General features: G+C 46.9%; 40 protein-coding genes (2 of these 40 running past the window's edge). 11 read left to right on the plus strand and 29 right to left on the minus strand.

Going from position 1 to position 57,671, the window contains the following annotated elements:
• Positions 1-611, plus strand: partial view of an alanine dehydrogenase gene (locus ACMXI2_RS25430; RefSeq protein ID WP_079473555.1) — the 3' portion only. It extends 607 nt beyond the left edge of the window; 611 of the gene's 1,218 nt are visible here — the last part of the coding sequence; the start codon falls outside the window, past its left edge; it ends in the stop codon at positions 609-611.
• 237 nt (positions 612-848) lie between these two features.
• Here the strand turns inward: ACMXI2_RS25430 and ACMXI2_RS25435 are convergent, their stop codons facing one another.
• The 3 genes from ACMXI2_RS25435 to ACMXI2_RS25445 form a co-directional block, all read right to left on the minus strand.
• The gene (locus ACMXI2_RS25435; protein ID WP_483778747.1) at positions 849-1,649 is read right to left on the minus strand and encodes an undecaprenyl-diphosphate phosphatase; all 801 of its coding nucleotides are present in this window, start codon (positions 1,647-1,649) and stop codon (positions 849-851) included.
• A gap of 75 nt (positions 1,650-1,724) precedes the next feature.
• On the minus strand, positions 1,725-2,000 hold the full coding sequence (locus ACMXI2_RS25440; RefSeq protein WP_079473553.1) for a DUF3098 domain-containing protein: 276 nt from the start codon (positions 1,998-2,000) through the stop codon (positions 1,725-1,727).
• A gap of 36 nt (positions 2,001-2,036) precedes the next feature.
• On the minus strand, positions 2,037-2,909 hold the full coding sequence (locus ACMXI2_RS25445; RefSeq protein ID WP_483778748.1) for a cell division protein FtsX: 873 nt from the start codon (positions 2,907-2,909) through the stop codon (positions 2,037-2,039).
• 261 nt (positions 2,910-3,170) lie between these two features.
• Between ACMXI2_RS25445 and leuS the strand changes: the two genes are divergently transcribed.
• Positions 3,171-5,936: a leucine--tRNA ligase gene (gene leuS / locus ACMXI2_RS25450; RefSeq protein WP_483778749.1), complete on the plus strand. Its 2,766-nt coding sequence runs from the start codon at positions 3,171-3,173 to the stop codon at positions 5,934-5,936.
• A gap of 390 nt (positions 5,937-6,326) precedes the next feature.
• Here leuS and ACMXI2_RS25455 read toward each other — a convergent pair whose 3' ends face one another.
• The 3 genes from ACMXI2_RS25455 to ACMXI2_RS25465 are packed head-to-tail and all read right to left on the minus strand — an operon-like array spanning position 6,327 to position 8,764.
• Positions 6,327-6,593, minus strand: coding sequence for a hypothetical protein (locus ACMXI2_RS25455; RefSeq protein WP_483778750.1), 267 nt, complete (start codon positions 6,591-6,593; stop codon positions 6,327-6,329).
• A 10-nt stretch (positions 6,594-6,603) separates the two neighbouring features.
• Positions 6,604-8,013 (minus strand): radical SAM protein, encoded by a 1,410-nt coding sequence (locus ACMXI2_RS25460; protein ID WP_483778751.1) that lies wholly within the window; start codon positions 8,011-8,013, stop codon positions 6,604-6,606.
• Entirely contained in the window at positions 8,006-8,764 is a 759-nt protein-coding gene (locus ACMXI2_RS25465) for a prolipoprotein diacylglyceryl transferase (RefSeq protein ID WP_483778752.1), read from the minus strand. The genes ACMXI2_RS25460 and ACMXI2_RS25465 overlap by 8 nt, the downstream gene beginning before the upstream one ends.
• 66 nt (positions 8,765-8,830) lie before the next feature.
• On the opposite strand from ACMXI2_RS25465, the gene ACMXI2_RS25470 reads away from it, so the two are divergent.
• Complete coding sequence (locus ACMXI2_RS25470) at positions 8,831-9,517, plus strand: peptidoglycan DD-metalloendopeptidase family protein (protein ID WP_483778753.1); 687 nt, start codon at positions 8,831-8,833, stop codon at positions 9,515-9,517.
• 98 nt (positions 9,518-9,615) lie between these two features.
• Positions 9,616-10,467: an endonuclease/exonuclease/phosphatase family protein gene (locus tag ACMXI2_RS25475; protein ID WP_483778754.1), complete on the plus strand. Its 852-nt coding sequence runs from the start codon at positions 9,616-9,618 to the stop codon at positions 10,465-10,467.
• Between the two features lie 70 nt (positions 10,468-10,537).
• Here the strand turns inward: ACMXI2_RS25475 and ACMXI2_RS25480 are convergent, their stop codons facing one another.
• The 3 genes from ACMXI2_RS25480 to ACMXI2_RS25490 form a co-directional block, all read right to left on the minus strand.
• On the minus strand, positions 10,538-11,299 hold the full coding sequence (locus tag ACMXI2_RS25480; protein ID WP_483778755.1) for a hypothetical protein: 762 nt from the start codon (positions 11,297-11,299) through the stop codon (positions 10,538-10,540).
• Between the two features lie 139 nt (positions 11,300-11,438).
• Positions 11,439-12,752, minus strand: coding sequence for a M20/M25/M40 family metallo-hydrolase (locus ACMXI2_RS25485; RefSeq protein ID WP_483778756.1), 1,314 nt, complete (start codon positions 12,750-12,752; stop codon positions 11,439-11,441).
• Positions 12,753-12,760: 8 nt separating this feature from the next.
• On the minus strand, positions 12,761-15,169 hold the full coding sequence (locus ACMXI2_RS25490) for a TlpA family protein disulfide reductase (protein WP_483778757.1): 2,409 nt from the start codon (positions 15,167-15,169) through the stop codon (positions 12,761-12,763).
• Between the two features lie 87 nt (positions 15,170-15,256).
• On the opposite strand from ACMXI2_RS25490, the gene ruvB reads away from it, so the two are divergent.
• Positions 15,257-16,300 carry a Holliday junction branch migration DNA helicase RuvB gene (gene ruvB / locus ACMXI2_RS25495; protein ID WP_227024681.1) on the plus strand — a complete coding sequence of 348 codons (1,044 nt, stop codon included), beginning with the start codon at positions 15,257-15,259 and terminating at the stop codon, positions 16,298-16,300.
• Positions 16,301-16,502: 202 nt separating this feature from the next.
• Here ruvB and ACMXI2_RS25500 read toward each other — a convergent pair whose 3' ends face one another.
• The 3 genes from ACMXI2_RS25500 to ACMXI2_RS25510 all read right to left on the minus strand — a co-directional run bounded on the left by ACMXI2_RS25500 (position 16,503) and on the right by ACMXI2_RS25510 (position 18,996).
• Positions 16,503-17,204 (minus strand): response regulator transcription factor, encoded by a 702-nt coding sequence (locus ACMXI2_RS25500; RefSeq protein WP_420986857.1) that lies wholly within the window; start codon positions 17,202-17,204, stop codon positions 16,503-16,505.
• A 124-nt stretch (positions 17,205-17,328) separates the two neighbouring features.
• Positions 17,329-18,120, minus strand: a complete 792-nt coding sequence (locus ACMXI2_RS25505) for a DUF3108 domain-containing protein (protein ID WP_483778758.1) — start codon at positions 18,118-18,120, stop codon at positions 17,329-17,331.
• Between the two features lie 9 nt (positions 18,121-18,129).
• Positions 18,130-18,996 carry a lysylphosphatidylglycerol synthase domain-containing protein gene (locus ACMXI2_RS25510; RefSeq protein WP_483778759.1) on the minus strand — a complete coding sequence of 289 codons (867 nt, stop codon included), beginning with the start codon at positions 18,994-18,996 and terminating at the stop codon, positions 18,130-18,132.
• Positions 18,997-19,150: 154 nt separating this feature from the next.
• Here ACMXI2_RS25510 and ruvC point away from each other — a divergent pair, with 154 nt between their 5' ends.
• Both ruvC and ACMXI2_RS25520 read left to right on the plus strand, forming a co-directional pair.
• Complete coding sequence (ruvC, locus tag ACMXI2_RS25515; protein WP_483778760.1) at positions 19,151-19,711, plus strand: crossover junction endodeoxyribonuclease RuvC; 561 nt, start codon at positions 19,151-19,153, stop codon at positions 19,709-19,711.
• Between the two features lie 186 nt (positions 19,712-19,897).
• Positions 19,898-20,593: a response regulator transcription factor gene (locus ACMXI2_RS25520; protein ID WP_483778761.1), complete on the plus strand. Its 696-nt coding sequence runs from the start codon at positions 19,898-19,900 to the stop codon at positions 20,591-20,593.
• A gap of 3 nt (positions 20,594-20,596) precedes the next feature.
• On the opposite strand, the gene ACMXI2_RS25525 is transcribed toward ACMXI2_RS25520, so the two are convergent.
• The 4 genes from ACMXI2_RS25525 to rsmA form a co-directional block, all read right to left on the minus strand.
• Positions 20,597-20,986, minus strand: a complete 390-nt coding sequence (locus tag ACMXI2_RS25525; protein WP_483778762.1) for an HIT family protein — start codon at positions 20,984-20,986, stop codon at positions 20,597-20,599.
• A gap of 82 nt (positions 20,987-21,068) precedes the next feature.
• Complete coding sequence (gene greA / locus ACMXI2_RS25530) at positions 21,069-21,542, minus strand: transcription elongation factor GreA (RefSeq protein WP_483778763.1); 474 nt, start codon at positions 21,540-21,542, stop codon at positions 21,069-21,071.
• 184 nt (positions 21,543-21,726) lie between these two features.
• The gene (locus tag ACMXI2_RS25535) at positions 21,727-22,656 is read right to left on the minus strand and encodes an NAD(P)-dependent oxidoreductase (RefSeq protein ID WP_483778764.1); all 930 of its coding nucleotides are present in this window, start codon (positions 22,654-22,656) and stop codon (positions 21,727-21,729) included.
• Complete coding sequence (gene rsmA / locus ACMXI2_RS25540; protein WP_483778765.1) at positions 22,653-23,408, minus strand: 16S rRNA (adenine(1518)-N(6)/adenine(1519)-N(6))-dimethyltransferase RsmA; 756 nt, start codon at positions 23,406-23,408, stop codon at positions 22,653-22,655. The genes ACMXI2_RS25535 and rsmA overlap by 4 nt, the downstream gene beginning before the upstream one ends.
• Before the next feature lie 116 nt (positions 23,409-23,524).
• Between rsmA and pdxA the strand changes: the two genes are divergently transcribed.
• Positions 23,525-24,601 (plus strand): 4-hydroxythreonine-4-phosphate dehydrogenase PdxA, encoded by a 1,077-nt coding sequence (gene pdxA / locus ACMXI2_RS25545; RefSeq protein ID WP_483778766.1) that lies wholly within the window; start codon positions 23,525-23,527, stop codon positions 24,599-24,601.
• A gap of 2 nt (positions 24,602-24,603) precedes the next feature.
• Here the strand turns inward: pdxA and ACMXI2_RS25550 are convergent, their stop codons facing one another.
• The 12 genes from ACMXI2_RS25550 to ACMXI2_RS25605 form a co-directional block, all read right to left on the minus strand.
• The gene (locus tag ACMXI2_RS25550) at positions 24,604-24,900 is read right to left on the minus strand and encodes a winged helix-turn-helix domain-containing protein (RefSeq protein ID WP_483778767.1); all 297 of its coding nucleotides are present in this window, start codon (positions 24,898-24,900) and stop codon (positions 24,604-24,606) included.
• A gap of 110 nt (positions 24,901-25,010) precedes the next feature.
• Complete coding sequence (locus tag ACMXI2_RS25555) at positions 25,011-25,661, minus strand: hypothetical protein (protein WP_483778768.1); 651 nt, start codon at positions 25,659-25,661, stop codon at positions 25,011-25,013.
• Between the two features lie 11 nt (positions 25,662-25,672).
• Positions 25,673-27,829 carry a TonB-dependent receptor gene (locus ACMXI2_RS25560; RefSeq protein WP_483778769.1) on the minus strand — a complete coding sequence of 719 codons (2,157 nt, stop codon included), beginning with the start codon at positions 27,827-27,829 and terminating at the stop codon, positions 25,673-25,675.
• 111 nt (positions 27,830-27,940) lie between these two features.
• Positions 27,941-42,340, minus strand: coding sequence for a T9SS type B sorting domain-containing protein (locus ACMXI2_RS25565; protein ID WP_483778770.1), 14,400 nt, complete (start codon positions 42,338-42,340; stop codon positions 27,941-27,943).
• A gap of 419 nt (positions 42,341-42,759) precedes the next feature.
• Positions 42,760-44,337 carry a F0F1 ATP synthase subunit alpha gene (gene atpA, locus ACMXI2_RS25570; protein WP_079471013.1) on the minus strand — a complete coding sequence of 526 codons (1,578 nt, stop codon included), beginning with the start codon at positions 44,335-44,337 and terminating at the stop codon, positions 42,760-42,762.
• A gap of 82 nt (positions 44,338-44,419) precedes the next feature.
• Complete coding sequence (atpH, locus tag ACMXI2_RS25575) at positions 44,420-44,980, minus strand: ATP synthase F1 subunit delta (RefSeq protein WP_483778771.1); 561 nt, start codon at positions 44,978-44,980, stop codon at positions 44,420-44,422.
• A 55-nt stretch (positions 44,981-45,035) separates the two neighbouring features.
• On the minus strand, positions 45,036-45,530 hold the full coding sequence (gene atpF / locus ACMXI2_RS25580; protein ID WP_483778772.1) for a F0F1 ATP synthase subunit B: 495 nt from the start codon (positions 45,528-45,530) through the stop codon (positions 45,036-45,038).
• Positions 45,531-45,656: 126 nt separating this feature from the next.
• A complete protein-coding gene (gene atpE, locus ACMXI2_RS25585; protein ID WP_079471016.1) occupies positions 45,657-45,914 on the minus strand; it encodes an ATP synthase F0 subunit C in 258 nt (85 codons plus the stop codon).
• 93 nt (positions 45,915-46,007) lie between these two features.
• Positions 46,008-47,156 (minus strand): F0F1 ATP synthase subunit A, encoded by a 1,149-nt coding sequence (atpB, locus tag ACMXI2_RS25590; RefSeq protein WP_483778773.1) that lies wholly within the window; start codon positions 47,154-47,156, stop codon positions 46,008-46,010.
• Positions 47,157-47,388: 232 nt separating this feature from the next.
• Positions 47,389-49,149: an ABC transporter ATP-binding protein gene (locus ACMXI2_RS25595; RefSeq protein WP_483778774.1), complete on the minus strand. Its 1,761-nt coding sequence runs from the start codon at positions 49,147-49,149 to the stop codon at positions 47,389-47,391.
• A 188-nt stretch (positions 49,150-49,337) separates the two neighbouring features.
• Entirely contained in the window at positions 49,338-50,885 is a 1,548-nt protein-coding gene (locus tag ACMXI2_RS25600; protein WP_483778775.1) for an IS1182 family transposase, read from the minus strand.
• A 157-nt stretch (positions 50,886-51,042) separates the two neighbouring features.
• Positions 51,043-53,241: a hypothetical protein gene (locus ACMXI2_RS25605; RefSeq protein WP_483778776.1), complete on the minus strand. Its 2,199-nt coding sequence runs from the start codon at positions 53,239-53,241 to the stop codon at positions 51,043-51,045.
• 379 nt (positions 53,242-53,620) lie between these two features.
• Between ACMXI2_RS25605 and ACMXI2_RS25610 the strand changes: the two genes are divergently transcribed.
• Both ACMXI2_RS25610 and ACMXI2_RS25615 read left to right on the plus strand, forming a co-directional pair.
• A complete protein-coding gene (locus tag ACMXI2_RS25610) occupies positions 53,621-54,304 on the plus strand; it encodes a response regulator transcription factor (RefSeq protein ID WP_079471020.1) in 684 nt (227 codons plus the stop codon).
• Positions 54,305-54,477: 173 nt separating this feature from the next.
• Entirely contained in the window at positions 54,478-55,527 is a 1,050-nt protein-coding gene (locus ACMXI2_RS25615) for a sensor histidine kinase (protein WP_168771500.1), read from the plus strand.
• Between the two features lie 5 nt (positions 55,528-55,532).
• Here the strand turns inward: ACMXI2_RS25615 and ACMXI2_RS25620 are convergent, their stop codons facing one another.
• Positions 55,533-56,861: a porin gene (locus tag ACMXI2_RS25620; protein WP_483778777.1), complete on the minus strand. Its 1,329-nt coding sequence runs from the start codon at positions 56,859-56,861 to the stop codon at positions 55,533-55,535.
• Positions 56,862-57,033: 172 nt separating this feature from the next.
• On the opposite strand from ACMXI2_RS25620, the gene ACMXI2_RS25625 reads away from it, so the two are divergent.
• On the plus strand, positions 57,034-57,671 hold the 5' portion of the coding sequence (locus tag ACMXI2_RS25625) for a helix-turn-helix transcriptional regulator (protein WP_483778778.1). It continues 283 nt past the right edge of the window; 638 of the gene's 921 nt are visible here — the first part of the coding sequence; it begins with the start codon at positions 57,034-57,036; the stop codon falls past the right edge of the window.

Here is a 57,671-nt window from a genome sequence, read left to right on the forward strand (position 1 = left end):
TCATAGGCGCTGGTATCGTGGGTGAGTTTGCAGCCCGTACTGCACTTGCATTGGGATCTTCCGTAAAAGTATTTGATAATAACATTTATAAGCTGAAAAGGCTGCAGAACAATATCGGGGTGCGTGTATTCACGTCCGTTATCCAGCCCAAAGTGCTGGCAGAGCAGCTCCGCAATGCCGATGTAGCAGTAGGCGCATTGTCGTCACAAAGCGGGCGGACACCGATTGTTGTCAGCGAGTCGATGGTGAGCAACATGAAAGCGGGTTCCGTGATTGTGGACGTGAGCATTGACCGGGGCGGCTGTTTTGAAACCTCGGAAATCACCACACACGAAAACCCGGTGTTTAAAAAGTACGATGTGGTACATTATTGCGTCCCCAACATTCCATCCGGCTTTGCCCGTACGGCCTCTGAAGCCATCAGTAATGTGCTGATGCCTTTACTCGTGGAAGCAGCCGACGACGGCGGGTTTGAAAACCTCGTTTGGATTAAACGGGGCGTACGTAATGGCATCTATCTTTATAAAGGCGCATTAACCAACTACCACCTGAGCGAGAAGTTCAAGCTGAAATACACCGACCTGGAATTGTTGCTGGCGGTGAAAGGCTAATGGATCGCCTTCGGCGATGTAAATTGTCTTGGAGCAGGATTACGCTGATTATACTGATTTTTTTGATTTGATTTTTTGGGATTTTTTGGGATTTCTATAATGATTAAGGGAGATAAAAGCGAATAGATCCGCTTATATCTCCCTTAATCCTTTATAAATCAAAAAAATCAAAATCAAAAAAATCAGTATAATCAGCGTAATCCTGCTCCAAGACAATTTACAACCGCCGAAGGCGGTTTACACTTCGAGCTGGTAGCCCATTAGTATAGCCGCTATGATGATAATACCTACCACAATGCGATAGTATCCCCACATTTTAAATCCATACTTCTTCACCGCGCCGATAAAGAATTTGATGGCGCCCAAAGCCACCACGAAGGCCACAATATTACCGATCAGCAGGAGCTTCAGGTTTTCCGGATGCGCGGTCAGCAGCTCCTTCCCTTTCAGCAGTTTGTAGCCGGTGGCAGCTGCCATTGTAGGTACTGCCAGGAAAAAGGAGAATTCGGCAGATACACTGCGGGACAGCTTCTGCTGCATACCACCGATAATGGAGGCAGCACTGCGGCTGGTACCCGGAATAAGCGCCAGGCACTGGTAAAAACCTATACGTAAAGCGGTAAAAATGTCTATTTTTTCTTCTGTGAGAATGGTGGGTTCTTTAAACCAGTTGTCTACAAACAAGAGGACGATACCACCTACCAGCAGCGTGATACCTACTGTTAGCGGGCTTTCCAGCATGGCGTCGATCTTTTTGCTGAAGAGGAAACCGAGGATCAGCGCCGGGATCACGGCCACCGCCAGTTTCAGGTAAAAGTTAAGCCGGTTTTTATCAAATACCAGGAATTTTCTCCAATAAAATACCACTACTGCCAAGATCGCTCCCAGCTGGATCACTACTTCAAATAACTTGGTAAATTCATCTTTACCAATACCCAGCAGCGCGCTCACAATGATCATATGCCCGGTAGAGGAAACCGGCAAAAATTCCGTTAATCCTTCCACGATGGCAATAATGATAGCCTGAAAAACATTCATCGAATTTAATATGGTTAAAAGTTAAAAAAAAAGCGATGAGGGATCATCGCTGTTAAAATACTTTTATAGAAGTAATTACGCCTTCGGTTTCGGACGGTGCATAATAGCGTACACTTCTATCACCAGGCCCAGTACAATAACGATGGGCGCCAGGGTGATTCTCCGGAAGCTATATACCTGTTCGGGTTTGAAGCTGTTGGGATCACTGGAATCTCCTCCCATCATAAAGAGGAAGCCCAGGATAATCACCACAATACCAGCCAGCATAAATTTGTAGTTTTCTTTTGGAAAAATAGGGCGGCTGTCGGCCAATGTGTTTTCTGCCTCCTTATTTAAAGCTGTTTTAGCCATAGTGTTTGGTATTATATCTTCGTTAAAGATTTAAAGTTAATACAGATCGTCCAGTTTCAGGCGCAGGTATTTCATCACGGAGCGGTGTGTGCTCACCAGGGAAATACTGATCCCGATAAGGATCATGCCTATAAAGAGGAATGCGATCATCAGGTTATCCCGCAATCCTGCCAGTTCCGGCAATAATTTATCGGATACCGACATGATACCGATCAGCCCAGCGATAGCAATTACTGCGGCAATGGCCCCATTGGCAACACTGCGCAGGTCAAAGGGTTTGGCAATAAACCAGCGGGTAGCCCCTACCATTTGCATGGTTTTGATCAGGAACCGGTTGCTGAACATGGCTAAACGAATGGTATTGTCGATCAGGAATATCACCACCAGGCATAATAACCCGCTGATGATCAGGATAATTAATCCTATCCTGTTTACGTTTTCGTTCAGTTTGCTCACCAGCATACGCTGATAGGATATTTCCCTTACGATGCTTTGCTGCGACAGGTTATTTTCAATGATCTTCAAACTATCATTGTTTACATAATTGGCGTTTGCCTTTATGTTAATGCTGCTGTACAGCGGGTTGTATTGCAAGAGGGTGATAAAGTCCTCCCCGAAATCCTTTTTGAACCGCTGTGCCGCCATATCTTTCGACACATATTCAATTGACTTAATATATGGCTTATGGGCCATAGAATCGCGCAGGGCCGTGGCCTGTGCTTCTTTCACGTTATCCCGGAGGATGACCTGTATCTCTATGCTTTCCTTAAAATACACACTCAGCTTGTTAGCATGTATTACCACCAGACCCAATGTGCCCAGTAAAAACAATACCAGCGCCACACCAATGATGGAGTACAGGTAGGATGGTTTCGACTTCTTTGCTGATGATTTCCCGGATTGCGCCATTAATCTGCAGTTTATCGGCGAAAATAATAAAAATTAATAGTTATGTGTTTAATTTTGCCAACCCGGTCAGGTAATACACCCTTTCCGGACAATAGAACAGCAATATATAGAGATGTTGGGGAATGACATTGGAGTATTAATGAATTTAACATTATTTTGCTGAACAGGCATCAGAACAACTTTTTAAATTATAACTGATAACGCCTTAATGACCGGACGTATTGTTTATATCCGGACAATTAAGGTTCATCTACAACAGATATGGAATACAATTTCAGGGCAATCGAAAAAAAATGGCAGCAACAATGGGAGCAATCGCATGCTTACCGTGTGAGCAATAACAGTCCAAAGCCCAAATGTTATGTACTGGACATGTTCCCCTATCCTTCCGGAGCCGGCTTACACGTAGGCCACCCGTTGGGATACATTGCAACAGACATCTATTCGCGCTATAAAAGACTAAAAGGCTTTAATGTGCTCCATGCAATGGGGTATGATGCGTTTGGTTTACCAACAGAACAATATGCCCTTGAAACAGGTCAGCATCCTGCGGTGACTACCGAACAGAATATCAAAGCCTTCCGTGAACAACTGGATAATATTGGCTTTTGCTACGACTGGGACCGCCAGGTAACCACCAGCGACCCTTCTTATTACAAATGGACCCAATGGATCTTCCTGCAGATCTTTGAAAGCTGGTATAACCGCAGCACAAAGAAAGCGGAACCCATCGCTTCCCTGGTAGCTATTTTTGAGAAAGATGGTAATGCCGGTCATATCTGCCCCGGCGACCGGAGCATACAATTCACAGCTGCCAACTGGAAAAGCTATAGCGAGCAGGAACAGCGCAACATACTGATGCAGTACCGCCTCGCCTACCTGGCGCACGCCGAAGTTAACTGGTGCGCGGCACTGGGCACCGTACTCGCCAACGATGAAGTAGTGAACGGCGTAAGTGAACGCGGCGGCTACCCGGTAGTGAAGAAAAAGATGAGCCAGTGGTTCCTGCGTATCACCGAATACGCCAACCGCCTCCTGGAAGGACTGGAAACAGTATCCTTCAGCGATGCCATGAAAGAAATGCAGCGCAACTGGATCGGTAAAAGCCAGGGAGCCGAAATTAAGTTCGCCCTGAAAAACTCCACTGAACATGTGGAAGTATACACCACCCGCCCCGATACCATTTTCGGCGTGGACTTCATGGTGGTGGCGCCTGAACACGAACTGGTATCCCGGATTACCACCCCGGAACAACAAACCGAAATTGATAAATACCTCGAATACGTGCAAAGCCGCTCCGAACGGGAACGCATGGCCGATGTAAAACAAATCACCGGCTGCTTTACCGGCGCATACGCCATCAACCCGTTTGATGGCCGCGAAATCCCCGTGTGGATTGCGGAATACGTGCTGGCCGGCTACGGTACCGGCGCCATCATGGCGGTGCCCTGCGGCGATCAGCGCGACTTTGGCTTTGCCAAACATTTCAATATCCCCATCACCAACATCATTGGCGATGCCTTCAACGGGCAGGAAGCCAATCCTACCAAAGAAGCCAAACTGCAAAACAGCGGTTTCCTCGATGGCATGGACATGAAACCCGCTATGGATGTGGTGATCACCAAACTGGAAGAACTGGGAATCGGCAAACGCCAGATCAATTATAAAATGCGTGACGCCGGCTTTAGCCGTCAGCGCTACTGGGGCGAGCCTTTCCCGGTCATCTATAAAAACGGCATTCCTTACGCAATGGATGAAAAAGACCTGCCGCTGGAATTGCCGCATGTGGAAAACTATAAACCCGGGGAAGAAGGCGAAGGCCCCCTGGCCAATATCACCGATTGGGTAAACGTGGCCCCCGGCGTAAAACGCGAAACCAATACTATGCCCGGATACGCCGGCAGCAGCTGGTATTTCCTGCGCTACATGGACCCGCATAATGATAAAACCTTTGCTGACCGCAAAGCCACCGACTACTGGAACCAGGTAGATGTATATGTAGGCGGTACCGAACATGCCGTAGGACACCTGCTTTACTCCCGTATGTGGACCAAAGTGCTGTACGACCTGGGACATATCGGTTTTGATGAACCGTTTAAGTCGCTGATTAACCAGGGTATGATTCAGGGCTCATCCCGTTTTGTATACCGTATTCATGGAACCAATGAATTTGTTTCCGCAAGCCTAAAAGATAATTATCAAACCGACAGGCTTCACGTAGATGTAAGTTTTGTTGATGGGGTAACGTTAGATACGGAAGCCTTCAAAAAATGGAAACCTGATTATCATGGTGCCACTTTCATTCTTGAAGACGGACAATACATTTGCGGAACAGAAGTGGAGAAAATGAGTAAAAGCAAGTACAACACCGTTAATCCAAACGACCTGGTGGAAAAATACGGCGCTGATACTTTCCGCATGTACGAAATGTTCCTGGGCCCGGTAGAACAATCCAAACCCTGGGATACCAAAGGTATTGAAGGCGTACACCGCTTCCTGAAGAAACTGTGGCGCCTGTTTGCCGATGAGCAGAAAGGCATCCTGGTAAATGAACAACCAGCCACACCGGAAGAGCTGAAAATACTGCATAAAACCATTCAAAAAATAGATCACGATACTTCCAGCTTCTCCTACAATACAGCAGTAAGCCAGTTTATGATCTGTGTAAATGAACTCGCTACCCTGCGTTGTCATAAACGCAGTATCCTGGAGCCATTACTGATCCTGCTCACGCCATATGCGCCTCACCTGTGTGAAGAACTGTGGCAATATATAGGCAATAATGAAAGCATACTGAATGCACTTTACCCCGTGTATGAAGAACAATACACAAAGGAAAGCGCCTTCAACTACCCGATAGCGATTAATGGTAAAACCCGCTCTGAAATGGGCTTCTCACTGGATGCGGCTATTCCTGATATTGAAAAAGAAGTGCTGGCCAGTGAAGTAGTGCAGAAATGGCTGGAAGGTAAGGCGCCTAAAAAAGTGATTATCGTAAAAGGAAAGATGATTAATGTGGTGATATAGCGCGGGCGAAGGTTGTCTTACCCAGGATTACGCTGATTTTACTGATTTACTTTTTTGTGATTTGGGAAGATTGGCGGGGGATAATAGGCATTGCTTAAAGACTGACCAGGAAATGCGTCATTTATACTTTACATATGCTTAGGTTATACCTTGCACATGCTTAGCACATGCTTAATACATGGAGATTTCCCGGAGGTGACGTGGAGGTGACGTGGACTTGATCACAGAACCCTTTACCACAGGGACTTACAGACGAAAAGGTGCAGGGCGTTTATGCAGGCACAGCCATATAAGTAAAATGTACCGGCGAAAGTGAGTGAGCGGCATGAATCATTGCTGTTAAATGCCGCTCACCTTCTTAAATTATTTAAGGAATAGCGTTGGTACCATTTACCGTATGCTCAACCCGCTTAAAATAATCCCACAGGTAGACAACCCCACCAGTAAAATAATCCCCGACGACAATAACAACACTTTCCCCATATGCTCCTTATTAAGAATGACCAGAATCAGGCCAATCACAAAATAGACTGCTACCAGGAACATCGCTATCAACCCTGCAGCAAGGATACCTTCATCGCCGGCTACGCACATTACCAGGAAAATGCCCAGCGGTATCAGGGTAAACAAGAGTACATCTTTGAAAAATTTATTCATATACAATCATTTAAATGATAGGAATAAAGGTCCGTTCTTCCTGGAGTTGCTTTAAATAGGCTTCTTTGTCGTCGCGGTAAAACAGGTTCATGGTTTCAAACGGGATGATGCGGCCATCTTTATGCACAATATGCACACATGATTTTTTAATGGCGCGTACATCAAAATCATAGGCATCCAGGAAACGCATGATCACGATGCGGAACAGGTTCGTATAGTCGAGACCGGGCGCCTGTACCTGTGGCAGGCAGCAAAGCAGCGACTGCATATCGTTTACGGCAGCATCGGTAGAGATACCGGTACTGAATATTTTCAGGATGTGCTGGTGCAGCCTTTCGTCCTGTTCATATACGATGGTGTTTTTTGAATTACTTAGTAATACAGCGGGATCTACGTAACGGGTGAGCGGATATACCTGTCCGTCTATTTTGAGTGCATAAGCCATTGCCAACGCATCGGGGTTGCAGGGAACGGGAATAATGTCGTGATCGTTCCAGATAGGTGATTGCTCCAGGATGCGCTGCCGTACTTCAGTAAGCGTAATACGATCCGTGGCGGGGTCGAAGCCATCGGTGCGGCCTGCCACCTGTACCGGTTGAAAGGTAACACCACGAACGCAGGGTTGCTTCAGGGCATAGTCGATAATGGCGCCCATTTCATCTTCATTCACACCGCGTTGCAGGGTAACCACTAATGTGGTGCTGAGATTTACTTCATTGAGGTTTTCCAGCGCCTGTTTTCTTACATCCGTCAGATCCTTTCCACGCATACGTTCCAGCGCTTCCGGCTTGAAGCTGTCGAATTGAAGATACACTTCAAAATCCGGCATATAGGTGGCCAGTCGTGCGGTGAATTCTTTATCTTTTGCGATACGCACACCGTTGGTGTTGATCATGAGATGGCGGATCGGTTTTGTTTTGGCGATATCCAGTATTTCAAAGAACTGCGGATGGATAGTAGGTTCTCCCCCGCTGAGTTGCACCACATCCGGTTGTCCTTCGTTTTCCACGATGATATCCAGCATCTGTTCTATTTCTTCCAGGGTGCGGTGCCGGCCGTAGTGCGGCGACGACATTGCGTAACAGGTAGGACAGGTAAGATTACAGCGGTCTGTTACTTCAATTACACTCAGGCAGGAATGTTGCTCATGATCTTTACAGAGGCCGCAATCGTAAGGACAGCCGTAGTGTGTGCTGGTATTGGTTTTCAGCGGCGCTTCGGAGGGTTTGTTATAGTTGCGGGTATTTTTGTAGTAATCGATATCGGTAGCGATTAACACCTTTTCTTTTCCATGATGCGGACAATGCTTGATCATGAAAACCTTTTCATCTTCAAATATCACCTTAGCGTCTACACGGCGTAAACAGGTACTACAGATACTGAGTGTAAAATCGTAGTAGGTATAATTTTTTTCAGGCATATTGTTTTTGTGTTAGTCGTGAAGGAAAAATAATCACCGGCGAATAATAGAGTAATCCGGCCAAACAGGCCAGCTGTATAGATCCCAGCCCGAAAGAGAAGCGATATCCCGGCTTGATAAAATCCAGGCCGAAACGGAACAGCAGATAGGCAATCATGAAAAGTTTAAACCGTGCGCCGTTTACCAGGGCGTAGCGGTGGCTGATGCCGGTTAACATCTGCCATAATAATATTAAAAAAATAATTTCATAGAGAGATACCGGGTGCCGGGGGATGCCATCGCCCAGATCCATGCCCCAGGGCAATGAAGTGGGTAGTCCGTAGGTTTCTTCATAGATACCCATCGTAAAACAACCTGTACGGCCTATGATCATGGCCAATATCAGGGGATACACAAACAGGTCGCCGGTGGAATGCCTTTCGCCGATTATTTTCTTAATCAGCTCTACTCCGGTCAGCCCTCCCAGCAACCCTCCCACGATGGTTTTATTCTGATAGATATAAAACAGCAGGTTATTAGCCTGATACAAGCCCGGCGGGTTTTCCAGCGCCCCTAACAGCCGGCTTCCGAATAAAGCGCCGAAAATGGCGCCTATAATGGCCCAGAGACGGTTACTGCTTTCTATCCGGTCGCCCTGCTGCCTGCGCAGGTATAAAAAATACCGGAAGCCAATAAACATACCCAGGGTTTCCGTTACAGCGTGCAGCGGAAGATGTAAGGAAAACAAATTAATATAGATGGGGAACTGCAAAGGACCAGCATTATTTAATACACAAATTAATATTTATATTTAGACGAAAGTCAAGCACTACAAAATATGTTACAGGAGGTTTTAAAGAAATATCAGTCCGCCTTTAAGCCGGTTATTCCGCTTTTGGGAGATCATGAATCCCTGCTGGTAATGGATTTCACCGCCAATAACACTACCCTCACCAAAAACATACTGCAGGACATTAACCGGTTTAGCCGGTATATCGACAATACGCTGGAGCAAAGTGGCTGCCGGCTGGGTATAGGCGGCTATGCGGAGCATCGTACTATTTATGCAGTAAGTCCTCATTTTGATGCCGGGGAAGAACCACGGCGGTTACACCTGGGCATCGATGTGTGGGGAGAAACCGGCACCCGGCTTTATTCCCCTATGAATGCGCATGTACATAGTTTCCGTTTTAATGATCATTTCGGGGATTACGGCGCCACCATTGTTCTTCAGCACCAGCTGGACGGATATACCTTTCATACGCTGTATGGTCACCTCAGCATTTCCAACCTCCAGGGGTTGTACGAAAATATGCCCATCACTGCGGGACAGGCGCTGGCTCATTTCGGTACGCCCGCCGAAAACGGCGGATGGCCGCCACACCTGCATTTCCAGGTAATTGAAGATATGCAGGGTTTCCGTGGCGATTATCCCGGCGTGTGCCGCTACAGCGAAAAAGAGAAATACCTGCAAAACTGCCCCGACCCCGATTTAATTCTTCAGCTCAACCAGTACACCCACTAAATAAAATAGTTGGTTTAACATCTTACTGGTAAATTGTCTCTGCTTCACTGGGATTTATACTTTCCCGTGCTATTTTTACAGGCTAAAATTGAATTAGTATGAGAAGATTATGGCTGACAGCTTTTTGCGGCCTGCTTGTGAGCGCCCTTGCAGCACAGGTTCCATTGAAGGTGATGACTTTCAACATACGGTATAACAATCCGGACGACAGTGCTAATGCGTGGCCACACCGCAAAGATAAGGTAGCATCCGAAATCCTGTTCCTGGGCGCCCATACGCTGGGTGTGCAGGAAGCACTATACGACCAGATGCAGGATCTTCAGCAAAGGTTGCCCCAATATAAAATGATTGGTGTGGGCAGGGACGATGGAAAAACAAAAGGAGAATTCTCCGCTATATTTTACGATACCACCCGTTTGCAGCTGTTAAACAGCGAAACTTTCTGGCTGTCGGAAACGCCGGCTGTAGCTGGTCGTATCGGATGGGACGGTGCCTGCGCCCGTATTGTTACCTGGGGAAAGTTCAGGGATAAGCAAACAAACAAGCTGTTTTATCATTTCAATACCCACTTTGATCATATGGGGAAAATTGCACGCAGGGAAAGTGCAAAGCTATTGTTGCAACGGGTACATCACATTGCGGGAAAAGATGCGGCCATTATTACCGGCGACTTCAACGCGGCGCCATCTGATGAACCCATTCAGATTGTTATGAATCCAAATGATCCGTTGCATTTAACCGATAGCAAGGCAATCAGTAAAACGCCGCACTTCGGTCCTGCCGGTACTTTCAACGGATGGAATATTGCAGAAACGGATAACCAGCCTATTGACTATATCTTTCTCAAAGGAAAGTACGATGTTTTAAAACATGCCAGCATTTCTGAAACATGGGAAGGAAGATATGCTTCCGATCATTTTGCGGTGTATACGGAGATTAATATAAGATAGTAAAAATAATAACGGATCTGCAGAGAAATGTATCTCTCCACAGATCCGTTATTTTAAAAGTTTTTGCTACTTAGTCGTGGGTATGTTCCACTGACATACTGTTTTCCAGTGCATCCACCACCTTGTTATGGAGGTTGCCGTTAATGTCTACGCTGATCTGTAACTTACCATTGGTAAAGGAGCCGGTAAAGTCGCCGATCTGCAGTTTGGTGAGGATGAGGTCCATAGAAATTTTGAGGGAACCTTTCCAATCAATTTTGGTGTCGGTTACCACTACATCTTTTCCATGAGCCTGCAATTCGATCTTGCCGGAGAGCAGGATTTCAACGGGAATTTTTTTGCTATCCCAGGTGATAAATCCTTTCAGTCTTACTGCAGGATCTTTCTTATCTCCTTCTACTCTTGCATACACTTTTACCTGTTGGTAAGTTCCTTTAGGAATTTTGATGGCGCCTATTATAGCAGGTACTTGTTTCAGGTCAATCTGCCTGTCTGTTTTTAATTTGAATTCCACTTCATCTTTGCCGCGTTTGGCATCGAAGCGGATTTCTCTTAAACGTGCAGTGGCAGTGTCCCAGGTGATGTCGAAACCTCCAGAGGCTGCTTTAGCCATAGCTGCATCTCCGGTAAGAGCAGATAAGCGTCCAGAAGCATCGGGTGATAACGTGGCAGTTGGGTTGATCGCTGAAATTTCATAGTTCACGCTGGCTGCATCCGCGTCGTCGATTGGTTGATTAGTATCTGGTTTAGCCATGTCCGTATTGGCACACGACGATAGTAAGATACTGGCGATGCCTATAGCACCGCAGAAATGTAGGAGTCCGGTTTTCATTATCGATATGGTTTTAAATGACTAATTGGGAAAAGTCGTGCAGTAAATTTAACAAAGAATTTGGAGAAAAAAATAAGTTCACTGTTAATTAAAAAAGAATGATCCGGTTGAGCTTCATTCAACCGGATCAATATATGAGTTATTTTTTCAGCAACGCCTTTTCAATTCGTGTAGGCGTATCCGTACCGTTCACAATAGTACCGGCGCTGATGGCAATTGCTTTAATAATATCTGTAATGTTTTTAATATCAAGTGTAGCCAATTCATCTTTTACGGTATGATAAAAGAGGTCTTTATCTATTTGCGTGGTGGAGATAGTATGTGCCGGCACGCCTTGCCTGGCGAGGGTGGCATTGTCTGACCTGTAAAACAGGCCCTGCTCCGGATAGGGATCGGGATGGAAGGCAAAGCTCGATCCTTTCAGGTTGCGCTGGAGGATAGGGCCAAAGCTGGATCTTTCAAACCCGGTGATAAAAGCGCTGTTCTTACCGAATTTGGATTCCTTACCAATCATTTCAATATTAAACATGGCTACTACTTTCTCCGGATCCTGGTGTTCTGAAAAATAGCGTGATCCATGTCCGCCGGATTCTTCTGCTGTAAAGGCTACAAAAATCACGGAGCGTTTGGGAGGGTGTTTCTTAAAATACTTCGACAGCATGATTACCGCTGTAGTACCGGATGCATCATCATCCGCACCGTTGGCGATGCTGTCGCCTGCCTCGGAAGGCAATATACCCAGGTGATCGTAGTGCCCGGAGAAGATCACGAACTCATCCGGTTTGGTATTCCCTTTAATCATACCGGCTACGTTGGCAAAGTGCTGCCCGGTAACTTCGCGGCGGAGATGAATGCTCCAGGAGGCAGTATCTGCCACCGTCTCTTTTGCGAATACGAGTATAACCTGCTTTTCAGCAGGCGGTACTGCTTCCAGCTCACTCTTTGTATCATAACTGCGTTCTGAAAAGGACGCGGTGATATTGCTGATGTAGCCGGCCATTGCCGCACCTACCCAAACGACGGTATTCTTTTGTACAGCTTCCGGGTTACGCAGTATTTTCATCAGTTCGGCCGGTTCATTGGCGTAAACGGTGTTGTAACTGCTATCCTTTTCCCAGTCGAAGCTGCGGCCGGCGCCCACAGCGGCAACGGGCCAGTCTTTAGCTTCCCCGCTAACGGTAAGGGATACACTGGTAGTTTTTAAACTGAACTTGCCGAATTCCTGCAGAAAGTTTTTTTCGCCGGGCAGCGGTTGAATACCTGCTTTCGCAAACTCACTGCTGATAAACTGCGCTGCCTTTTCAATACCGGGTGTGCCGGGGAAACGTCCTTCCATGTCGTCGGCAGCCAGTGTGCTGATGATGCGTGCTACTTCTTTTTCCTTGATATCCTGTGCATAGCCGGTAGTGGAAAGGCTGCCGGCAGCCAATAATAATAACAGTGATTTCTTCATATAAGCGGTTAATCCTTTTTCTTGTTGTCTATTCTGATGGTTGACGGTTGTTCTTTTTCCTGTGTGAAATAGGCATTGCTATATGCCTGCAGGATGGCAGCATAGTCTGCTCCGAATTGCAAGTCTAACATTTTCCCGTCAGGCGAAACTAACACTTTGGTAGGATAACCTTTTATTTTGTAAGATTTTTCGATCTGATCATCAGCATGGGCGGCGGGGAAAACGTATTTGTTGGCGGCTATAAAGCTGCGTGTTGTTTCTATTGGCTCCCCGCAGGAAACCGCCAGTACTGCGTTTCCGGGATACTTCCCTGCATTTATTTCTTCAGCCAGCTGATTGAGGTGTGGCAAGTCTTTCCGGCAGGGTGGACACCAGGTGCCCCAGAAATCCAGCAACAGCCATTTGCCCCGGTAATCTGCCAGGCGGATATTTTCATTGTTCATCCCTTTCAGTGTAAAGTCCGGCGCATCCTCCCATTCTTTCAGCAATACATCCCGGAAGTAGGCATTGAAAGATTTACCGGGAAAGTGTGCATTGAAAAAGGCGCGGGTACTGTCCAGCATATCCGGCTGGGCGGAAAGCTGCTTCGACAACACTCTCATGGCTTCTTCCGGCTTGCCGAGTGCTTCCAGTTCTTTAGCGAAACGGGGGCTGTAATTTTCTTCCGAGTGGAGAAAAGCACGATCGTAAAAACTCTCATGAGCTTTTTCGGCGTTGCTTTTCGGGGCAGTGCCTGCCGCCAGCGCCAGGTAGTTCAGCGCTGATTTTTTATCGGTCGCCTTTGTATGTTCGTATTTAAGGTAATAAGCATGTGAAAGGATATTTTTATTCGCTGCTTTTTTATTTTTCAATTCCGGATGCGCGGTCCAGAAAGCGGTATCGGCCTGATTGTTTTTAAGATCACTTAATGCCTTGTCCAGCAAAGCATCTGCCACCACCGGCATATTGGCTTTGCGCAGGATGTCCTGCACCAGCAATTCATAACGGGCCGCTTTACCCAACGTCATTTCTGCGGGGCTTATTTGCCCGAAGTCTGCCGCAATACTTTTTAATATAGCCGTATCCGTTGTATACATGGCTTTATTCCACAAAGACATCGGTCGTAAAGATACCTGCAAAATACTGTCCTTTTCCGCCAGCATCCTGGTCATCAGCAATTGTGCGCCAGCAGGCGCTTTCCTGCTTTCTTCAAATATTTCCGCGATGCGCGCTTCACTGACACCTCTGCTACGAAACTCCTTTTTTGCATCTACAGTATCAAAATCATGTTGCGGCAAATATTGCGCGAAGGATTGGTCCAGCCAGGAGTCAAGTAAGCTTCTGTCGGCAGACAAAAGTTTCAACAGCACCATCGCACTATCCGGATTTTGATAATACGTATTTTGTAACTTATTAAACAAGTGAGAAGACGATCCGGCCAATGCTGCTGACGGAACATCTTTCAGTGCGGTCCGGTATTGCTCATACATATACTCGGAACCGTTATAGATATCCAGCTTTGCCAGTTTAAAGGCCAGCCGGTTACCATATTTGGGCGCATTCACCGCGAGGAACTGCGCAATTTTTGCAGAATCGGATTCTCCGTTTACCTTCAGCCAGTTACTCATTCTGCTCATACGTGCCAATGTATTAAACCAGGCTGTATCAGCTGGTAATGCTTTAGGGGGAGACGATAATATATTTATTTCTCTTGTTGTTAGTACCTTGCCGCTTCTCAGCGCCTGCCGGCTTATCGACCTGAACGTTTGCACATTGCTCCTGTTACGGGAAAGGGTATACGAAATGGCGCCTGTTACCAGCACGCTGTCGCTGTTGTTCTCATCAGGAGTGCCTGCTACTTCCACCAGATCCCTCCCGGCGTTCACGACTTTGAATTTCCAGGGACTTTCTTTCCATTCATCATTTACAGCCAACTGCTTTGGTGACGTGGGAAACAGGAATTTTAGTTCCACCTGCAAAAACTTCCAGTTACCAGCAAGAACATCCTGCATTTCGTTCGTCAACCCAAGAGATGCTCCAGCAGCCTTAGCAACAGCAGCAGTATTACCTGGTTCACTGACACTATCATTGGGAAATATTTTAAATTCCAGCGGTTGATGTAACAGCTGCATAAACTCCATTATCCGCCACTCTCCTGCATAACTATCCGGATCTGCTGAATTAAAATTAGCGCCCGATCCCTGGACAGCTATACTCTCCAGCACATACACCCCATTGGCGCTACCATCCGGGTTGACGCCGGTAATAGTAATCCGTATTATTTTCCGGACTTCCTGTAAATAGTGTGGAGGAAAACTATCTCTTACCAATACCTGGTACCGCCAGGAATCATTCTTTTTAAATGTTGACTGAGCAATGGTAGCAAGGGGGATACTGGCAAGGGCTAAGTAAACGGGGAGCAACAGGTACTTACGCATATAATGGGGTGATTTTAATCTATTAAAATAAGCATATAAAAACGAACATACAATAGCTGCCTGATACCTTTGAATATTTGTGTATTTTTGGCATATACAATTATGTCCAATCAGCCTTTAAGACCAGAAGAGAATAAGCTCAGCGCCGCTGAGAAAGAGTTCGAGAATAGTATACGTCCGCGGGAGATCCTTGATTTTTCCGGGCAGGACCAAATTATCGAGAACCTGAAGATATTCATTAAAGCGGCGAAAATGCGTGGGGAAGCGCTTGACCATGTGCTGTTCCACGGCCCTCCGGGCCTTGGTAAAACCACACTGTCGCGTATTGTAGCGAATGAGCTGGGCGTAAATATCCGGGAAACTTCCGGGCCGGTGATTGAAAAGCCCGGCGACCTGGCCGGCCTGCTGACCAACCTGGAAGACAAAGATGTGTTGTTTATTGATGAAATTCACCGGTTAAGCACCGTGGTGGAGGAATACCTGTATTCCGCTATGGAAGATTACCGCATTGATATTATGATTGATACGGGCCCCAGTGCGCGTGCCATACAGATTAACCTGCAGCCGTTTACGCTGATCGGGGCCACTACCCGGTCCGGGTTGCTTACAGCCCCGTTGTTGTCGCGGTTCGGGATCAAATCGAGGCTGGAATATTATAATGCCGCCACGCTGCATAAGATCCTGTGGCGGGCTGCCGGTTTACTGAATACAAAGATCACTTCTGATGCGGCCAGCGAAATAGCCCGCCGGTCACGTGGTACGCCCCGTATTGCTAATGGATTGCTACGCCGTGTGCGCGATTTCGCCCAGGTAATAGGCAATGGGGTTATTGATATGGAAATAGCGCTCCTGAGCCTGAAAGCGCTGAATGTGGATGAATATGGTTTAGATGAAATGGATAACCGTATTCTCAATACGATCATTGAAAACTTCAAGGGAGGACCGGTAGGTATCACCACTATTGCCACGGCGGTAGGGGAAGAAGCGGGTACCCTGGAAGAAGTATACGAGCCATTCCTGATACAGGAAGGGTTTATTAAACGTACCCCGCGGGGAAGGGAAGTAACGGAGAAAGCGTATATCCACCTGGGGAAGACTTCCTTCAGGGGAGGAACAAATATGTTGTTTTAGCGCGGATTTTGTCTTTCTCAGGATTACGCTGATTATACTGATTTTACTTTTTGGATTTTATAAAGGATTAAGGGAGATAGAAGCGGATATATTCGCTTTTATCTCCCTTAATTATTATTAAATCTAAAAAAAATATAAAAATCCAAAGGTAAAATCAGTATAATCAGCGTAATCCTGAGAAAGACAAAATCCGCGGCGATCCCTATTCTTTCACCACCAGTCGGAAGCCGTTACCATGAATATTTACGATTTCAATATTGGTGTCGTCTTTCAGGTATTTGCGCAGTTTGGCGATGTATACGTCCATGCTGCGGCCGTTGAAGTAGGTATCGCTACCCCATATTTTCTTCAGTGCCAGTTCGCGTGGTAAGAGATCATTTTTATGTTCACACAACATGTGCAGCAATTCGTTTTCTTTAGGGGATAACGTATGTGTTTCACCGTTATGGGCCAGGGTGCGCAGGCGGGAATTGAAGGCATAGGATCCGATCACGAATTCGTGAATTTCTTCTTCCTTGTTGTTCAGTTCCTGGTTGCGTTTCAGGATGGCTTTGATTTTCAGCAGCAGTAATTCGCTATCGAATGGCTTGGAGATATAATCATCTGCGCCTAGTTTGTACCCCTGGATAATATCTTCCTTCATGGTTTTGGCGGAGAGGAAGAAAAGGGGAATATCGGGGTCTACGTCCCTGATTTCTTCCGCCAGTTTAAATCCGTCCATATTGGGCATCATAATGTCCAGCAGACAGATGTCAAATTTTTCGCGGCGGAAGGCGGCCAGGGCCAGGATACCATCGCGGCATAATTCCACATCATAATCATTCAGCTCCAGGTAATTTTTCAGCACCATACCCAGATTGGTATCATCCTCAGCCAATAATATTTTCGGTTTACGTTCTTCCATAATCATAAAGGGTTGATTACAACAAATATAAAGTTTTTCTGCGGCACGAAAGGTCGGTAAAATTTGGGCGACGGCCCTCAAATGAATTGTTAAACTTATGGTGATGGGTGCGGCTTAAGCCTTATTATTTCTTGTTTAGCAGCGAAGTGAAGGGGTAACGGAGGTTGGAATAATTGATCATGTCTACCACTATATTCCCTACAGATATGGGACTTTCAATGCGTAAAGGCACTTTATTGGCATCGTCGCTTACCCACACGGTCATTTTCTCACCGCCTTCGAAGATGGTACCTTTGATGAGGAGGGGCTTGAATTTAATGGCCCGGAACTTCCCGAACTTAGTATTTACTTCTTCCTTACCCATGTATCTTATGTAGATATTATATACCTGGTCGTCGAGGAACATGGCGAAGGGGATCTTATCGCCTGTGTTGTATTTGTTAAAGTCGATGTTACGGGCGTAATAGATTGCGCTGATCACGTCCTGTACGCAGGGGGGAACGGTAAAGGTGCCATTTGTGCTGATGGCCTGGTGGCTGGCCTGGTTAAACACTACATTATTAAAGATCTTGTACCCGCCTTCGTTTACGTTCCGGACAAATTTGAGGGGTTGCAGGGTAGCGGTATCTATGTAGCTTTCGTACTTGTCGCGTACTTTAAAGATCCAGTCGTATGCCCGGTAGGTTTTGCCGTCGCCTACCACATGATAAACATCGCGGTTGGCGAAGCGTTCCAGTGCCACGTTAAAAGTGGCTTCCCCGGCGCCTACGTACATTTTACCAAGATTATAGAATACTTTCAGGGTAATACTTTCACCAGCATTAAAGCTGCTGTTACGGATGGAGCAGAAATCGGTTTGTGCTTCAACGGGTTGAATACAGGAAAGTCCTAAAATTATGAGTAGCAAATACTTCATTGATGGAAGCTATTTTTCCTTAAAAATTTTTACTCCTAACAACAGCACACTTCCCAAAACTGCCGGTATTACCAGGTTAATGAGCCATATACCTGCGGTGGCAGCTACGATGGCCACGGTATTGGAGCTAAGCAACCCAAGAAAAAAGATACTCACCTTTCCCCGGACTCCTAATTCAGCGATAGCGATGGTAGGAACTCCTGCCATTACCAGGTAGATGACACTGTTCAGTAAGAAGGCCTGCCACCATAGAAATTCCATGCCAAGTGCGTCCAACAAAATCAAATACTGTGCCGAGAAGACTATGTACCGGAGGGCTGAAAGCAGCAACAGGTAACGTAAATCGCCGGAAGAGTACTTAACAATGATCTGCACAAACACCTTCGCTTTACGAAGGAAAGGTATCTTTTCAAATACAGACAGAATTATTTGTAACCGAAAATATAACAATATCGTCAGGCCACAAATTACTGTACCGGTAATCAGGACTAATTTCTGCCATAAGGAAGGCGTAAGGAAGGCGCTTTCTTTTGCCAGTGCGTAGTTGTTGATATAATAGAGCAAACCAATTAACCCAAAAATAATAGTGACGATCAGCTGGCTGAAACTTCCTACTATAGTTGCCGCAATGGCTTTCAGTTTATTATGATTTTTCAGGTAAAGTATGCGTCCACCGTATTCGCCTACACGATTTGGGGTGTTTATAGACAGGGATACGCCGGAAAGGATGGCACTGAACGACCGCAGGAACGACACTTCTTCGAGGGGTTTCACCAGCTTCTGCCACTTACGGGCTTCCAGTCCCCAGTTGAAGAGCATCAGTACCGTAACGAGGAAAATGCCCACCCAGCCTTTCTCCTGCAAGGCTCCCCACATGTGCCGCACGGATTGTTGCAGGTTATCACGATGGATGAGTTGCGAGTAGATAGAGTATGCCAGCCAAGTAAAAAGCCCCGCCCCTAATAAGTAATTGAGAATTATTTTGGTACTTTTGTTCAGACAGTCAAATTTTGGCAAAAATAAACTCCTGTTGGCAAACAAGTCAAAAATAATTCTCGGCATTGACCCTGGCACCCTTGTAATGGGCTATGGGCTTATACTTATCGAAGGAAAAAAGGCCAGCCTCCTGGAGATGAATGTATTGAAACTCTCTAAATTCAAAGATCACTACGAAAGACTACAGCTGATTCATTGCCGGGTACAGGAACTTATTCAAGAGCACCAGCCAAGCAGTTTTGCCATTGAAGCGCCCTTTTTTGGCAAGAATGTGCAAAGTATGCTGAAACTGGGCCGCGCCCAGGGCGTGGCTATTGCAGCGGCTATCCAGGCTGGTCTGGAGGTCACCGAATATTCCCCCAAAAAAGTAAAACAATCTGTTACAGGTAATGGCAATGCTGATAAAGAACAGGTTTGGCTGATGCTGCAACGTATACTCAGTATCTCAGAACGCCCTGATTACCTAGATGCTACAGACGCTCTCGCAGTGGCCGTGTGCCACTTTTACCAGGAAAGTAATCCGCTCGCAGGAACAGGCAAGGCAAAAGGCTGGGAGAAGTTCCTGCAGCAGCACCCGGAAAGGATTTCCAGATAAAAATTACCTGGTTAAAAGGTTATTTCATAAATCCGTAAATTGTAGTTACTTTGGTTTAAATTCAATAACCCAATTAAAGCTAACGGCCATGCGTCCGGACAACAGCTTAACTATGAAAAGTGACCATCATTTGTTATACGGAAATTGTATAACAAGCTTTTTTATATTAATCAGCATCAGGCAGATATGAAAGCAAGAATCCTATTGGTGGAAGATGATCAAAATATTGGTGCGGTTACGAAGAAACGATTGGAAGAAGCGGGCTATGATGTAGTGCACAGTATAGACGGCCAGGCAGCGTGGGAACAGTTCCAGTTACGCTCATTCGATATTTGTTTGCTGGACGTGGTAATGCCCAAAAAAGACGGCCTACAACTGGCGCAGCAAATCCGCGAACTCAACGACCATGTTCCTATATTATTCCTCACTTCTAAAAATGAAAAAGAAGACAGAATAGCCGGACTCCAAACCGGTGCGGATGATTATATCAGTAAACCTTTCAGTATGCAGGAACTGATCCTGCGCATAGAAGTTTTCCTGAAACGGACCATGAGCCGCGGGAAAGACAAGTTAAACCTCTATACAATAGGCCTGCTTACCTTTGATTATGAAGATCTCCGGCTCTATACTTCCAATGGAGATATATCCATTTCTGTTACACAAAAAGAAGCGGACTTGCTGAAATACTTCTGTAATAATCCCAATAAAACACTGAAAAGAGAAGACATACTTTCCAATGTATGGGGGAAAGACGACTATTTCCTCGGACGCAGTATGGACGTATTTATCACCAAGCTGCGGAAACATTTCAAATCAGATCCGCAAATCAAACTGGAAACCGTGCATGGCGTGGGATTCCGTTTCAATATCCCCTCGAAATAACCGTTACATTACGGCGATAATCTGCGCTTGTATTGCCTTAAATTCTTCTACAGACAGCTTCAGCTTACTGCGGGAAAAATTCATATCATCTGCCGAATTAATGGGGATCAGATGCATATGGGCATGCGGCACTTCCAGTCCTACCACACTAACGCCTATACGATTACAGGGAATTACTTTTTCTATGGCCTGAGCAATAGGCTTGGCAAACAATAACCACTCCTGCAACAGGTTATCTGCCACATCAAAGAACTTATCTGTTTCTGTTTTGGGTATCACCAGGGTATGCCCTTTTACCAGCGGAAAAATATCCAGGAAAGCATAAAAATGTTCGTTCTCGGCTATTTTATAGCTCGGAATCTCGCCTTTGATAATTTTCGTGAAGATGGTCATAGTACGTAGTTCTTAGTAACATGATAAAAAAACAGGGGCTGCAAATGAATGCAACCCCTGCAAATATCATGAAAAAGTAGGCTTATGCGGTTATATTATCAATCTTAAATTTAATCTGCCCGTTCGGCGCCTGCACTTCAGCTACCTCACCTACCTGCTTACCCAACAGGCCCTTGCCTATCGGAGAGGTCACCGAAATTTTGCCCGCCTTCAGATCCGCTTCGGTTTCAGAAACGATCTGGTAAGTAACAGTCTTCTTATTAGCTACATTTGTAATAGTTACCTTACAAAGAATAGACACTTTTGACGTATCAATTGCATCTGCACTCACTATCCGGGAAGCTGCAATCGCATTTTCCAGTGTGGCAATCCTCGCTTCATGCAAACCCTGCGCTTCTTTAGCGGCATCATATTCGGCATTTTCCTTTAAGTCACCCTTTTCCCTTGCTTCTGAAATAGCACGTGCAATCTCTGCCCTTCCTTTGGTTTTAAGCTGGGTCAGTTCATTCATCATTTGATCAAGGGTTTCTTTCGTAACGTAATTTATGCCAGACATAACCTGTTGTGTTTTTTTGGTTATAAGAAAAAAAAATCAACGCCTCCATTTGCACAGAAGCGTTGTTTACTGGTATTATTGCAAATATAATGAAATTTGTATAAAGAAAAAAGCTCCTTATTTCGGATATAAATAAATTGATAATCAATCATTTACATCCGAAAAACGCACCCTTTGGGCAGGGTTAAAGTATATTCAGTTTCTCTAATACAATACGGGCCATTTTGATGCTTGCCTGATGTGAGTACCCTGCAATATGCGGGGTTACTACTACATTATCAGCCTTCAGCAACCAGGCCAGTTGTTCTTTTTCTTCTTCGTTATAAGTAGTTAGTTTTTCATTCTCCAACACATCCAGGCAGGCGCCTGCCAGCACCCCATTGCCGAGCGCGGCGATCAGGTCGCGGTTATTCACCAGCTTGCCCCTGGCCACATTCATGAACCACACCGGCCGGGCAAAAGAGGCAAAAAAGGCCGCGTTCCCCAGGTATTTTGTTTCGGCGGTCAGTGGCAGGTGTAAGCTTACCACATCTGCTTCCCGGAATATTTCTTCCATAGTGGACTCCTTAACGGCCGCTGTACCAAAACCTGTTTTATATTTATCGTATGCCAGGATATTAACGTCGAACCCCTGCAACTTATGCGCAAAGGTGCTGCCCGTGTTACCATAGCCAATGATAGCCACGGTTTTACCGTTCAGTTCATATCCGCGGTTACCATCGCGCTCCCAGATGCCCTGCCGCAATTCCAGGCTGCTTTTCAGCACATTGTTCAACAGGCACAACAGCATGCCCACGGCCTGCTCGCCCACCGCATCCCGGTTACCTTCAGGGCTGCTCACACAACGGATGCCTTTACTTTCTGCATAAGGCACGTCGATCAGCTCCATACCCGAACCGAGGCGGCCGATCCACTGCAGGTGCTTAGCCTGGTCAATCATCTGCTTGTCCACGTGGATACGGGTGGTAACAATCAGTCCTGTACATTCACCGATCTCACGATATACTTCATCATATGTAACAGCCGGCAGGTAAGCAACTTCATACCCTTTGCTTTCCAGCTGTTCAATCAAATACGGATGTGTTTTTGCCGTAACTAATACTTTCCTGCTCATATCATCTTATGGGATAATGCTGCAAAATCAGCCACACTCAGCTCCTCTGCTCTTTTTGTAAAGATGGGGTCCTGTGCTAACAGTTCCTTGTCAAACATCGTTTTCAGCGGATTACGCAATTGCTTGCGCCGTTGTCCGAAAGCCGTTTTCACCAGTACAAAAAATTTGCGCTCAGAGGCAATATCTACCGGTTGTTCCAGCCGGGTGAGGCGGATGACGGCAGATTTTACTTTTGGCGGCGGATTGAAGCAGTTTTCATGTACTTCAAACAAATATTCAATCTTATAATAAGCCTGTAACAATACGCTCAGGATGCCATATTCCTTGTTCCCGTGCGGAGCAGCAATACGTTGTGCCACTTCTTTCTGGAACATTCCCACTACCACATCCACCTGCTGACGCCAATCGAGCAGCTTAAACATGATCTGGGTAGAAATATTATAGGGAAAATTGCCGATGAGGCGAAACGGGCCTTCAAAAGGCAGGGCGGCATCCAGGATGCTTTCGTTGATCAGCTTGCCCCTGATAGCAGGGTACGTTTTTTCCAGGAACTCCACCTTCTCCCTGTCCAGCTCAATTGCCTTGAAATGAATGCCTGGCAGCTGCAACAGGTATTTTGTGATGGCGCCCCCGCCGGGACCCACTTCCAGCACTTGCTGGCCGTCAATTACAGGTAGCGACTCCACAATTTTCCTCGAGATGTTCTCATCTGTGAGGAAGTGCTGGCCGAGTGATTTTTTTAGTGTATACATTGTGAAGCGCAAAGATAAAGCATTTATTAGCTTTTAGCCGCTGCCTTTTAGCTTTTGAAAATGCCGCCGGCTAAAAGCGAAAAGCTAACCGCTAAATACTTTATATTTGCCATTCATTGAGGCAATTCAGCATGAGTACTACCCAGATCAACAAACCGGTAATCGGCATCACCATCGGCGATATCAACAGCATAGGCGCCGAAATTATCATCAAAACGTTTATGGACGCGCGTATGATGGAATTTTGTACGCCGGTGATTTTTGCATCCAACAAAACCATCAACTTTTACCGGAAGCTGATGAATGAAAATAATTTCAACTACCAGAGTATTAAAGACTTTACCCGCCTTAATCACAAGCAGGTGAACGTATATAACTGCTGGGAAGAAGAAGTACAGATCACCCCCGGAGTACTGAATGAAACCGGTGGCAAATACGCCGCAAAGGCGCTGGACGCCGCTATCAACTGTTTGAAAGACGGGTATATCACCGGCCTGGTGACGGCCCCCATCCATAAAAACAATATTCAAAGCGAAACTTTTAACTATACCGGCCACACGCCTTACCTGAGGGATTCCTTCAATGCGAAAGACGTGCTCATGTTCATGACCGCCGACAATATGCGCGTAGGCCTGCTCACAGAACACGTACCCCTCGCGGATGTAGCAAAATATGTGACCAAAGAAAATATCCTGGGCAAACTGCACCTGATGAGAGATAGCCTGGTAAAGGATTTCGGGGTAGATCAGCCACGTATCGCTGTATTGGGACTCAACCCTCATGCCGGCGACGACGGACTGATAGGCCGGGAAGAAATTGAACACATTGCCCCAGCCATCAGACACGCGAAAGGCAATGGTATCCTGTGTTTTGGACCGTACAGCGCAGACGCCTTCTTTGCAAGGGAAATGTTTAAACAATTCGATGGCGTACTGGCCATGTACCACGACCAGGGCCTCATACCATTTAAATCACTGGCCAGCGGCAATGGTATTAACTATACCGCCGGACTGGGCATTGTACGCACCTCACCGGATCATGGCACCGCATTCGATATTGCGGGCAAAAACCTGGCTGACCCGGATTCTTTCAGACAAGCCATCTTTACCTGCCTGGAAATACTGGAACAACGGGAACGCTATGCCGAGAACACCCGGAACCCACTGAAGAAAACAGAACTGGCGTCGGAATAACTTTACGGCTTACCAGCTTTCAGATAAGATTGTATGGAAGTAACGTAGTTCCCAAAGGCTTTTTTGCCGGTGGGAGTTATTTTGCAGATGGTTTGCGGATAGTTGTCCTTAAACTGTTTCACCACGGAAATATATTCCGCATCGCGTAGTTTATTAATCTGTACACTCAGATTACCTGCGGTGGCATTTGTTTTTTCTTTCAGCAGCGTAAATTCTGCTTCTTCTTCACTGATCAACACGGACATAATAGCCAGCCTCAACTGTGAATGTAATACCGGGTCCAGATCTTTAAAGTCCATGAGCTTAATTTTCTTATACAGCTATTTTGATATTTAGCTATTTTGTTTCAGTGGTTTATCTATCACGGAAACAAAATAACTAAATATCTGAATAATAATATACTACCTGGTTATTTCTGGCTTTGTTCCAGCAGCTTGCGGGTATATGGTTCTCCCCAATGCGGAGCTATGCTGTTTTCCGGCTTAAAGGCCGCAAACTTTTGCAATGCCAGCTCCAGTGTTGTTTTCGCTTTTGATTTACTGCCCCCCCATTGTTCAGGTGTAAATAATAATGATTGTCCCCGTAACATGTAAATGCGCGGGTTCTCCGGGTTGAAGTCTGCCGCCTGTTCCAGCAGTGCTGCTGCTTCGGGGCCATACTTCATACCGCGTGTCATAGGATCTACTGTTAACCGGGCCGTAGCTACCAATGAACGGATACAGGCAATTTCAGAATTCTTCGGGCTCAGTGCCTCTGCCTTCTCCAGGTTGCCCTCTGCCCTGTCGGCCAGCGGATCTATCTGGCTTTTATCCTGCAGCGTAAGTGCCTGCATTACCTGCATATAAGCAGCATAATAGTAAGGCAGCCACTGGCTTTTTTCGGCATCCGCAATACGTTCAAAAGTGTTGGCCTTTTGTTGCAGTCCATCGGGGGTAAAAGTGGCGCTGCTGTCCAGGTCAGACGTTTGCTTCGTCATGGCGTCTGTATATTGGGCGCTTTGCGCCATTGCAGCAGTAGCCAGGCTACCGGTAAATAAAAAAGCAAGAAAGAATCGTTTCATATTTATTGTGATTAGAGGTTATTAATAACATCCTGTCTTCTGTCGATACCAAAATTCATGAACATACCCAGGTAAATAAATCTCGGTACGTTAGGCACCACTTCATCCCTGCGCATTCCATCGGTAGAATAGTGATACCCAAACACCTGTTTATTGCCCAGCACATTGCTCACCGACAATACAAAAATGGTGAATGCTTTCCGTATACTGGTAAGGTAACTGGCGCTCACGCCCACGGAGTTATAGGTCATTGTCTTGTCGGACATAAACTTGTCCGTAGGCTGATTGGGATTGTAATAAGGACGGCCTGTAGCGAATGAATACGTTAACCCCAGGTTGGTGCTGAGCTTTGGCAGAAAATGCTTGTATACAATGCTGGCAGTATGATTGGCGGCAAAGTCGGGCTGTACCCGGAACGGATAGTTCAGGTAATCGCGTTTGGTATCCAGATAAGAGTACGATACCCAGTAATCCACATTCTTAAATGTTTTCCGGTCGCGCCAGAACAGCTCTATTCCCTGCGCATACCCGCTGCCGTTGTTGTTATACGCCGGGGTTGTTTTTACCAGGTCGGTATACTTCTTATAAAATATCTCTGTACGGAAAGTATAATCCATTGCCACACGTTGATAGCTGAGGATGTAATGGGTGGCTTTCATATAGCCCAGGTTGCGGCTGAAGCGGATATACTGCGGTTCCGGCTTCTGGTAATAATCGCCATAGGCCGCGGAAAACTGGCTGAAATTATTCATTTTATATGCCAGCGACACGCGGGGGGCAACATTCATTTCTCCCAATACAGAACTATATTCCGCACGGCCACCTACCCGTCCTACAAAACTGGGGGTAAAGTAAATATCTCCTTCTGCAAAAGCGGCGGTATAGTTGTCGGTGTAATTGGCTTTATTTTCATTAAAGGCAGATCTTTCTTCCGCATACTGATACTCCCCTCCCAGCCGTAATACAGAGAAGCGTCCGAGATTCTTATAAAACATAACCCGCGCCTGGCCCAGGTCAGAGCGCGCTTTGATCAGCGAGGGAGCCGGATCTTTCAACAGGGTGTCTGCATTGATATTATCCGTGTTGCTGCTGAAGGAAGCACCTATATACAGGCGCCAGTCGTGGCCAATATTTTCCCGGTAAGTAAGATTCGTGTATACGTTATTGTTATGCAGCTTAAACGACTCCGTATAACCCGGGTACTCCAGGCTGTTGGAGTTAAAACCCATTTTGGTCCAGTTACCATATCCGTAGAATTTGAGCATGCCCGTACGGGAAGTTTTACGACGGAAATTGACGGAGGTACCAATGATTTCCGGACCCAGGTTCGGCGAGTTTTTGGGCTTAACGATGTTGAAGTAAGGCGACAGGTTTGTATAATCGGCTTCCATTCCGTAAGATGTTTTTTTATCTTTTGAAAGATTGTCCAGCCCGGCGCTTACCCCTATTACAGATACCCCGACGGACGAAGATGAGCGCTCCGGTAAATCGATGGATTCAAGGATCAGTGCAGACGACAGCCCCTGGCCATATTGCGCGGAATAGCCGCCGCTGCTGAAGGTAGTTCCTTTAAACAGGAAGGGAGAAAAGCGGCCACGCCCCGGAATGTCCGGCAGGCTGCTGTAAAAAGGATTCCTTACCAGCATGCCGTCTATCAGGGTTTGCGTTTCATAACCGGTACCGCCACGTACAAACAGGCCCTCGCGGTCGTTGGTTTGCTGGGCGCCCGGCAATGTTTTAATAGCATTGGCAATATCGGCGCCGGCGCCGGCTGTGGTTACAATATCCAGCGGCTTCAGCACCGTACCTTTCTTATCATCGCTGGCTTCAAAGCTGCCGGCAGAAATAGTTACCACCCTCAGGGCATTCACTGCGTTTTTCAGCACGATGTTCAGTTGTTCGCCTGCGGCGGTATTTATTTTCAGTTCCAGTGTCTGGTAGTTGGTGAGCGTGGCAGATAATAACTGGTCGCCGGTAGCGGTGGTGGTAAAGGAAAAAGAACCGTCTGCTGCTGTAGTGGCGCCATCATAGGATCCTTTCACTGCGATGTTCACACCGGGTAAAGGACGCTTTTTGGTATCGGTTACCTTGCCGCTGATTTTATGCTGCGCCAGTGAGAATAGGGGGGTAAAAATGAAGAGATATAGATAGCGGCTGATGTTGGACATATTCAGGGATTAATTACACATCAAACATAAACTAGTTTATATTACAAACCAAATAGACTGAAAGAAAACCGGGCAAAATACCCGGTTTCTTCCGAAATTATTAATTTCTACCTATCGCAGGAGCTCAATCCAGCCTTTATAGCTTCTTTCTCCTGTGGGGGTATTGAGTTTGAGTATATAATAATAAGTACCTTCATTCAGGGAATCGCCGGTCCATTCGTTCTGGTAATTCTTCGACTGATACACCATATTTCCCCAACGGTTATAAATAAACAGGGAAGAATTAGGATACCGCAGGATACCGGTAATAATGAACTTATCATTCTTTCCATCGCCGTTAGGCGTAATCACGTTCGGGACCAGGATATCATCGCCGGTAACGGTAACTACCTTGCTCACCGCAATATTATTGGAGCGGTCCGGATCCGGCAACAGGGAAGTAACCGTTGCGCTGTTGATCACATCCCCGGTATTGGTGATGCGGGTAGTGTATTTCAGTGTAGCCGTTTGCGTGAGAGAGAGGCTGTCCAGGCTCCAGATCAGTATCCGTGTGGCCGGATCATAAGTTACCTTTCCGATATTCGCATCAAATCCGTTGACAATATCCAGGTTCTCTCTAAGGGTATCTCTCACCACCACCTGGGTAGCATTAAACGGACCGGCATTATTCAGCGTTAACGCAAAATCGGCTTTGCTGCCCACCCGCATTGACGCCGTAGTCAACAGCTCTTTCTGCAATCGCAGATCCGATGTTGGAACAGGCGATACCGTAGTGATAACAGTGGCACTGGTATTATTACCTGTAGTGGTATCCACGGTACCTGCCGGGGCTGCAATAATAGCCAGGTTACGCAATTCTACGGTGCTGTTTACCTTACCGGTAATGGCCAGGGTAACCACCCCTCCTGCAGGGAATGCGCCGATAGTAGCTTTTACCACATTTCCGTTGTTGGTGGTTTGAACACCAGCAACGCCACCGGCAGCCATTAATATCCGCACATAGGATCCTTCAATATTAGCCGGCAGGATATCTGTAATCACGGCTCCGTCTCCCGCAGCCGGACCACCATTTTTAGCTACAATCACATAAGTAATTGAGTCATTGTTGGTGAGCTGCAGCGGACCGGATTTGGTGACAGAAAGATCCAGTTTCTTAATACCCGGTACCACTTCCGTTACCACCGGATCAGATGAAACAGGCCTACCTGTACCCTGCTTCAGTGTAGCCGTATTGGTAATACTGGTAATAACTGCATCTGCCGGAATAACGCCTTTAATATTCACCTGGATGGTATTACCATTACCTGCATCCAGGTTGCCGGTTACCGATATATTATTGCCACTGCCTGTTGCGCCGCTGGTCACCTGTGATGTACCATTGGCGGTGGTAGTCCACGTTACCTGTGTAACAGCCGCAGGCGCCACATCACTGATATTAATACCTGCTGCCGCAGATGGTCCTGCATTGGAGGCAATGATCACATACCTGATGGTGTCTCCGGCATTAACACGGACTGGTCCTGTTTTGACAATACTCAATTGTGAACGGCTGCTTACCTGTGTGGTGGCGGTTGCCGTAACGGTATTATTATTTGCATCCCTGGCATTGGCGGTATTGGTAATGCTGCCGGTAAAGCCGGTATTGATTTTACCCCTGATCTGTATGTTGATGGCATTACCTGCACCCGCACTGATGTTGCCATTCAACAGTACATCGCCACTGCCGCTGCTGCTGCCTGTAATTTGCGCAGCGCCGGTAGTGGTAGCCGTCCAGCTCACATTAGTAAGTGCCGCAGGAACTGCATCACTGATCTTCACATTGGTGGCATCTGAAGGACCTGTATTGGCTACTGTGATCACGTATTGTAAACTGTCGCCAGCATTCACCGTTGGCGGCGCTACTTTCGAAATGCTAATGCCCGGCGTATTCTGAATGGTTGTTGTTACTGTTGGAGAGGTGATGGTAGTTCCATCTCCTTTGGTTCCGGTAGCGGCGTTGGTGATCGCAGCTGTTGTCACATCTGCCGCTATAGCGCCATTCACCGTGATCTGTATCGTATTACCCGCGCCTGCGGCGATGTCGCCCTGAAGCTGTATACTATTACCGGTTCCGTTGGCAGGTCCTGTTATCTGTGTATTACCGTTTGCTACGGCTGTCCAGCTTACGTTGGTAACTGCAGCAGGCACCACATCAGTAATCACAAATCCTTTCACATCAGATGGTCCCTGGTTGGAGGCAGTAATCACATAGCTGATACTACTGCCGGCCTTAACGGTGGCTGGTCCTATTTTATCCAGTTTAACAGCAGATTCTTTGGTAACCGTCATACTGGTAACAGAGGTATATTCATTACCGGTGCTATCGGTAGCCGTGGCGGTGTTGGCGATATTGCCTTTGTAATCAGGATTTACCTTTCCGGTGATGGTAACCTGTATACCGTTGCCAGCGCCTGCCGGTACGCCGGCGTTGAAGGTAATCCGGTTACCCACTCCTGAAACCGGGGTTCCGGCGGCCAGGATGGCATTACCTTTCAGGGCGATGCTCCAGTTTACATCTGTTATCTGCGGCGGCACTACATCCGTTACGGCAGTATTTATCAGATCAGACGGTCCCTGGTTTGCCAGCTCAATTACATAGCTGATATTGTTACCGGCGATGGCTTTCTGCGGACCGGATTTTGTGAACTGTACGCCCGGTTTGTTGAGGATATGCGTATTAACAGAATCCCCGGAAACTATATCTCCCCGTATACTCACCTGCGCCTTGTTCTGTATGGTACCTGATAATCCCGGTGCGATGACGCCGGTAATCGTTACCAGGATATTATTTCCCGCGCCTGCCGGAATGCTTCCGCGTACGCTGATATTATTACCGGCGCCGGATGATGCACCCAGGAGCGTACCACCGGTGGCCACTGCGTTCCACGTTACCTGTTGCACTGCAGCAGGCACTATATCTGTAATAGTAATACTATCGGCATCGGATGGACCGTCGTTCGCTACCAGCAGCGTATAATTAATCACACCTCCTGCAGTCATAGAATCCGGTGCTGGTTTATTGATCCTTATTGTTGCCCGTTTCTCCACTACTGTAATCACCGGTGGTGTATTTGTGGTTACCGTATTCAGGGTGTAAGCAGCGGTATTAGTAATATTTCCGGAGAAAGAAGCGGCGATACTGCCACTCACATTAACGACTATACGATTACCTGCACCTGCCGGTACGTTAGCAATCAAACTAACATGGCCGGTTCTGTTTGTAATATTACCACCATTAATAGCGGCAGCGCCCTGTGCCACGGCAGACCATACCGGGTTTTGCAATTCAGCCGGAAGCTGGTCGGTCACGGCTACATTCGACGCATCAGATGGGCCGTCGTTGCTCAAAACAAGGCTATAACTGATGATGCTGCCAGCAGCGGCCTTTGGTGGACCGGACTTGGTCAGCTGTAATCCCGGTTTGCCGGTTACCTGCGTTACTACCTCGTTGGATGAATAATCCACTCCGCCGGTATGTGCATTAGCCTGGTTGCTTAATGCCCCTGTTTGAGAAGAAGGAATAGTAGCTGTAACCACTACATGTATAACATTTGCAGCGCCTGCCGGAATGCTGGCGGTGAAGGTCACATTACCCGGTTGTTGTTGCAGGTTGCCGCCGCTGATAGCAGCCGTACCTGCCGCAGCAGCCGACCACCGCACATTTTGCAGACCCGCCGGCAATGTATCTGTTACCAGGATATTGGTTGCATCGGACGGACCGTCGTTATACACATCTACCGTATAAGAAATTGTGTTACCTGCTGCTGCAGTATCCGGTGCTGCTTTCACCAGCCTGATACCACTAACGGTGGTGATCACGGTGGTTACCGTATCCGTGAGCGCAGCGCCTGCAACAGGTGTTACAGTGGCTACGTTCACAAGGGTGCCGGAAGCAGAAGGATCAGCCGTTCCACTTACCGTTACCAGGATACTATTGGCGGCTCCCGGTGGTATGGATGCCTGGAAGTTCACATTGCCGGATTGATTACTGATATTACCTCCGCTGATAACAGCACTGCCGCTGGCGGTGGCAGACCATAACGCATTCTTCAGTGCCGGCGGCAGCACGTCGCTAACAGTAATTCCCTGCGCGGTAGAAATGCCGGTGTTGGTTACGGAGATAGTATATGCTACCTGCGCGCCGGCAGCCACAGTGGCCGGGCCGGATTTACTGATGCCAATACCTGGCTGATTAATAACCTGTGTATTTACTTCATTACTTAAAACTGATTGCCCGTTGCCCCCGGCCACTGCCCTGTTCATAATATGACCGGTAAATGCAGGATCGGAATTACCCGTGATAGTTACCCTAATGAGCCCTCCTACCGGGATATTACCCGTCATATTCAGGGAATTGCCGGCGCCGGTGCCTCCACTGTTAATAGTGGCGTTGGTAGCCGTGGCAATCCATTTCACGTTTTGCAATTCGACAGGAATACTATCCCTGATGCTTACACCGGTGGCACTGGAAGGCCCGTTATTCCGGATGTCGAGCGTATACCTTATTGTGTCGCCACCAGCTATTTGTGCGGGTCCTGATTTAAGGATTGATAATCCCGGTACCGCAGTTACCTGCGTATTCACCGTCACCGTACCTGGAGTTGGATCTGTTACGCCTGTTGGTGGCGTGGCAGTAGCAGTATTACTAAGTACCCCGCTGAACGCAGGATCTACAATGCCTTTTACCGTAATGGTAATAACACCGCTGTTTGCCGGGATATCTCCTGTTAATGAAATGGTGTTACCATTACCGCTGCCAGTGGCTACAGTAGCGCCACCAGTGCCTATGGCTGTCCACTGTACATTGATAACCCCCACAGGAACATTGTCTGTAATCACTGCGCCTGTTACGTTTGCCGGACCTGCATTATTCACCGTAATCACATAGGTGATCTCTTTACCCGCGGCTATTGTTGCAGGAGCGGTTTTATTAATTCTCAGATCGGCTGAATTGTTAACAGAAGTAACCACCGTACTTACTTTAGTGGTGCCTGCAACAGCAGTAACGGTGTTGGTGATGGTACCTGCTGCAGCCTGACTCACATTACCGGTAATAGTGATGGTAATGGTACCGCTGTTGCTGCCGCCAACCGATGCTCTTTCATTGTTGATGGCTCCACTGCCATTAAGATTAACCATCGATGCATTTCCATCTACCACAGCAGTCCAGGTGGCGCCTGTAATTTCAGCAGGAATATTATCAGTAATAAATACTTCATTCGCATCAGACAGGCCGTTGTTACTCAGCACAATGGTATAAGTGATCTGGTCATTTACATTTACACTTGCGGGTCCTGATTTAGATACCTGTAAACCAAGATCGGTAGTGATGTTGGTATGAATACTGCTGATGTTATTGGCAGGGATGGTTTCCGTTACAGTAGCCGGAACTCCTACTACAGCGCTATTGGATATTGTACCGGTAGCTGCAGGGTCTACAGTACCGGTGATGGTAACCATCACATTGTTACCCGGACCTGCATCTACACTGGCATTTAGCCTAACCGTATTACCTGTTATTACAGGGCTGCCAGCAATCGCATTCCCACTTGCCAATGCACTTACATTGGTGATATGGATCGATCCCGGCACTACATCAGTGATGCTGGCCACATTTACATTGGAAATACCATTGTTGGTAACCACCAGCTTATAGGTAATTTCCTGTCCTGCTGCTATATTAGCCGGACCGGATTTCACGATCACCAAATCTGCTTCCTTCGTTACATTAGTGATAACACTGGAAGCAGCCGGGTTAGTGTTAGTCATGCCCGGAGGCGGTGTTACCGTAACGGTATTGGTAATGCTGCTACCACTTACGGTGGCAGGGTCCAAAGTACCATTTACCATGATATCAATACTTCCAATGCCGGCAGGTATATTAGCCTGCAGGTTTACATCTCCGGTACCACTGCCCACTGATGCGAAGCTTCCTGCTCCATTGGCTACGGCAGTCCATGTTGGTTGAAGAATACTGGTTGGAATAACATCCGAAATAGTAGCGCCGCTTATAGTGGACGGTCCTTCATTGGTAGCCGTAATGATGTAGCTTATTTTTTCACCAGCTACTGCGGTAGCAGGTCCGCTCTTCACCACGCGCAAACTGGCTCTGCGGCTGGTTTCTGTAGTTACTGTGGAAACAAACGGCGTATCACCAGGAATTACGGCGGTAACGATATTAGTGATTTCAGCACCGGTAAATTCCGGATCCAGTTTACCCATTACCGTTATATCTACAGCGTGTCCGGTAGATGCCGGAATATCAGCGGTAAGCTGAATATCCCCGGCGCCGTTGTTACTGCTCAGGATGGTGCCGGCGCCGCTGGCAACTGCGGTCCATACCGGTTGAAGTATAGCCGGGTTAATAATATCGGTGATGTTTATACGCTTCGCATCAGATGGTCCTGCGTTAGACAGGCGGATGGTATAAGTAATAGTATCGCCGCTAAATGTGCTTCCCGGACCGTTCTTGGTCAGCACAAGACGTGCAAGCGATGTTATTTTGGTAGTCAGTGTATCCGTTAACGTTACTGGCAGATCTGGAGAAGTAACGTATGCCACATTTCGTAACGGTACTCCTGTGTAAGCAGGATCAATGGTTCCTTCAATGGTTACCACTACTCCGTTGGTAGCGCCGGCAGCAATATCTGCGGAGATGTTCACCAGGTTACCGGTGTCTACAGCGCTGCCATGTATCACGGCATTTCCTGTTGCAGCCGCTCTCCAGATTACATTACCGATAGCAGCCGGCACGGTATCTCTCAATTGTAAGCCCGTAGCATCCGATGGGCCGTTGTTATGCAGCGTGATCTGGTAAACAATCTTTGCTCCCGCGGATACTTCTGCAGGTCCCGTCTTGCTTAAAACCAAAGCAAATTGTTTACCTATGTGCGTAGTAGTTTCATTAGAAGTGACCGGTGTATTTCCGGCTGGTGTAACAGTAGCGGTGTTATTAATATCGCCGGTGGCCGCCGGGTTCACGGTTCCATGAATGGTAAGTGTAATACTGTTGCCCGCTCCCGCGGCAACAGCTCCGTTCAGGGAAATATTATTTCCGCTGCCGGCGCCTGTTTGTACAGATGCGTTGCCCGCTGTTACAGCCGACCAGGTTACATTTTGCACCGCTGCCGGTACCATGTCTGCAATGGTAACCGCCGGCGCATCCGACGGACCAATATTGGTTACAGTTACCGTAAAGGTAATATTACTGCCCGCAGGAATGGTGTCCGGAGCGCTCTTTACCACCTGGATACCAGGTGTATTGATCACGGTGGTAGTAACGCTGTCACTTCTCGCAGTGTCTTTACCCGCCACTAATACCGATGCTGAATTAGTAAGGATTCCTGTATAACTGGCAGCCAGTTTACCGGTTATATTTATAAAGATGTGATTAGCTGTACCTGCAGTCAAATCTGCATCCAATGTTACATTATTACCAATGCCGGTAACGCCGCTGATAATATTTCCACCGCCGGTAACACTGCTTGTCCATTTCACGTTGGTGATGGCAGCCGGCACAATATCCTGTATGATAATGCCGTGTGCATCAGACACACCAAAATTAGTGATCACCAGCTGGTAGCTCACCTCTTCGCCCGCCTTTATTTGCGCAGGACCTGTTTTGCTGATATCTATTGCCGGATCGTTGGTGATTAAAGTAGTTACTTCTGCCTGTACTGTTGGGGCGCCGTTAACCGATGCGGTGGCTGTATTTTGCAGCGTTCCCGCAGCAGCAGGACTTACCGTACCATCGATAGTAACCGTTACCGTACCACCGGCGGGAATGTTCGCTGTTGCGGCCACTATATTACCATTACCGGTACTGCCGGTGGTAATAACTGCACCGCCGCCGGTAGCGGATGTCCAGCTGATATGCTGTACAATAGTATTTACGCTGTCTGATATATTCACCCCTGTTGCATCGGACACACCGGTATTTTGCACCTGTAAAGTATACCGGATACGGCCACCCGCGGAAATATCCGTTGTACCGGTTTTGGTGATCTGCAACACCGGCTTACTGGTAATATGGGTTTGTACCGTATCTGATGTAACCGTGTTACCGTTAACGAGTGCAGTAAAATGGTTAAACAGATTTCCGGTAGCTGAGGATGCCAGCGTACCCTGCACTGTAATTACGATCGTCTCGCCTGCGCCAGCAGGAATATTACCGGTAACATTCACTGTATTACCGGCGCCGGTTGCGCCGCTGACAATAGTGGCGCCTCCTGTGGCAGTAGCGGTCCACTGTGTATTTAGTAAAGACGCCGGTACCACATCTGTGATGGCTACATTAGTGGCATCAGACAATCCGTTGTTGGTGGCTACCAGTGTATAGGTAACCGTTTGCCCTGCCACTGCGGTATCCGGAGCGCTCTTGGATAATGCTATGCGGGGATTACTGCTTACGGTAGTAACAACAGGATCTGATGTTACGGGTATATCGCCCACCGTACCAACAACTGCCCGGTTGGTAATTTGTCCGGTGAAAGATGGATTGATCTTACCTGTTACGTACACCAGGATGTAGTTACTATCGCCTGCCGGAATATCACCAATCAGTTGTAATACGCCGTTATTAATATCAGCAGTAAAGTAAGATGCACGGCCGTTCACTACTACTTTTAACACCGGGTTCAGGATGGCTGCCGGCAGTGTATCATTCAGTGCCGCCTTAAACGCATCGGAAGGACCGCTGTTATTGATTTGCAGGAGATAGTTGATAGTGCTGCCTGCATCTGCAGTTGCAGGACCACTCTTCGTGAGTATCAGGCCCGGCCTGTTATTGATCTTCGTAATAATCTCATTGGAATTAACGGGTTGCTGACCGGTTACACGTACATCCGCAATATTGTTGACATTACCGGTTGCACCGGAGTGCACTGTACCATGTACTACAATAGTAACGGTGTTATTATTTCCCGCCGGGATGTTGGCGTTTACCGTTAACGTATTGCCGTTACCGTTAGCTCCGCTATTGATCACGGCACTGCCGGAGGCAGTAGCGGTCCAGGTCACATTTGTCAGGAGTGTGGGTCCTACCTCATCCGTAATAACAGCCTGCAGGGCATCTGAAGGACCCGTGTTATTAACGGTAATCGTGTAAGTGATGTCTGTTCCTGCATCCACTGTTGCGGGACCCGCCTTTACTATCTGTAACCCGGGTTGGTTATCTACTGCCGTTTTATTAACGGCAGTAACCGTAGTATCACCCGGCAATTCTGCGGTGGCGGTATTCGTTAGTGTATCCAGCGCACCGGATGCCACGGTACCATTGATTTGTACGATGATAGCATTGCCTGCTCCGGCAGGAATGTTCACCACTGTACTCACATTATTGCCCGTACCTCCTGATGAACCTCCCGTGGCAATAGCTGCCGCACCGGTGGTAGTAACTGACCAGGTAGTACCAGTAATTGCAGCAGGTACTATATCCGTGATGACAACGCCAGTTGCATCTGAAGGACCAGCATTCACCACCCGGAGCATATAGCTTATGGCCTCACCGGCAGCCACGCGGCCTGTGGCAGGACCTTGTTTAACCAGGGTAAGACCCGTACTATTTATCAGCGTGGTATTTACCGTATTGGAAGAAACCGGGCTGCCTGCCGGAGGCGTGGCGGTGGCTGTATTAGAAAGATTTCCGGTAGCAGCAGAATTTATAGTACCACTGATATTTACAATGATGGTATTGCCCGCGCCTGCAGGTAAACCCGCAGTGAAGTTAACGGCGCCACTACCACCGGTTACGCTGGCAGTAGTGCTGCCATTGGTGGTAACTGTCCATACCGGGTTTTGTATCTGCACAGGTATCTGATCTGCCATCACTACACCCGCCACATCGGAAGGACCGTTGTTGACGATCGTTAACTGGTAACTGATACCGGTGCCGGCTGTTCCGCTGGCAGGGCCGGTTTTCATTATTGCAATATCCGTTTGCGGAGCCGGTGTATCGGTGTCTGTTGCACTGTTGCCGGCTGGATTAATATTGTTGTAGCCAGATGGAATAACAATGCTGGCCGTATTTGTGAGCGGACCCGTATAACCGGATGGTATATCTATCGTTAACGTATATACGATTTCACTGCCTGCCGGGAGGTTCACCGGTTCATTAATGGGTCCGGAACCGGAGTCTTTGGACTGGCCTCCTCCGGAGCTACTGGCGTTCCAGGAAGCAACGGTAATACCTGTTGGGAGCGGGTCCTGGAAGGTAGCACCGGTTAAATCCGATGGTCCGCTGTTCAGGATACTGATCTGGTAAGTGGTAGTAGTGCCTGCAGTATAGGTGGTGGTATTATCTGTTTTGGTAACTTTTACTTCCACCGACTTCGCCACCGGTGTAACCAATGTGGTAGTAGCAGGAGTAGGATCTGTTGTAGTGGCAGGCGGTGTTGCCTTTACGCCATTGGTTAAACTGGCGCCTGTATATTGTGCCTGTACCTCGCCGGCGATGGTGAGCGTTACTGATTTTCCGGGCGTCAGCAGCGCTCCTGTCCAGTTGCCGCTATTGCCTGAATACGTGCCTTCAGAAGGGGTGTAGCTGTTGGCAATAAAGCCATCCGGTAAAGAATCTGTTACCGTAAATGTTTCCGCAGGCAATACAGTGGAAGGCCCATTATTGGTAACCGTAACCGTATAAGTAAGCGGCGATCCTGCAGTTGCGTTAGCCGGGGAAGCAGTTTTAGTAATGCTCAGATCTATTATTCCCATCTGTACAGTAATATTTACTGTACCTATCGCACACGCGCCCTGGTTATCACATACCTGGTACCGGTAGAAATCAACACCAGCGGTACCTGCCTGCGGAGTATATGTAAATGTGCCATCTGCATGCTGCACAACAGTTCCATGAGACGGCTGCTCAATCAATGTAGTTGTTACAGTAATAGGTTGATTTTCGGGATCGCTGTCGTTGGTCAGCACATTGCCACTTACCGGTACATCCCTGGTGGTGGTATAATTATCGGTTACTGCCACGGGCGGGTTATTAGGTACTATACCGCTAACTGCTGAAGTATTATTGGCAGCAACAGGATCCGGCATATCTGCCGGGCTTACAACAGAAGCCGCATTAGCAACAGTATCACCACCTATTGCTGTAGTTGATACGTTGCCGGTTATGGTAATAACAATTTTATTGCCTGCCACAAACGGCAGATCACCGGTTGAATTCACAGATGTACCTGTACCGGTGGAAGGCTGTAAGCTAACACCCGCACCACTTACAGTAGAAATCCAGGAAGCGTTCTCCATTTTTGCCGGCAGCAGATCCTGTACCTGGAAGCCCGAAACATTGGAGGGGCCCAGGTTTTCAATGGTGATGGTATAGGTAAGCGGGCTACCGGTTTTATAGGTGTTGCCTGCATCAGATTTGGTAATGGTCAGATCAGCCTGACGGGTATACGTTAATACTACCGTATCGCTTGCAGCAGCGCAGTTTCCGTTGGCGATAGTCCAAACGAGTGTAGTGCTGGTATTGGGCTGCAGCGTAACATTGGTATTTGGATTACTGTTATCCGCCATCACAGCGGTACCGCTGATCTGTGTCCAAAGGCCCGTACCATTTACCGGTGCGTTCGCACTCATCACAAAGCCGCCGCTGTTATTTTTTGTTTGATCGGGGCCTGCATCAGCTGCATCCGGCTGCGCATATACCTGTATCTGTACTGTATCTACAGATGGTGCGCAGGAGCCATTGCTGATGGTCCAGGTAAATACATAATTACCTGGCGTAAGGTTTTGTATGCCCGTATTCGGCAGCGCCGCATTTACAAATGTAGCGGCGCCGGGCCCTGCTACCTGCAACCATAAGCCGGTACCGGTAGTGGCAGCATTAGCCGCCAACGTAGTGGCGTTTACGTTACACAACTGCTGATCCGGCCCCGCATTTGCCACGGTAGGCAATGCATCAATTTTAACCGCTACGGTATCTGTAATCACATCCGTACAACCTGATCCTGTGCTGCTCACTACCCTGCGGAACCAGGTGCTCTGGCTCAGCACGGGTGCATCATATATTTGTTGAGTGGCGCCGGAAATATCTGTAAAGTTGATACTGTCTGTTGATGATTGCCAGCGGTAAACATACGTTCCTGTTCCACCGTTAGGCGCAACAGGCTGACTGAATGCCACGGGATTACCACTTCCGCAAAACACCTGGCTGCCGCTGATTACGCCGGGTGTGAGCAGGGGGTTTACTTTGATCATTACTGCCAGGCCCGTATCACTGCAACTTCCTGCTGTAACTACTCTCCTGAACCAGGTAGTTTGCTGCAATACCGTTGGCGTGTAGTCTTTACCGTTAGATGCGCCAGGTACAGCTGTAAAACCGGTGGTAGCGCTGGCAGTACTGCTTTGCCATAAATACACCGGTGTTCCGGAAATGGCCGTGCCAATTAAAGGTGCAGGGCTGCTACCAAAACAAATGGATTGTTCAGTAGCCACTGTATTACTTCCGATAGTAGGGGAAACAGGAACGGAATTCGTTAAGATGTTATTACAACCGGTACCCGATGGTGCGCCGTTACATTCCACGTCGGGATCTGTTGGCGAAGTACTGGTAGCATTGGTGGCATCCGGATCTGTTACATCAGCAGGACGGAGTATGCTTGATTTGGTAGCCAGGTTTCCACCGGGGGGCACTGCCGATACCGTACCTGAAATAACATAAGAGATCACTGCTCCGTTGTTCATATTCACCGTTGCACTGTATACATTACCAATAACGCCGCCGGATACAATCGAAGCCGTACCGGTAATGGTGGGCGTTACCGTAACCCCTGTCAGGGCTGCGGGGAAAGAGAAGCTAAACTTCGCTCCCAGCGCGGTATCAGGCCCGTTATTTCTTATGCTGGTGGTAAACGAAATACTGCTGCCAACACAAATAGCGCCCACACTGGGATCGTTGTTTACTACCTGCAGATCTGCCTGAAATTGTCGTACGCTTACAGTTGCTGAGATAGGTGCGCTGAAAATATAAGCCCAGGTATCCAGTAAACTGTTATCGCCATAGCTATTCGTATATTTATGACCGTTAGTGCTGCTGTTAACTCCCGGGCTGGCAGATGCGTTAACAGGTACCGGTGCGCCGGCGCCGGCGCCCAGCAGTTCATCATTCCAGTAAACGGTTGGATCGGGCGCATTGGAACCGTTGGTGCGGGTGATAACAATGCCATTCAGATTATTTTCCACATCCATGTATGGGAAGTGAACTTCACCTGAAAACAGTACTACCGATATATTGACGGTGGCGCCACTGGCTACATCTCCTCCCTGTCCATTTTTACCATCCCATAAAATGCTGTTAGCACCTGAAGCAGATGATCCTGTGATGATGCGGTCTATCGGATCATTCGTACTTCCGTTATTATTTACATCTATTGAAATTTTGAAATTACCATTCTGATTAGCGGTAAAACGGATATAACCACCTGCCAGGGGTGGTGTGCCCGATTGACCGGGTGTGCCTTCTCTTCCGGTAAAAGAGACATCAGTAACAGTAGGTACAATAGGGGTACTGATTAACCACGTAGATGTTGCGGCACTGCCTACCCAAACCGGAGCGGTGGCTGGCAGCGTATTATCCGGCGGGTTATAAAACATCTTCTGGGTAATATTGGTGACGTCGTCCGGTAAAGTAGGATTGTGAAAGGAGTAGGCGCCCCCCGCGGATGTAACCTGGTTAAGGTCTACACTTTTATATACAGGCACACCTGTTGCTTTATCGCGGGTGCCTTTGTTATTTACAAAAAAAGCAAAGAGGAAAGGTTGTATACCATTACCGGTAGCGGTGTAAGTAAAGCCGTCTTTTGTGAGTACATTAAATTTACCATAAAAAGCAGAACTGGCGGTACCCGCGTTTGCGGTAAAAATATTCAGGTATACGCGTCCTGGTTTTTGCACCCCGGCGCTGGCTACTGTGATATCCCAGGCTACTATGAGCGCCAGTGTGCTCACCGCGGTTTGATTGGCGATGGTCCAGTTGGCATTTGCAGCGGGGGGAGTATACCCCGTGCCTAATGCGGAGGAAGGATTGGGTGGGGTGAATTCAACGGTCCATATGCCTTCTTCAGCGGCCAATACGGTTCTGTTGTAAGCGTTGTACCCGCCGGCGGCCAGGGCAGCGGGACCGGCGAGTTCTTCTGCCCGGCTGTTGATCCGCCCTGTGATAACGGAGGTTCCCGTAGTATATACGGTACCGTTAGGCGCTATCAGCCTGGTGGTTCCCGATCCTATGCCTTGTGCGCTGGACCCGATATAGATCACCTCTCCCGCTTTCGCATATACGAACATTCTTCCGGGATTGATGATATTCCCGATAAGCGCGCTGGTAGCGGTGGAAGAACTGGTCATATAGGCCCTGTTTCCCTGGGCGCCGGAAGGGTACATGTCCTTACTGCCTTCTGCCAGGCAACATACAGTAGGAAATAAGGCGAATAATACAATGGAACAAAGGGTCAGAAGTTTTCTCATAGAAACATTTTGCATCTCAGGCAACTGCTGAACAGACACATTTTCTAATCGCATTAACCCGGGGTTCAGGCAACTGTATTCGATTTCCAAAAAATAATACTGAAGAAAAAAAGACGAACTACTTGCTTACAGACGGCACACGGATTCAATTTTGGTGTTTACTTGCTCCTAAGTGGTGAGGCAATGAACAATACTCTTAGTGGGGATTATGAACCTGTCAGGAACCCTGACGAATAAGATTTTGGATACGGACTATAGTAGCAAATGTATAGCGACCTCACCATATAAAATGCAGCTTAATTATATTTTCTTTTTTAAAAGATTTATAAAGAATAATATAATAACATTCTTATATAAAAAAGCACCCTTTGCCTGACGGCAAAGGGTGCTTATATTTTTAGCGGTAAACGCCGTTATTTTTATGCAAATCTTGGCTTCAGTTCATTAGCCAGGGTAACCATTTTCTTGATGCCATCTTCAGGCAGGTTACCTTTCTTGAATTCAGCGAGTACTTCCGGTAAGCGCACCTGCATTTCATTCAGGAAGGCCTCTTCAAAAGCACGTACCTGTTTAACAGGAACATCACGCAGTAAACCGTTTGTACCCAGGTAGATCATAGCTACCTGTTTTTCTACGGCGTACGGGCTGAACTGCGCCTGTTTCAGGATTTCCACGTTACGGGCGCCTTTATCGATAACCGCTTTGGTAGCAGCATCCAGGTCGCCACCGAATTTGGAGAAGGCCTCCATTTCGCGGTATTGTGCCTGATCAAGTTTCAGGGTACCAGATACCTTCTTCATGGATTTGATCTGAGCGTTACCACCCACGCGGCTTACAGAGATACCTACGTTGATAGCAGGACGGATACCGGCGTTGAACAGGTTACCTTCCAGGAAGATCTGACCATCGGTAATGGAGATTACGTTGGTAGGGATGTAAGCAGATACGTCACTCGCCTGTGTTTCGATAATAGGCAATGCTGTCAGGGAACCGCCACCTTTTACCAGGTGTCTGATAGATTCAGGCAAATCGTTCATCTGTTTTGCAATGGCATCATTGCTGATGATTTTCGCAGCACGCTCGAGTAAACGGCTATGCAGGTAGAATACGTCACCTGGATATGCTTCACGACCCGGAGGACGTTTCAGCAGCAGGGATACCTCACGGTAGGCAACCGCCTGTTTAGACAGATCATCATAAACGATCAGTGCCGGACGACCTGAGTCACGGAAGAATTCACCGATTGCAGCGCCGGCAAACGGAGCATAGAACTGCAGCGGTGCAGGATCAGCAGCGTTGGCCGCTACGATGGTAGTGTAAGCCATAGCGCCTGCTTCCTGTAATGTTTTCATTACACCAGCAACAGTAGATGCTTTCTGGCCAATTGCCACGTATATGCAATAAACAGGTTTACCTGCATCATAAAATTCTTTCTGGTTGATGATTGTATCAATACAGATAGCTGTTTTACCCGTCTGACGGTCACCAATTACCAGCTCACGCTGACCACGACCAACAGGGATCATCGCATCAATTGCTTTTACACCTGTTTGCAGTGGTTCTTTTACCGGTTCACGGTACAGAACACCTGGCGCTTTACGCTCCAGCGGCATTTCATACAGTTCACCTTTGATAGGGCCTTTACCATCGATTGGCTCACCCAGTGTATTGATTACGCGGCCAACAACACCTTCTCCCACGTTAATGGAAGCGATCTTTTTGGTACGACGTACTTTATCTCCTTCTTTAATACCTGCTGACTGACCCATCAATACCACACCCACGTTATCTTCTTCCAGGTTCAGTGCAATTGCTTTTACGCCATTGCTGAATTCAACCAGTTCACCATAACCTACATTACCCAATCCGTATATGCGGGCAATACCATCACCCACCTGTAATACAGTACCTACCTCTTCCAGGTCGGCAGAAGCATTGAAGTTGCTTAACTGCTGGCGTAAAATCGCCGAAATTTCATCAGGTTTAATATCAACCATAATTATGATTTTAAAAAAAGTCGTTAGAGAAAATTAGTATAACGACAACAGCTTTGCGTGTACGCAGCGGCTGCTGTATAGATTAACGTAAGTCAGATACGTAAATGTTCTTGTTAAACTGTTGTTTGATATCTTTCAGATCACGCAGGATAGAAGCATCGAACAACTGGTCATTTGCTTCCAGTACGAAACCGCCGATCAGGTCAGCATTCACCGCTGTTTCCAGTTGGATCTGCTGCGTTGTTTCGCTGGCAATTTTCTGTTTGATCACATCCAGGGTGGCATTATCCAAAGCAACAGCCGTAGTGATCTTCACCGGGCTGATGTTTTTCAGTACCATGTACTGGCGCGTAAACTCAGTGGTCATTTCAGCCAGTGCACTTTCACGGCCTTTGATCACCAGCAGGTTGATAAAGGAAATGGTAGTAGCACTGATGCGGCCATCCAGTATGGCGGCCAGTATCTTCTGCTTTTTATCGGCCTTTATGATAGGGCTTTTAAGCAAACTCACCACATCGGGGTTGCTTTTCATCACCTGTTGTAAGAACAGCATGTCTGTATGCACCACTTCCAGCTGGTTCAGTTCCTGAGCCAATCCTATCAATGATTTTGCATACCGGGATGCTAAACGGGGATTTTGCATATTAAAAAAGCTTTTAGCTTTTAGCGGTTAGCCTTTAGAGCTAATGGCTAATATCTTAGTTCAATTTGATTTCTCCTGCCAGTTGTTTCACATAACCTTCCTGTGCTGTTTTATCAGCCAGTTCTCTTCTCAGCACCTTCTCTGCTACTTCAATCACGAGGTTACCTACCTGGTTCTTTACATCCGTTAACGCAGCCATTTTCTGGTTTTCGATAGCGGTGTAAGCTTCACTGATGATCTTCTTTGCTTCTGCCTGCGCTTGTGTTTTGGCTTCGCTGATGATCATATCTTTCGCATCTTTAGCTTCTTTCAGGATCTTGCTTCTTTCAGCTTTAGCTTCCGCCAGCACATGTTCATGTTCAGCTTTCATCTGGGCCATTTCTTCCTTTACTCTTTCCGCAGTAGCGATAGACTCAGTGATGGAACCTTCCCTTTCCTTCAGGGTAGCGAGGATGGGAGTCCAGGCGTATTTTTTCAGAATCAGGAAAACGACGATGAAAATGAATAATGAAATAAGAAACAAGCCTAACGCGGGTTGCAACAGATCCATATAATTAGAATTTTATTATTTTTTTGATGTTGATATTTTCTGATTTCAGGTAGTTGGATGATTTGTCTGTAACAAAAGATTACTGCATCCATTGCCCTGTGCGCCGGATGCAGTAAAAAGTTTGGCTTACAGAACTACCGCCAACAGACCAGCGATTACACCGAAGAGAGCAACACCCTCAACCAGCGCAGCAGCCAGGATCATGTTCGCACGGATGTCGTTAGCAGCTTCAGGTTGACGAGCGATAGACTCCAGAGCGCTCTTACCGATGTTACCAACACCAATACCAGCAGCGATAGCCGCGATACCAGCACCAACAGCACCACCAGCTTTAGCCAGACCAGATGCAGCAGCAGCCTGCAATAAAATAGACAAAAGTGCCATAATGAATATGTATTTGAATTATAAAAATTTCGATTTAATAAAACGGTTGGCATTTAACTTTTTGGCAAAGGCTAAAAGCTAATTCCTGTATGCTTAGTGGTGTGCTTCATCATGTGCACCTTCCATTGCCTGGCCAATAAATACGGCTGTCAGATTAGCAAAGATAAACGCCTGGATAAATGCTACCAGCAATTCCAGCATCATCATCACAATGTTGAACAGAACAGTGATAGGCAGGAAGCCATAACCAGCTGCCTTATTTAAAGATCCGAAGATGAATACCAGGGATATAATACTCAGGATGATAATGTGACCCGCCAGGATATTGGCAAATAACCTGATCATCAGTGAAACCGGCTTGGTAAATACACCGATCAGCTCTACCGGCGCCAGGATAAACTTAACGCCAAACGGAACCGGAGGATTGAAAATGTGACCCCAGAAATGTCTGTTAGTGCTGAACATAGTGGCAATAAAGCTGATGATAGCCAGTGCCGCCGTTACCGCCAGGTTACCTGTTACGTTGGCAGAACCGGGCAACAGACCCAACAGGTTGTTAATCAGAATAAAAAAGAATATCGTCAGGATAAAAGGCGTATACCTTTCTGCATGCTTACCTGGAATATTAGGCTTTACCACTTCATCACGCATGAAAATAATCACCGGCTCCATCAGGCTCTGGAAACCTTTAGGGGCTTTCCTGGAACCACGTACCCTGTATGCCTTCGCTACATTGAGCATCAGGATTACCAGCAATACAGCGGCAATGATCATGGAAGTGATATTCTTGGTCATGGAGAAATCATAGATCGGCTCGTCGGTTGGATTACCACCGGCATCCACTGCGATCACCTTGCCGTCCATGTATTTGGCAGGATCCAGTCCTTTCTCATGCAGGTAGTGCGCGTTTACCAGCTGGTAACCATCATACGCCGCATGACCATGCTCAAATTTAGAAGACGAAAATACAGAGGTACCGCGTGCAGGATTGTAAATGATTACCGGTAACGGGATTGTTACGTGTTTTTCACCAATGCTGAACAGGTGCCAGTCGTGAGCATCCTTTACGTGTCCCAGAATTACTTCCTTAGCATCAAATTTTTTAGGCTCACCTTCTTCTCCCCCCTTACCTTCTTCTCCTTCATGAGGGGCAGTTGCTGCCGTTTCATGGTGGGAAACTTCCTGTGCAAAGGAAAAATTACTAAAACTATGCAGGCCTAAAACCAACACAAGTGCTACCATTCTATGTTTGAACCAATTGAAAGAAATCACCGTTTTCTGAAATTTTGCGCAAAGATACTCGTTTTTATCTTCAAAATTAAACGACTACGGAAAAAAAGTAAGATATATCGTAATTATACTGATAACCAGCTCCTTGCAACTAAAAAATGCCTGTTTTTTTCCATAAAAAAAGGCCGTTGAAATCAACAGCCCGTTAAAGTATTTCATATTAATATTTTTGTAATTCATTTTCCTATACCTTACTCACGTTAAACTGCATGCTATGTAGCTTGAAGTAAAACCCTTCCTGCTTCAGCAACTCTTCGTGGGTACCCATCTCCTTAATTTCTCCCTTATCCAGCACGATAATTTTATCTGCCTTGCTGATAGTAGAAAGACGGTGCGCAATAATAATAGCGGTGCGGTCGGCAATCAGCTTGTCTATCGCCTGCTGGATCATCATTTCCGACTCGGTATCCACAGAAGACGTAGCCTCATCCAGCACCAGGATGGCCGGATCGTACAGCAATGCCCGCACGAAAGAGATCAGCTGACGTTGCCCCAGGGAAAGGGTGCTGCCCCGCTCCATTACCTGGTAGTCGTACCCGCCAGGCAGCTGCATGATAAAATCATGGATCCCTATCAGCCGGGAAGCCTCCTCCACCTTCGCCCTGCTGATATTGCTGTTGTGCAGTGTAATGTTATCATAAATAGACCCGGCAAACAGGAACACATCCTGCAATACCACCCCTATTTTGCTGCGTAACGATTCCAGCGAGTAAGCCGGCAGCTCAATATCATCGATCCTGATACTTCCTTTCTGAATTTCATACAGCCTGTTCAGGATACTGATAATGGTGGTTTTACCAGAACCGGTATGCCCCACAATGGCCACCGTATCACCCGGATTTGCATGAAAGCTGATGTTTTTCAGCACATAACGATCATCTATATACGCAAAACTTACATTATCAAAGGTAATAGCGCCCTTCATCTTCTCCGCGCTCTGGTGTCCTCTATCCGGGATATAATCCTGGTTGTCAAGCACTTTAAACACCCGTTCGCTGGCCACCATACCCATCTGCAGCGTATTGAACTTATCCGCCAGCATCCGCAGCGGGCGGAACAGCATGTTGAGGTACATGATAAACGCGATCATCACCCCCTGGGTTACTTCGTAGTTCAACACCTTGTTGGCTCCCCACCACACCATTAATCCCAGGGAAATGGCCAGGATAATTTCCACTACCGGGAAGAAAACGGAATAAGCAAAAATGGCGTCAATATTCGCTTTGCGGTGCTCCTTGTTAATATGTTTGAAACGGGCAAACTCCCTTTTCTCCGCCGTGAATGCCTGCACCACTACCATCCCTGTGAGATGCTCCTGTACAAAGGCGTTGAGCGCTGACACCGCATTACGGACCCTGTAAAAGGATTTATTCACGCTTTCTTTAAAAATATAGGTAGCAAAGATCAGGATCGGGAAGGGCGACAGGCTGATGAGCGTCAGGCGCCAGTCTTCCATAAACATCACTCCCAATATGGCAATGATCATCAGCAAATCCGCCACAATAGAAATAATCCCTTCGGAAAACACATCATTGATCGCCTCAATATCATTGATGGTCCTCGTAGTGAGCGTACCAATAGGGGTTTTATCAAAAAAAGCCAGGTTCAGGTGTACAATCTTTTTGTACACCGTTACCCGCAGGTCCTTCACCACAGATTGTCCCAGCCTGTTGGTGAGGTAGGAAAAATAGAACCGGACCACTGTTTCCAGCAATAACAACCCTATTTGTACAATGGTAACCAGGATCAGCATCTGCATCAGCTGACCTGCTATATATTTATCAACCGTTACCTGGATCAGGTAAGGACGTAACGGGGAAATAGCGGCCAGTACAACCGTTAATATCATGGAGATGTAGAAGGATCGTTTGTAAGGAGCCGCGAATGAGAATATGCGCCGTAATAAACTGAAATCAAATACTTTCTTTACCGCAGGATTTTCCAATGTGCCAGGTTTAAACTACTCAACAAACGTACGATAAAAAATAATTACGCCCGAGGTTTACAAGTCACCTGGAATACACAAAATAGAAGAGGCTGTATCATAAATAAATGATGCAGCCTCTTCTATTTTGCTGATATATTTATCGATTTGAGATAAAAATCTTAAAAAGTCAATATTCTTCTATCATTTTAAGCGGCCTTTTTACGAAGATTATGTGCTAATGCTAATAATCCGGCTTCAATACTCACTTTATCCAGACCTCGCAGCATAAATCGTTTAAATAGGTGGTTATGCTTGATATTAGCAAAAACGGGTTCGGTATCATGGCATCTTTGTTTACGCTTTTGGATGCCTCGCTTCGTTTTTAACCTTTTTTCCGCTCGCCTCTTTAGGCGATTTAGATTGTGATTTACCTCTATTATTCGATTGCCCTTTTGTCCATGACAATCACTACGCAATGGGCACCCATTGCATTTTCCAGCTCTGTATTTTGTGATTGTTTGTTTAAAGCCCGCCTTGGTAACATGCTCGTAACTACCTATATTTTTCATCGTTTTTCCAGACGGATATATATACCTGTCTTTCTCCCGGTTATAGGAAAGCTTGTCAGTCCCGTATGGTTTTTTATTACGGGTTTTTCTATGTTGATCGCGGTCAAAATGATTATACTTTACATAAGCAGTAATTCGCTTTTTTTCAAGCCACACATAGTTTTGCTCGCTTCCATAGCCTGCGTCAGCGGTGATGTTGACTGGATTCTTACCATACTGATCCCTAAATATATTCAAGTGTTGCTGAAGGGTGTTGGTATCGGTGGTATGCTGATGAAGACTGTAATTGACAATGTATTGATTATTCGTACTTATCTGCAGGTTATAAGCTGGCTTTAGTTGCCCGTTTCTCATGTGATCTTCCTTCATTCGCATAAAGGTCGCATCTTCGTCTGTTTTGCTATAACTACTTCTATTATCGCCAATTATCTTTTCCTGTTCGGCATAACGGTCCAATGCAGATGGCCAGTTTTTCTTAGCATAGCTCAGCTTCTGACGTATTTTTTTATCGATTGGTTTATCCTTTAATGCCTCATTTATTGTGGCTATTGTTTGCTCAATTTTTTCACTATCAATTTTATCAAACCCAGAAGGATCATGGTCATCGTCTAATTCGGCAGAAGCGATAGTTTGAGCATATTTCCACAATTCATTCAGCTGTTGCTGCATTTTTGCCTTATTGGTTTTTATAGAGTTACCCCATACAAAGCTGTATCTGTTTGCATTCGCTTCAATCTTAGTGCCGTCGGTATAAAGCTCTTTCAAATTCAAAACACCTTCTTCACATAATAGTAATACTACCTGCGTAAAGATGGGTTGTAAGGATTTCTGAAGACGTTTACCCCGGAAACGGTTAATTGTATTGTGATCGGGCTTACTCATGCCACTTAACCACATGAAGTTGATATTCTGATGGAGGGCTTCCTCTATCTTTCGACTACTATATATATTATTTATATATGCAAAAACCAATACCTTCAGCAACATTCGGGGATGATAGTTACTTGCTCCTCCGGGTTTATACTGCTGCATTAACTGACCAATGTCTACTTTATCTAAAATATCGCTAACCACTCTTACCGGGTGGTTGTCTGCAACCAGCTCACTTAAATCGGGAGGTAGAAGCATACCCTGATGCTGGTGGTTACTTTTAAAGGACACTACCAGTGATTTTCCTCTTGCCATAGATTAAAAATAGAAAATCATTCTGGCAGCAAATACAGAAAAATCAAAAATTTTTCCACCAGGAACGTGGATAAATGGGCCCCAGGTACTAAAAATAACAAAAGGCTGCATCATTTATTTATGATACAGCCTCTCGGGAATATGCTGATGAAATATATTACTTCTTTTCGTCTTTCATAATTTGCTTATAAGCCTTAATGAATATGGCGCCGAGGTTTTTATGAGGCGGTACATAATCGCTGAAAAGGTCCTTGTTACGGGCATCTCCTGCAAATTTCCTTGTGAGCTGCGCCCACATGATCACCCAGTCCACGTTTTTGCCGGAACGTACCTGGTCTTCCAGGCTGTGAATGATCGGTTCATTTACAAAACGGGTACCTACCTGTTTGGAAGAAATGATATGCGCTTCCGGCGATTTCTCCAGTACGGTAGCCAGGTTATGATAACCGCCGCAGGAACCCAGCACTACTATCTTAGCGGAGCTCTGGAGATTTTCCAATGTGGTGTTGATATGATAACTGTGGCCGCGGTGAATGAAAATGGTAGGATGGATATCGTTTTCATCCAGGTATTCAGACAGCTTTGAAATCGCCTCTTTATCCGCAGGTTCATCAGTGGGAAGGTTCGCATAAATAGTAGTGGCTTTCCCTTTCAGCGAAGTGATGGTAGCCCAGTATTTATTTTTGCTCACTCTCCAGTCGGACGAAGGGAAATTGGTCATGAAGCTGGCGAAAGATTCTTGTCCGTCCTTATCTCCATAAAAAAACACCTGTTGGTATACCCGGCCGCTGTCGCTTTCGAGCGTATTATAGGTAACATAGTTGATAGGCGGCAGCTGGAGCTTGGCTGCCATATCAGTGGCTTTGGAAGAATCGTTTTCTGATTTTGATTCGGTTTCAAACAGGCTGCTGAGCAGTTGATAGATAACCGTACCGCGTTTATCGCTATGCTTTTTCACGTAGTTCAGGTTCTTCTTCACTTCCACACGGAGGAATTCCAGTAGTTTCTCGTCGCGGATACTACCAAAGGAGTTGGCAACGTCCACCGCATCTTCCAGGTCTTCGGTTTTTTCCAGGTTCTGCACATATTTCTGCATGAGATAGTTGGAATTTTCCGGAGCCATAGATTTCAGGAAGTGATCCAGGGTATTAAAGCCGGCCGCCATTGCGATGAACTTTTTGAAACGGTCGAAATTCACCACCATCAGTAAGCTGTCGCCACGCGGGGGTTTCATCCGAAGCATCATCTGGTCGTATAAACCGGCGTTGCTGTGATTGGTATAGCTGGAGGTATACAGTTCTTCCTGGCCGTTGATGATCAGGTAGTAGAGTTCTTCCGGCGTAAAGTTTTTAACGATGGCGAACCTCACCGGGGCGGGTTCTTCATGCAGGTCGTTTACCGAGCGGATATACAGCAGTGATTTTGCCTGCATGTTTTCCATCATAGCCTTCAGGCCGAATGGATTTTGTCCGTCGGCTTTCAGCTTCTGCAGGGCGATATTGGACTTCACCATTTGTTTGAAGTACTGGTAGTCGTTGTCTACAACGGCTTCCAGCTTATCAACGGTGGTGGTCCCGGCCAGGAGTTCATCTATAAAAGGCAATATCTTGGTGCTTTGGGGCGACTGTCCTATGCGTACAATCTGTTGTACAATAGGATCCTGGTTACGCTTGATGGCGTTGGCCATTGGCGTGTAGGAGGTAGCGTAGGTAAGTACCTGGTTGGGGTATTTACGGGCTACGGCGGCTACAATGGAATCGGTGCCCGGATAGTTGAGATAATCTCCCAGTTTGGGCATTACGGTTTCAAGGTTATTGAAAGCATATTTTGTGAAAATCTGGCCCCTGGCTTCTTTGTAGCCGGGATTATCCTGGAACGATTCGATGATCCTTTCGGAGGCGTCGAAGGAAAGATTGCTGATATAGGGTAAAATGCTTTGTCCTTTGATATCTGCATGCATCATATTGCGGAAAGCGGCTATCATAGCGGGCGCTTCTTCCGGGTCGATGTTACGGCGCGAACGTTTCTGGTTATAATCTTTCAGCGTTACATAGATGGCAGAAAGGTATTTTACTTTCAGCCGGTGATCCAGTGAATCATTGTCTTCTATCTCCTGCTGCATGTCGTCTACTTCCTTGATCAGGGCGTTGGTTACCTGCAGGTTGGTAGTCTGGTCATCAGATACTTTTACGAGGTCATCTGCTTTGCCATCGAATTTGGCGGCAGCGGCCTGTTCTTTATCGATGTTGTCATGAAATCCCTGTCTGCTGATTGGAATCGGATGGTGGCTGCTTTGTGCCTGCATTTGGCTGACTGCCAGGACTGTCAGTGTAATTATTAATAAAAATCTTCTCATACTAATGGATCTTTTCGCAAGGACCAGATAGCAAATTTACAACCAAATACAGAGTTTGCCAGCACTTCGTTGCTATCTTTTGTTTTTTAGGAGGAAATATATTTTAATTATTCTATCTATAACTAGAACTGTCCATTGCAGCCTGTGACCGGTTCAAAATTAACTGTAAAAAAGAAGGTCGTTATTCAGTATGATCATAATCACCTACCTATGGATGTTGAATAATTGACATATTGATACAGCATTGTTATTTGGCGTATCTTGCTTTGGAACGCGGAAAACCAGTCTGATATTGAATTAACAATTTCATAATGTTAATTTTCCATTAATCACGGAGATGGCTTTATAATTTTGTCCCGTCTTTTTAAAAGCAAAATTTATGATAGACCAAGCGGTTGCAGGAAAAATTCTGGTAGTAGATGACGAATTGGATATTCTGGAAATTATCAGTTACAATCTCAAAACAGCAGGTTACGATACCGTAACAGCGAAAGACGGCAGCGAGGCTATCCAGAAAGCAAAAATATTCAGACCGGATCTGATTATGCTGGATATCATGATGCCGAACAAGAACGGGATCGATACCTGCCGCGAAATCAGGAAGATCCCTGAGTTCAAAGATACGATGGTATTGTTTTTAACTGCGCTCAATGATGAAAAATCTGAAGTAGACGGTCTGAACATGGGAGCAGATGACTACATCGCCAAACCCATTAAACCCAAATTGCTGGTAAGCCGCATCAACGCGCTCTTCCGCCGTTTGCACAAACCAGAGGAAACCCGTGTAACACTGGGCGACCTGATCATCGACCGGGAGAAATTCACGGTGACGTACAAAGGACAGGAAATCATCCTGGCAAAGAAAGAATTTGAACTGCTGCAGTTACTGGCTTCCAAACCCGGCCGTGTATTCCTGCGCAACGAAATCCTTAACCAGGTATGGGGTACTGAAGTGATTGTGGGCGACCGTACCATCGATGTACATATCCGTAAAATACGCCAGAAAATAGGGATCGACCTGATCACTACTGTAAAAGGCGTTGGCTATAAATTTGAAATGTAGCCCTCCGCCCTGTTAGCCTTTGGCTGTTGGCAGTGCAGTGCCGGCAGCCCGTTCAAATCCCACCAAAACATCGTTCTCCGGCAGCTAATGCCGGCGGCCAAAAGCTATTACTGTTGTCAAGTAAAAAATTTAAAGTAATTTCCCATTATTACCTTAATTACTCACTTTGGAGTATGTTTAAAGCAAAAAACCTGTCCCCTCAGAAGTTAGCGGGATTTACAGCCCTGGTGATATCAGCCGTTATCGCACTGGGCAGCCTGGTGATAGATGGCAACTGGAAAGTAGTAGTGGGAGCCTTTGTGCTGACTTTCCTGGTATCATATTACCTGTACCTTTATACCCTGCAGAATTTTATTTACAGGAAGATAAAGCTGATCTATAAATTCATTTACCAAACGAAAGCGTCCAAGAGAGAAGAGTTTTTCCAGAAGAATATTCTTCCCCTGAAAACCATTGAAGAAGTAAGTGAAGATGTGGAAAAATGGGCCAGCCAGAAAAAAGAAGAGCTGGACAACCTGCGCCGGAACGAAGAGTTCCGTAAGGAGTTCCTGCTGAACCTTTCGCATGAGCTGAAAACGCCCATTTTTGCCGTTCAGGGCTATATTCACACCCTCCTGGATGGCGCACTGGAAGATCCCAACGTAAATAAGCTGTTCCTGAAAAACGCCACCAAAAACATCGACCGCCTTTGCCGGCTGATCGACGACCTGGATGAAATATCCAAACTGGAAAGCGGCGAAATGACGGTTAATGCAGAAGTATTCGTGATCCAGGACCTGATCAAAGATGTGTTTGATACGCTGTCGCTGAAAGCCAATACCAAAGGCATTAAGTTCAGTATCAAAAAAGGCTGCGAAGCGCCGCAGCCGGTATACGCCGATAAAGAAAAGATCCGCCAGGTACTCATTAACCTGGTAGACAATTCCATAAAATATGGCAAACCGGACGGGCACACCATTGCCAGCGTTTACAGCATGGATGGGAAAAGAGTGTTGATAGAAATTTCCGACGATGGTATTGGTATGGCGGAAGAACACCTGCCGCGTGTATTTGAACGGTTTTACCGTACCGACAGGGCACGCAGCCGCGATATTGGCGGTACCGGCCTCGGACTCGCTATCGTAAAACACATCGTGGAAGCCCACGACCAGTCCATTACCGTGCGTAGCAAGCCTGAAATAGGCAGTACATTTGGGTTTACGATGGAATCCGGAAGAGAATAAAGTAATCAGAAACGATACTGCATCCTGCAGGTAAGCACATTATCTTTCAGGTCGTCCATATAGCCGTCCAGTTCAGTGCTTTCGTTGGTTACCCAATCGTAATGCACCATAAACTTCAGGTGTTCGTTTGCATAGTACAGGTAGCCAATGCCCACGGTATTATAGCGTATATCCGCGGGGGTGAGTCCTGCACCAGGCGTGCCGATATCTTTACCTTTCACTGCTGTATTGGGGTCGTACCAGTCGTATTTCAGTACCGCCTGGTGTTTCACGCTGCCGAGGTTTTGAATATAATAGAGATAAGCCCCGTCGAAACTGCGGATGTAGAGGGGTTGCAACCTTCCGTCGGCCTCCACCGGTATAACGCCCGGCGTTTCGGTAGTTAAGGCAGTAGCTGTTTGCCTGCCGCGGAGGTACTCTGCCCGGAACTGGGTAAATCCCTTCCCTTCTCCGTTGGAGATCTTCCATTGTACATCTGCGCCGTAATAATGCCGCGGTGCAATTTTCCCGACATTAGATACCGACGAATCCATCATAAAAGCAGGTTTGCCGCTGGCGGTTCCCATTGTACGGATCTGTTTTGTAAACTGCTGCATACCGCCGTACAACACGGATGCCCCACCCGATAACTGGCTTTTTGTGCCCTTTATTATCCGGGGCTTTATGGCAATGCGGCCTATAAAATCTTTGTGACTGTCGAAATCGGAAGTGGCCGTGAGCCCCTGCCCGTTGAAAGCTCCCACATCAATTTTGAGGAAGCGCAGGGGATGATCCTTACGGCGGGGTTCAAAAGACACCATTGCCCCGAGGTCGCGCTCCGTTCGCATCAGGATCTGTGACATCCGCCCGCGCTCGGGGCTTTCACGATCTGCCGACGACAGGTTTACTTCATAACCAAAAGGACGGGCAAACATCCCTCCCACCAGTGAGAATAAATTGAATTTCGTCTCAAAAAAACGACCATAGAAATCGCGGATATTTACTCCCCTCTCTGTTCCGTCGAACTGGAAAGCAAACTGCACTACCGGCATATCCTGTTTGTTATAACGTTCATAATCCACCCGGATACGTCCCCGTCGCAGGGTAAAGCGATTATCCGAGGCAGCCGGGAAATTTCCCGCCGCGTAGCTCTGGGCGCCCCTCGACTGCGCCATCTGGAATTGGGGCTGGATATAGCCGCTAAAACGCAGCGCATCGTACTTCATATACATGGATATCATCCCCTTTCCCACTTCAGTGGTAGTGTCTATCATATCCATGAGGAATTGCGCACGGGCAGTTCCCGTGATACATAACATCAAAATAACGATCGGAAAAATTCTGGCAGTGCGCATCAGGTTCTGAAATTATTGCGCAAAAGTATAGAATTAGCCTTTATTTAATCCAGCTGTTTAAGGCCGGAAGGATTAAATCGTTAACCGCTCGTTAATCCGGTCCTGTTCCGGCCCGCTCCTCTGTTGCCGGCAAACTTTCCCTTAAATTCGGCATACTCCAAAATATGCCTCCATGAAAACATCAACATTTAACCATTGGGAGAAGAAAATCCAACAGGCCATTGCGCTATCTCATGATGATCCGCAGGGCGATCGCGGACTGAAGGAAGTAGCGGCGCTGATCAGCGAATCTGTCGACAACTTCTCGCACAAGTTTGCGGAAATGTACGGGATGTCGTATATCCATTTCACCAAAATAAGGCGGCTGGAAGCAGGTGCCGGATACCTGCGGCATAGCGACTACAATGTGGGAACAATCAGTGAATTGTGCGGGTATACACAATCCAGTTTCACCAAGGCATTCCGGGAATTCTTTCACGAAGCGCCCATCAGCTTCCGCAACAGGCTTTACCTGGTAAACGAAAAGAATACACTGGCACGCACCAAAGTTGCCTCTAACCCACACAATGACCCGCAACACGTTATTTTCAACCCGGACCGGACCGAGGACATAAAACTGCAGGATTACCAGCTGTATTATAACATTCTCCCACGGAACCACGATCCCGTGAGAACAATGGTAGACTACCTGGGTAATTACCAGAAGCAGCTGTATGCTATTAAAACGTCGCTGGAGCTGCCCGGCGCCATGATCATCACCGGCACATTGGACATCGTACCTGTTACCGACTATTCAAGGATGCTGATGTA

It is taken from the genome of Chitinophaga sp. G7 BAM 1005, assembly GCF_057126945.1.

Excerpts from the sequence above, each read along its gene's own strand:
- rsmA (WP_483778765.1), bottom strand. The coding sequence starts at position 23,408 with ATGTATACACTAAAAAAATCACTCGGCCAGCACTTCCTCACAGATGAG.
- leuS (WP_483778749.1), top strand. The coding sequence starts at position 3,171 with ATGGAATACAATTTCAGGGCAATCGAAAAAAAATGGCAGCAACAATGG.
- ACMXI2_RS25475 (WP_483778754.1), top strand. The coding sequence starts at position 9,616 with ATGAGAAGATTATGGCTGACAGCTTTTTGCGGCCTGCTTGTGAGCGCC.
- atpH (WP_483778771.1), bottom strand. The coding sequence starts at position 44,980 with ATGCAAAATCCCCGTTTAGCATCCCGGTATGCAAAATCATTGATAGGA.
- ACMXI2_RS25440 (WP_079473553.1), bottom strand. The coding sequence starts at position 2,000 with ATGGCTAAAACAGCTTTAAATAAGGAGGCAGAAAACACATTGGCCGAC.
- ACMXI2_RS25600 (WP_483778775.1), bottom strand. The coding sequence starts at position 50,885 with ATGGCAAGAGGAAAATCACTGGTAGTGTCCTTTAAAAGTAACCACCAG.
- ACMXI2_RS25505 (WP_483778758.1), bottom strand. The coding sequence starts at position 18,120 with ATGAAGTATTTGCTACTCATAATTTTAGGACTTTCCTGTATTCAACCC.
- ACMXI2_RS25525 (WP_483778762.1), bottom strand. The coding sequence starts at position 20,986 with ATGACCATCTTCACGAAAATTATCAAAGGCGAGATTCCGAGCTATAAA.
- ACMXI2_RS25445 (WP_483778748.1), bottom strand. The coding sequence starts at position 2,909 with ATGGCGCAATCCGGGAAATCATCAGCAAAGAAGTCGAAACCATCCTAC.
- atpF (WP_483778772.1), bottom strand. The coding sequence starts at position 45,530 with ATGGATCTGTTGCAACCCGCGTTAGGCTTGTTTCTTATTTCATTATTC.
- atpE (WP_079471016.1), bottom strand. The coding sequence starts at position 45,914 with ATGGCACTTTTGTCTATTTTATTGCAGGCTGCTGCTGCATCTGGTCTG.
- ACMXI2_RS25460 (WP_483778751.1), bottom strand. The coding sequence starts at position 8,013 with ATGCCTGAAAAAAATTATACCTACTACGATTTTACACTCAGTATCTGT.
- ACMXI2_RS25485 (WP_483778756.1), bottom strand. The coding sequence starts at position 12,752 with ATGAAGAAATCACTGTTATTATTATTGGCTGCCGGCAGCCTTTCCACT.
- greA (WP_483778763.1), bottom strand. The coding sequence starts at position 21,542 with ATGTCTGGCATAAATTACGTTACGAAAGAAACCCTTGATCAAATGATG.
- ACMXI2_RS25510 (WP_483778759.1), bottom strand. The coding sequence starts at position 18,996 with ATGTGGGGAGCCTTGCAGGAGAAAGGCTGGGTGGGCATTTTCCTCGTT.
- ACMXI2_RS25520 (WP_483778761.1), top strand. The coding sequence starts at position 19,898 with ATGAAAGCAAGAATCCTATTGGTGGAAGATGATCAAAATATTGGTGCG.
- ACMXI2_RS25455 (WP_483778750.1), bottom strand. The coding sequence starts at position 6,593 with ATGAATAAATTTTTCAAAGATGTACTCTTGTTTACCCTGATACCGCTG.
- ACMXI2_RS25605 (WP_483778776.1), bottom strand. The coding sequence starts at position 53,241 with ATGAGAAGATTTTTATTAATAATTACACTGACAGTCCTGGCAGTCAGC.
- atpB (WP_483778773.1), bottom strand. The coding sequence starts at position 47,156 with ATGGTAGCACTTGTGTTGGTTTTAGGCCTGCATAGTTTTAGTAATTTT.
- ACMXI2_RS25610 (WP_079471020.1), top strand. The coding sequence starts at position 53,621 with ATGATAGACCAAGCGGTTGCAGGAAAAATTCTGGTAGTAGATGACGAA.
- ACMXI2_RS25490 (WP_483778757.1), bottom strand. The coding sequence starts at position 15,169 with ATGCGTAAGTACCTGTTGCTCCCCGTTTACTTAGCCCTTGCCAGTATC.
- ACMXI2_RS25615 (WP_168771500.1), top strand. The coding sequence starts at position 54,478 with ATGTTTAAAGCAAAAAACCTGTCCCCTCAGAAGTTAGCGGGATTTACA.
- atpA (WP_079471013.1), bottom strand. The coding sequence starts at position 44,337 with ATGGTTGATATTAAACCTGATGAAATTTCGGCGATTTTACGCCAGCAG.
- ACMXI2_RS25535 (WP_483778764.1), bottom strand. The coding sequence starts at position 22,656 with ATGAGCAGGAAAGTATTAGTTACGGCAAAAACACATCCGTATTTGATT.
- ACMXI2_RS25560 (WP_483778769.1), bottom strand. The coding sequence starts at position 27,829 with ATGTCCAACATCAGCCGCTATCTATATCTCTTCATTTTTACCCCCCTA.
- ACMXI2_RS25620 (WP_483778777.1), bottom strand. The coding sequence starts at position 56,861 with ATGCGCACTGCCAGAATTTTTCCGATCGTTATTTTGATGTTATGTATC.
- ACMXI2_RS25555 (WP_483778768.1), bottom strand. The coding sequence starts at position 25,661 with ATGAAACGATTCTTTCTTGCTTTTTTATTTACCGGTAGCCTGGCTACT.
- ACMXI2_RS25550 (WP_483778767.1), bottom strand. The coding sequence starts at position 24,900 with ATGGACTTTAAAGATCTGGACCCGGTATTACATTCACAGTTGAGGCTG.
- ACMXI2_RS25565 (WP_483778770.1), bottom strand. The coding sequence starts at position 42,340 with ATGAGAAAACTTCTGACCCTTTGTTCCATTGTATTATTCGCCTTATTT.
- ACMXI2_RS25470 (WP_483778753.1), top strand. The coding sequence starts at position 8,831 with ATGTTACAGGAGGTTTTAAAGAAATATCAGTCCGCCTTTAAGCCGGTT.
- ACMXI2_RS25500 (WP_420986857.1), bottom strand. The coding sequence starts at position 17,204 with ATGGAAGAACGTAAACCGAAAATATTATTGGCTGAGGATGATACCAAT.
- ACMXI2_RS25480 (WP_483778755.1), bottom strand. The coding sequence starts at position 11,299 with ATGAAAACCGGACTCCTACATTTCTGCGGTGCTATAGGCATCGCCAGT.
- ACMXI2_RS25435 (WP_483778747.1), bottom strand. The coding sequence starts at position 1,649 with ATGAATGTTTTTCAGGCTATCATTATTGCCATCGTGGAAGGATTAACG.